Source organism: Pseudomonas sp. CJQ_9 (genome assembly GCF_043106615.1).
Lineage (GTDB): Bacteria > Pseudomonadota > Gammaproteobacteria > Pseudomonadales > Pseudomonadaceae > Aquipseudomonas > Aquipseudomonas juntendi.
In genome coordinates this window covers 1-43,947 of sequence record NZ_JBICMS010000101.1, presented here as the reverse complement: position 1 = coordinate 43,947, position 43,947 = coordinate 1, and the positions used below count along the sequence as shown (strand labels likewise).

Below are 43,947 nucleotides of genomic sequence, written 5' to 3'. Positions count from 1 at the left end.
CCGAAACAAACGTAGGAGCGGGTTTACCCGCGAAGCGCCGCGCGGGCGGCGCTCGATCTCACAGGCGCTGAAGATGCTGCGGCTACCCTTGCCAGAAACCATAAAATCTCCCACAGGTACTGCACAGGGCTTGAGATCAATGCGGTCGAGGTGGGAGCTGGCTTGCCGGCGATGAGGCCCTTACAGGCAATCACGGATCAACACTGCAGCAAGCCTTCAAGGTCTGCCGCAACCACCTATGTGCGGGGTCGTTGTGAAACCGCGGGTGCCAGGCCTGCAGCACCGTCACCCGCTCCAGCGGTACCGGAATCTCGAACGATCGCAGTGGCAACCCGAGCTTGTGCACGCTGTTGAGGATATTCGCCGGCATCGGCAGGATCAGGTCCGAATCCGGTAGCGAGAACAGCGCCGAGTGAAAACTCGGGGTAATCAAAGCCACGCGCCGTTGCACCTTGAAGTTGGCCAGCTCGACATCAATCGGCCCGTTGGCCCGGCCACGGCGGGACACGCTGATCTGTGGATAACTGGCAAAGCTGGTCGGCGTGATCGGCTGCTCGAAGATCGGGTGGTCGCGCCGAGCCAGGCCCACATAGTAGGTCTGGAACAGGCTCTGCACCTTGATCTCCGGTCCCAGGTCCACGGTCGAGCTGATGATCAGGTCGGTGCGCCCGTCGCGCAGCACGCTGTCGTCGTCGCCGCCGGGGCTTTCCGGCACGAAGCGCAGCACCGTGCGCGGTGCCTGCTCGTGCATGCGGCGCAGCAACTGAGCGCCATAAAGGGCGATGAACAGGTCATTGGTGCGAATGTTGAAGGCACGGTCGAGCTTGGGCAGGTCGACTTCATCGGCGCTGCGGAACACTTCCCCGGCCTGCTCCACCAGCGCCGCCACCTGCTCGCGCAAGGCCAGCGCCCGTGGCGTCGGCACCAGCCCACGGCCCGCGCGCACCAGGATCGGGTCGCCCAACGCATCGCGGATACGACTCAGCGTCCTGCTCATGGCCGCGGGGCTCAGGTTCATGCGCTGCGCCGCGCCGACCACACTGCCTTCGTCGAGCAGGGCATCGAGGGCGACGAGCAGGTTCATGTCCGGGAGTTGCATGGCCGTGTTCCATTACAGCTGGGGAGTGGCGATGGTAGCAGGTTGGCGGATTGCACCAGACGCAATGCGCCCGTGCGTGGTGGGGTATTTATTCTGGACGGTGATTGGGTCATAACACTTGCAGTGCCTGCACCGCACCTATCGCCGGCAAGCCGGCTCCCACAGGGATCCCACAATGCCTAAGGCCTGTGTTGAACCGGTGGGAGCAGGCTTGCCGGCGATAGGGGCGGTGCAGGCAAATGACTAGCCAGCCAGAAGCAAGGATTCTGCATGCCCAGCCCAGTCCTGATCGCCATCGACGCCTCCCCCGCCGCCACCGCCCTGCTCACCCTCGCCCGCCGTTACTGCCGCCCCGGCGAACACGAATTGCACGTGCTGCTGGCCATCGACTCTACCTTCGCCGTGCACGAGCAACCCGCGCCCTACACCACCGAAGAGCTGGAGCAATACCCCGCCGCCTGCAAGGAACAGCACCAGGCCGACGACGCGGTGGCCAAGGCGGTAGGCGAGTTGCGACAGGCCGGCTTCGCCAGCCAGGGTTGCATGATCGCGGGGCAACCGGTCGAGGCGATCGTAGCCAAGGCGCAGGAACTGAACTGCGAACTGATCATCATGGGCCACCGCCACCTGTCACGGTTGGGGCGGTTGCTGGACCCATCGATCAGTGCGAAGGTGATCGACCGGGTTGAGGTGCCGGTGCTGGTGGGGGCGGCGTGAACCGCTGATCAGTCGGGTAATGCATTTGCATTGACCAGACAATGCAATCGCATTACCTTGACGGACGTTGATGGACCTCAATGGACATGCGCTATGGCTACCACTTTCGAAGTCGAGTCCACGCTGACCGATCGTTACCAGACCACAGTTCCTGAAACCGTGCGTCGTGCCTTGGGTTTGAAAAAACGTGACAAGATCCATTACTCGATTCGCCCTGACGGTGGGGTGATACTCACCCGCGCAGAGGCAACCGAGGATGATCCGGTGCTGGGCCAGTTCCTGAGTTTTCTGGCCCACGACATCGCAACAAATCCTCAACGGCTGCAGGTTGTCGATGCTGACCTCATCGCGCGCCTCGACAAGCTTGTCGGCGACGCGGAGGTCGATCTGGATCAACCTCTGTCGGCGGATGATGAATGAGTGATGCGAAAAAGACGCCTCTGGTTATTCACGGATGGACTGTATTTGCCCACCCGCTGTTCCTGGCCAAGCTTGACGCACTGAGCGTTCAAGTTCAGGCCCAGATGCAGAAGGACCCAACGGGTTACACGAAAAAGAATGCTTATAAGCGGCTGGCAGCCATCAAGCGGTTAGCGTTTGATGTAATCCCTCAAGACCCTACAAAACCTGAGTACCGCCAGGGTGCAACGCTTGGCGGTGATCACAAGCACTGGTTCAGAGCGAAGTTCTTCCAGCAATACCGCTTGTTTTTTCGCTATCACACTCCCAGCAAGATCATCGTGCTTGCCTGGGTCAATGACGAGTCGAGCAAGCGCGCCTACGACAGCAGCGACGACGCTTACAAGGTTTTTCAGAAGATGCTGCTAACCGGCCGTCCACCAGACGATTGGGACCAGTTACTCCGAGAGTCTTTGGCCGATTGAGCCCAATCGCGCATGCGCAATAGCTAACACGGGCACTCCGGTGTCGCGCAGAGAACCAATGCTGTTAGGCGCACAGCGTACCCTGTGGGAGCGGGCGCGCCCGCGAACACCGGCGCAGCCGGTGCCAGCCACCGCGTAGGATTCTTCGCGGGCATGCCCGCTCCCACAGGTCCAGCGCTGTATTCAAAGGCGGTGCAGTTCCTGTGGGCCAGAATGGCGCCGCAGGTCACCCCTCGCTCGGCTTCACCACCACCGTACACGTCGTCCCCGCCGCCAGCAAAAACCCTTCCGGCACTTCATCGATATGAATGCGCACCGGCACCCGCTGCGCGATGCGTACCCTTTGAAGCTGGGGGTTCATATTGGCACTCAGCTCGCAGCATGGGAGATTGTCGCTGTCGTAAATACCGCAGGTGATGTCGTCACTTCCGTTAGCGCATTCCCTGACAATTTTGCCAGTTGCACGAATACGGCCAGGTAGTAAGGTGGGCATAACTCAAGGAGCCACGAATGCGTTACTTCTACAATACACATAACCTTGCCATGTTAGAGAGCATTGAGACATTTACTCGATTCGTGAGTCATGACCACCACTGTTTGGCTCTTCAGCGCTCCACACTTTCGCCAACCCACGTGCTGGCCCTTGATCCCATGGGCTCAGCGTTGGTGTACGCATTTCCGAGCGGACGCATGTGCCAGGCATATTCACCTTTCGGTTTCACAAAAAAGACAGCAGCGGCTATACCTGTGGGATTTAACGGCGGATATCTCGACTTATCGAATGGGTGCTATGGGTTAGGCAACGGACACCGCTGGTATTCACCCGTCTTGATGAGGTTCACCACCACCGACACACTCAGCCCATTTGGAAAGGGTGGACTTAACGCCTACAGCTATGTACTTAATGACCCTGTCAATCGCTATGACCCAGACGGCCGTACAGGTGAAAAATACATGTTCCTCAGAAACCTAAAGCCGGTTAAAAGAGAGAGTAATAATTTCGGGATTTACTTAAAGCCATCTCATATAAAAAATAAATCCGACTTAATTCTGCATGGCCATGGAAGCTACAATAGCATAAAAATTGGAGATAGCGTTCATGACGCGAATACCATCCCGGCGCTGATAAAATCATTATCAATTCAACTGCCTGATATCGAGGACATTTTCTTGCTGTCCTGTAACAGCGGCGCTGCATCCGGAAACTTACTCTCACTCGCACAGCGCATTGCCAATATAACCTCGCGACCGACATATGGATTCGACGGAACGATCCAAGGTTCTATAAGGCCAGATGGAGCCAACGGATACCGGGCAAGGGTCCTCGCAGAAATTTATCCCGGATTTTATCCGCTACCCTTTGAGGCCAAGGATGACATCTATACAACCACCCCTATTTTATTTTATCCCAACGTGCATACGCCTATCACCGTTTCCAAGAACATAAGGTCAAACTAACAGCGCTGCATCCAAAAACGGTGCTACCGCCCTTTATGAACCGTGGATACTGCACCTCTGTCAACACACGCACCGCACACCTGTTTTTTCTTCAGGAAGAACAGCCGGTGCCAGCCACCGCGTTGGATTCTTCGCGGGCATGCCCGCTCCCACAGGTCCAGCGCTGTATTCAAAGGCAGTGCAGTTCCTGTGGGCCAGAATGGCGCCGCAGGTCAGCCCTCGCTCGGTTTCACCACTACCGTACACGTCGTCCCCGCCGCCAGCAAAAACCCTTCCGGCACTTCATCAATGTGAATGCGCACCGGCACCCGCTGCGCCAGGCGTACCCAGTTGAAGGTCGGGTTCACGTCGGCAATCAGCTCGCGGCTTTGCGGGTTGTCGCGGTCATAGATACCGCGGGCGATGCTTTCCACATGGCCCTTGATGCGCTCGCCGCTCATCATCTGCAACTCGGCCTGGTCGCCCACTTTCACGTGCGGCAGTTTCGTTTCTTCGAAGAACCCGTACACCCAGAACGAGTTTTCATCGACCACCGCCATCACTGCTTCACCCGTGCGCGCGTAGTCGCCCTTGTGGATATTCAGGTTGGTCACGTAGCCGTCCACTGTCGCCACGATGTGCGTGCGCTTGAGGTTCAGCTCGGCGGCAGCCAGTTCGGCGAGGGCTTGCTGATAGTCGGCCTGGGCGGAGTTGGCGATGTTGCTGGCGTCGTCGCGGTTTTCCTTGGAGATCACCAGGTTGTCCATGTCGGCACGGCGCTTGGCATTGACCTTGCGCATGTCCCAGGTGGCCTTGCGCGAAGCGACCAGCGCCTTGGCCTGGTCGACGGCCAGTTGGTAGTGCTCGGGGTCGATCTGGATCAGCAGGTCGCCCTTCTTCACCCGCTGGTTGTCCTTGACCGGTACGCCCACCACATAACCCGGCACGTCGGCAGCAACGTTGATGATGTCGGCACGTACGCGGCCGTCACGGGTCCATGGGGTGGTCATGTAGTGCACCCACAACTGGCGACCGATGGCCACGGCAGCGACCAGCACCAGCAAGGTGGCGATCAGGCTGAAGAACTTTTTCATCGAAGGTTTCTCACCAGTAGACAGTAAGCGCCATGGCGCCGAACAGGCAGACGAACAGGCTCAGGCGCAGCAGCGCCGGGTGCCAGAAGAAGCGGTAGCCATCATGGCTGGCAATGAACCGGTCCAGGCCCCAGGCCAGGCCCAGGGCGAACAGGAACATCAGGGTCATGGTGGGCATGTACACGCCATGGAAGGCGATTTCACGGGGCATGCTTTCAGGGAGCATCAGGCAATCCTTTCGCCGGCACCAGCGGCGACTGTGGGTCGAGCAAGGAAGAACGGATGAAGTGCAGGTAGCTTTGCGCACGGCGCAGCACCGAGGTATCGAAGTGCCGGGCGAATGGCTCGTCGGTGGCCTGCACCCGGGCAATGGCATGGTCCACTGCTACCAGCGCGCGTTCGTGGTTGCTGGCACTGGGCTGCAGAAACAGCCGTGCCAGGGCCCGGCCCATCACGCGGATAGCCTGGCGCCACGGTTGCGACTCGGCATAGGCCGGGTGCACCGGGGCGCGGGCCTGCTCCTTGCGCAGCTCGATAACCGCGTGGCCGACCTCCAGCACGGTGAACATCCAGCCCATCAGCTCGCTCTGAACCTTCGGCTTGCCGGCTGCCAGGCCGTAGGCCTGGTGCAGCAAGTCGCGGGTGCGGCTTTCGAACGCCGTGCCGATGCCACGCAGGCGGCCGCTGATGGCAAACAACACCTGCTCGCGCAGCTCCTGCTCCAGGCGGCTCCACAACCAGCGGCTGTTGGGTGGCAGGATGATCGCCCCGGCGGCGGCACACACGCACATGCCCAGAATCATGCCGATGTAGTCATTGATGAAGCTGTAGGGGTCGTACACGGTCAGGTTGTTGGGTACCGAGCCGATGGCGAAAAACACCAGCAGGCCGATGCCGTAGCCGGCGTAGGCTGGCCGTGACGAGAGAAACGCGCCGAGCACGAACACGGGCGCCAGCACCATGCACAGCAATGGGAACCCATCGATCCAGGGGAACACGAAAAAGGTCTCGAAGAAGCCGACCAAGGCCCCCAGCGCAGTACCGCAGGCCATCTGGAACGACATGCGCTTGGGGTTGGGCGAGGCTGCCGACAAGCCCACGGTCACCGTGGCGATCAGGGTCATCATGGCGCCACTGGGCCAGTCGCTGAGCAGCCAGTAGCTACCCAACAGCAACAGCACTGTCGAGGCGCGCACACCCGCTGCCAACGACACCAGCCAGCTGGTCTGCGCCACATAGGGCTCGTCCCATTGCTCGCGCTCATGCTTGTGTGCAGCCAGCGAGGCGTGGGTTTCGGCGTAGCTGAACATTTCGTCGATGAAGCGGTACAACAGCTCGAACACCGTGTGGAAGTCGAGCTGGTCGGCCGCGCTGGGCCCGGTTGCCAGGTAGTCGGCCCGCAGGCTACGCACCTGGGCTTGCAGGCCTTCCTTGTACGCGCCCAGCTCCAGGGTCAGGCGCAAGGCATCGGCGTCGGTCAGCGCCCGGCCCACGTAGGGTTGCAACAGCTCCACCAAGGTGTTCAGGCCCGGCTCGATGGCCGTGACGATCTGCCGCGGGCCACGTGCCCGCAGGCGTTCCAGCAGGCGGTGCAGGGCGTTGAAGCGTGTGGTGATGGCCATGAACTCGCTGTTCATACGCACCAGCCGGCCACTGCGCCGGCGCATGTGCGGGTCTTCGAAGGCGGTGACGTTACGCAGGCTTTCCAGGCCCACCGCCTCGGCCACGAAGCGCACGTTGCTGCTCTCGAAACGGTCACGCTGGCTGTCACCGCGCAAGGCCTCGACCACCACGCCGGCGAACACACCAAAGCGCTGGTACAGGGCGTTACGCATGGCGGCGCTGGCCGACTGCGGCAGGATCGCGGCACTGACGAAGGTCGACACCAGGATGCCCAAGGCAATTTCCAGCACCCGCCACACCGCCGCCATGAACGCCTGGTCGGGGTGCTGCAGTACCGGCAGGCCGATCATGGCCGCGGTGTAGCCGGCCAGCACGAAGCCATAGGCGCGGAAGGTACGGTAGCGCATGGCACCGGCCGAGCACAGCCCAACCCACAGCGCCAGGCTGGGCAGGAACAGCTCGGTGTTCTGCGGAAAAATGGCAATCAACGCCACCATCATCGCCGAGCCGGCCAGGGTGCCGAGCACCCGGTAGAAGCTCTTGGCGAACACATGGCCGCTTTGCGGCTGCATGACGATGAACACGGTGATCATCGCCGTGCGCGGTTGGGGCAGCTCCAGGCGCATGGCCAGCCACAAGGTAATGAACGCGGCTGCCAGTACCTTGAAGATATAGACCCAGGTCACGCCATCGGTACGCGCCCAGGCGAAGAAGCCGCGACGCCATTCCAGGCTTTGCAGCCAGCGCACAGGCAAACTGGAAGTGCTCATTCAGCGTTGTCCGGCCGGGTATCGAAAATGGCCAGGGTCGCCGGGGTCTTCGGCGCAGCCTGGCGTTCTTCCTGGGGTACGTCCTGGCCAGCCTGCAGGCCACCGCCCAGCGCGGTGACCAGCTCGGCATGGGCGATCAGGCGTGCCGCCTGCACCTGCTGCTGCACCTGCTGCTGGCGGAACAGCAAGGTCTGCGCATTGAGCACGTTGAGGTAATCGGTAAGGCCACGCTGGAAGGCGACCATGGCGATATCGTAGGTTTTCTGCGCGGCGGCCACCGATTCGGCAGCGAAGTGCGACTGCTGCTGCATCGACTCGCGGCGGATCAACTGGTCGGAAATGTTCTTCAGCGCACCGACCACGGTCTGGTTGTAGCGCGCCACGGCCACGTCATAGCCAGCCGAGGCCACGCCCAGCTGCGAGCGCAGGCGCCCGCCGTCGAAGATCGGCAGGCTGATGGCCGGGCCAACGTTGTAGTTGAACTTGCGCCCGGTCAGGAATTCCAGCGGCCCGCCGCCCGTGGCCATGAAGCCCAGGCTGCCGACCAGGTCGACGTTGGGGAAGAAGCCGGCGTGCGCGACGTCGATGCCGCGTGCCTGGGCAGCCACCTGCCAGCGGCTGGCGACCACATCCGGGCGTTGGCCGACCAGTGCCGCAGGCAGGTTGGACGGCAGCTTCAGTGGTGCGGCCAGGGCCAGGGCCGGGCGCTGCAACTGCGCGCCCTCCCCCGGGCCTTTGCCGGCCAGGGCAGCCAACTGGTTGCGGGCCAGGGCGATTTCTTCGTCGAGGCTATCGAGCTGGCGATGGGTTTCCGGCAGCGGCGCTTCGGCCTGGCTGACTTCGAAATGGGTGCCGATACCGGCCGCCAGGCGGCGCCTGGCCAAGGCCAGGATCTGTTCTTGCTGTGCCAGCTCGGCCTTGACGATATCGCGCTGGGCAAAGTGCAGGCTCAGCTGGATATAGGCGCGCACCACGTTGTTCTGCAGCTCCAGTTGCGCCTGGCGCGCTTCAGCCACGCTCATGTGCGCCTGGTCTACGGCCTGTTCACTGGCGTTGCGTTCACCGCCCCACAAGTCCAGCGCGTAGCTCAAGCCAATGGCCGCGTTGTTGTCCCAGGTGTTGGCACCCGACAACGCACCAGGCCCATAGAACTGGTCTTCAGGCCAGTTGTGGCGCTTGAGCGTGGCCTGGCCGTTGGCCTGGAGCTTTTCAGCCGACTCGATCACACCGGCCATGGCCTTGGCTTCACGCACCCGCGCGGCGGCCATGGCCAGGCTCGGGCTGCCGGCCACTGCCAGGGCAACCCAGCGGTCCAGTTGCGGGTCGCCATAGGCGTGCCACCACTGCTGGTCGGGCCAGTGAGCATCGCTTGCGGCTTCGCGAATGGCCGCGTCGGTGGTCAGGGTATTGGCTTGCAGCGTCTTGCTTTGCGGGGCGATGCCCCAGGTTCCGATACAGCCGCTCAAGGTGAGGGCAAGGGCACAGGCACTGAACGCACTGAGCGTTCTGATGATGCGACGCGGCACAGCTGCGATTTCCCGAGGAAGAGGTGGAGAGGCGGAGCAATTCTAGGGGGCAGCAGCACTGGCGATAAGCGTAGATTCCTGCGAATCTTTGTTACCAAAATGGCGATAATCCGCCTTTGGTCGAAGGTAAGTTTTCATAACTTTTGCGTTGCTTCGTGACACAATTTTGTCCTCTACCTAGAGAGTGACCCATGGACACCCTGCAAAACATGCGTGCTTTCAGTTGCGTAGCGCAATTAGGCAGCTTCACGGCCGCTGCGGCGCAACTGGACACCACCACCGCGAACGTATCGCGGGCGGTCTCCAACCTGGAAGCCCATCTGCAAACAAGGCTGCTCAACCGTACCACCCGCCGCATTGCGCTGACCGAGGCCGGCAAGCGCTACCTGATGCGCTGCGAACAGATTCTGACCTACGTCGAGGAAGCCGAGGCCGAGGCCAGCGACGCCCATGCGCGCCCCGCCGGGCAATTGAAGGTGCATTCGATGACTGGGGTGGGCCAGCATTTCGTGGTCGATGCGATTGCCCGCTACCGTGAATCGCACCCCGACGTGACCTTCGACCTGACCATGGCCAACCGCGTGCCCGACCTGCTTGACGAGGGCTATGACGTGTCCATCGTGCTGGCCACCGAGCTGCCGGACTCGGGGTTCGTTTCGCAGCGCCTGGGCATCACCTACAGCATCGTCTGCGCGTCGCCGGCCTACATCGCCCGCAATGGCCTGCCGCACAAACCTGCCGACCTGCTCAAGCACGCCTGCCTGCGCATGGTCAGCCCGGTGATCCCGCTGGAAAAGTGGCTGTTCGATGGCCCGGAAGGCCAGGAGATGGTCAACATCACCAGCTCACCGTTCATGGTCAACACCGCCGACGCCATGAAGACCGCGATCCGCAGCGGCATGGGCGTAGGCGTGCTGCCGATTTATTCGGCCATCGATGGCCTGCGCGACGGCAGCCTGGTGCGGGTGCTGCCGGAGTACCGCCTGCAGGAACTGAACCTGTACGCCATCTACCCGTCGCGCCAGTATCTGGATGCCAAGATCAAGACCTGGGTCGAATACCTGCGCAACTCGCTGCCGGAAATTCTTGCCGCGCATGAGGCCGACCTGAAAACCCATCAGGTGCTGATCGCCAACTAAGGGAAGCTGCAAGTCGCAAGTAGCAAGTTGCAAGTTGCAAGAAAAAGCAGATCCGTTCACGTGCTGCTTTTTCTTGTAGCTTGTAGCTTGTAGCTTGTAGCTTGTAGCTTGTAGCTTGTAGCTTGTAGCTTGTAGCTTGTAGCTTGTAGCTTTCCCCTTGGAAGCAGCCCGATGAAAAAGACCGTCCTGGCCTTCAGCCGAATCACCCCGGCCATGGCCGAGCGCCTGCAGCACGATTTCAACCTGATACAGCCCAACCCCAAGTTGGGCGACATCGCCGCCCAGTTCAACGAAGCCCTGCCCGAAGCCCACGGCCTGATCGGGGTCGGGCGCAAGCTTGGCCGGGCGCAGCTGGAAGGTGCGGCCAAGCTCGAGGTGGTGTCCAGCGTGTCGGTCGGCTACGACAACTATGACCTGGACTACTTCAACGAACGCGGCATCGCCCTCACCAACACCCCCGACGTGCTCACCGAAAGCACTGCCGACCTGGGCTTTTCGCTGATCATGGGCTGCGCCCGGCGTACCGCCGAACTCGACGCCTGGACCAAGGCCGGCAACTGGCAGGCAACCGTGGGCCCGGCGCACTTCGGCAGTGATGTGCATGGCAAGACCTTGGGCATCGTCGGCCTGGGCAACATCGGTGCAGCCGTGGCCCGCCGTGGCCGCTTCGGCTTCAACATGCCGATCCTGTACAGCGGCAACAGCCGCAAGAGCGCGCTGGAGCAGGAGCTGGGCGCGCAGTTCCGCAGCCTGGAGCAGTTGCTGGCCGAAGCCGATTTCGTGGTCATCGTGGTGCCCCTGTCGGACGCGACCCGCAAACTGATCGGCAGCCGCGAGCTGAAGCTGATGAAGCCAAGCGCGTTCCTGATCAACATTGCACGCGGGCCGGTGGTCGATGAAGCCGCACTGATCCAAGCCCTGCAGAACGGCACCCTGCGCGGCGCAGGCCTTGATGTCTACGAGAAAGAGCCACTGAGCGATTCGCCGCTGTTCAAGCTGCCCAATGCCCTGACCTTGCCGCACATAGGCTCGGCCACCGCCGAAACCCGCGAAGCCATGGCCAACCGGGCGCTGGACAACCTGCGCGCGGCGCTGCTGGGTGAGCGGCCGCGGGACCTGGTGAACCCGCAGGTGTGGAAGGACTGATCCCCCGGTTATCCCTGTACCGGCCCTATCGCCGGCAAACCAGCGCCCACAGTTTCGGTAGCTGGCCGCTGATAGGGCCATGATTCATCTGGCCTCCACAACCCCCTCAGCTACCCGTGCCCTGGGCTTGCGAAACACCAGCACATTCCCTGCCATCACTGCGACAAGCCCCAGCAGCGCCGGCGCCGTCCACTGGTACCCCTCGGCCACCGCCGACACGTTCAACGCCACCAACGGGAACAGCACCGTGCAGTACGCGGCCCGCTCCGGCCCCATGCGCCCCACCAGGGTCAGGTAGGCGGTAAAGGCGATCACCGACCCCGGAACCACCAGGTACAACAGCGAGCCGATGTAGCGCAGGTTCCACTCCATGCCGAACGGCACGCCGCTGACCACACAGTACGTACCCAGCATCAACGCGCCGTAGACCATGCCCCAGGCATTGGTGGTCATGGGCCGCAGCCCGGCTTTCTGCTGCATGCTCGACAACATATTGCCGGCTGAAAAGCACAGCGTGCCAAGCAGGGCCAGACCAAGCCCGTACAGGGTCTCGCGGCTGGCCGCGTGGGGCGAAAGCTCTGGCCAGAACAACAAGCCCAACCCAAGCAGGCCCAGGCCGCCGCCGCCAAGCACGTTGCTGGCGATTTTCTGGCCGAAGAAGATTCGCGCATTCAGCGCGTTCCACAGCGTGGCGGTGGAAAACACCACGGCGATCAGGCCGCTGGCGATCCACTGGCTGGCACTGAGGAAGCAAATGAAGTTGACGCAGAACAGGCACAGGCCCTGGGCCAGGCAGATCTGGTGGCCCCGCCTGTTCATCGGCTGCAAGCGACGGGTGAGCAGCAGGAAGGCAAACAGGATCAGACCGGCCAGGGCAAAGCGGTACACGATCGAAACCGGTATGGCGACCACGCCCAGTTGCAGTTTCAAGGCGATCCAGGTGGTGCCCCAGATCAGGACGGTGAGCAGGTAGAGAGACAGGTTCATCGGTGCGGCTCCTCAGGCGATCGACCCTACATCCCGGGGCCGCTGCGCGGCCCATCGCCGGCAAGCCAGCTCCCACAGGGGCAGCGTCAACCTTCAAGCTGGGCGCTGTAACTGAGGGAGCCGGCTTGCCGGCGAGCGAGGGCGCAGCCCTCGCCAGTGCAATCAGTGTTCGCCCGGCCCTGGACTTTGCGCTTGCACAAACTTGCGCATTTGTCGCGCTGGCGGCTGTACGCACGCTCAAGGCGCAGTAGGATGGGCGTCAGAGGAACCCGCCATGACGCCATTCACCCAGCTACAAGTGTTCAATGCCATGCACGCCTCGCCCCACGCCCGCCTGGAGCTGAGCGCGCACCTGGGTGACGGGCTGGCGGCGGCGTTGTGGAGCAACCGCGACGACGCCCGCGATTATCAGGCGCCGAGCCATCACACCCTGTCGTGCTACATCGCCGACGGTACCGGCACCTTCCGCCGCCAACGGCCCGCCGACAAAGGCGCGCCCGACAAGCTGTGCATCATGCCGGCCGGCGAGGAATCGAACTGGGTGGTCAATGGCGAGATCCGTCTGGCGCACCTGTATGTCAGCCAAGCGCAGTTCGCCCTTGGTTGCGTGCGCCTGCTCGACCGTGAGCCGCGCGAACTGCAGTTGCAGGAAGCGACCTTTCTTGACGACCCACAGCAGGCCCGACGCTTTCGCCAACTGATCGGCCTGGACTGGGACGAACCCGGCGAGCGTCTGCTCGCCAGCAGCCTGGCGCATGAAATCGTCGACCATGCGCTGCTCAGCCAGGTCGGGCTGCGCCAGGGCCTGCGCCTGAAAGGCGGGCTGGCACCAAGACTGCGTCGGCAACTGGTCGACTACCTCGAGGCGCACCTGGACCAGCCGATCACCCTCGGCGAACTGGCGTTGCGTTGCAACCTGTCCGAGTACCACTTTGCGCGCATGTTCCGCGCCAGCTTCGGGCTGCCACCGCACCAATTCCTGCTGGCACGGCGGCTACACCGGGCTTGCCAGCTGTTGCGGCTGGGGGGCATGCCGTTGGGAGAAATTGCCCTGGTGTGCGGGTTTGCCAGTGCCAGCCATTTCAGCAATCGGTTCCGCCAGGCCGTTGGCGCCACACCGGGCGAGTACCGCCTGGCCTTCAACCTGTGACATCGGGGCTGCTTTGCAGCCCATCGCAGGCAAGCCAGCTCCCACAGCGATTGCCTCAGGCCCCAGACCTGTGCAGTACCTGTTGAAGCTGGCTTGCCTGCGATGAGGCCAGAACATATCGCGATTCCTGTAGGAGCTGGCTCGCCTGCGATGAGGCCAGAACATATCGCGATTCCTGTAGGAGCTGGCTCGCCTGCGATGAGGCCAGAACATATCGCGATTCCTGTGGCAGCTGGCTTGCCTGCGATGAGGCCAGAACATATCGCGATTCCTGCAGGAGCTGGCTTGCCTGCGATGGGGCCAGAACATATCGCGATTCCTGTGGGAGCTGGCTTGCCTGCGATGGGCCGCGAAGCGGCCCCTGCTCCCTAAAACTCAAAGGTACTGGACAGGCTCACCTGCCGCGCATCCCCAATCGCCACAAAGTATTGGTTCACCGCCGAGCTGTAGTACACCTTGTCGAACAGGTTCTTCACGTTCAGCTGCAACAGCACCTTGTGCTCATCGAGCTTGGTCTCGTAGGTCGCAAATGCGTCAGCCACGGTGTAGGACGGCAAGTCGAAGGTGTTGGTCGCGTTGCCGCTGCGCTCACCCACATACCGGGCCCCGGCACCAAAGCGCAGGCGGTCGCCGCCGAACAGGCTGCCGTAGTCGTACACCGCCGACAGCGAGCCGCTGTGCTTGGCCACGTTCTGCAGGCGGTTGCCCTTGAGGTCAGGGTCCTGGGTGACCTTGGCATCGGTGAAGGCATAGCTGCCGATCAGGCTCCAACGCTCGCTGAGCTGGCCGGTCAGGTCCAGTTCAACCCCGCGTGAGTTGACTTCACCCGCATTGCTGTAAAGCGTATCGCCGGTGCGCGTGTCGAAATTGGCCACCAGCACGTTGCGCTTGGTGATGTCGAACAGCGCCAAGGTACCGGTCAGGCTGCCTGGCATGTCGAGCTTGGCGCCCAGCTCCCACGACTTGCCCTCTTCCGGCGCCACCGACGAGTCCAGTACCACCCCCCCGGTGAGCGGCGCGATGCTGGAGTTGGGCTTGAACGATTCGCTGTAGCTACCATAGAACGACAGTTGCTCATCGACCTTGTAGACGATACCGGCATGCGGCACCCAGGTCTGGCCGTTGGTATCGGTGTTGGCCGTGAACGGGCGACCACGGCCGGCGTACTGGTCGTACTGCTGGAAGCGTGCACCGGCCACCAGGATCCAGTGATCGTCCAGGTGCAGCGCGTCCTGCAGGAACAGCGCGTCAGTGCGCAGCTTGTCGGTCTGGTCACTGTCGCTGGCACGCACGGTGGTGCCTTCCACTTCCTGCCCGTACACCGGGTTCACGTAGCTGAAGCTGGACCGCGCGGCTTGCCGGATCAGGTCAGCGCGGTAGACCTTGCGGTCTTCATGGTCGGCGCCCAGCAGCAAGTCATGCTGCATGCCGGCCAATTGCACGGTGCCGCCCAGGCTCAAGGTTGCGAACTGGTCCCGGCTCATGGCGCCATGGGTGCCATCGATACTGCGGGTCAGGGTGCCATTGGCTTCGTTCACCCCCGTGACGCGAACCTGGCTGGCGTCGTAGGTCTCACGGTTGAAGCTGTAGCCAACGTGCAGCTTCCAGTCATCGGCCAACTGGTGGTCGACCTCCAGACGATACAGGTCCGAGCGCCCTTCCATGTCGTTGAAGGGCTCGTCCAGGCGCCGGGTGGCGGGAATGTCCAGCGGGTGGCCATTGCTGCCAAAGGCCGTGCCCCGATCGAACGGCGAGAGAAACTCGCGGTGCTCGTAGGCCAGCACCACCTGGGTGTCTTCGCCCAGCCAGGCCAACGACGGCGCGACCAGCGATTCACGATGCACCCCGAAGTTGCGCCAGTAATCTTCGTCTTCGTGGTCGACGATCATGCGGTAGGCGAAGTTGCTGTCGCCCAGCGCGCCGGTGCTGTCGAAGCCCCCGCCGCTGCCGTTCTTGCCGCTGCCGTAGGTGGAGCCCCGCAGGTTCAGGGCATTGTATTGCTCGAGCTGGGGGCGCTTGCTGACCACGTTGATGACCCCGCCCGGGTCTTGGATACCGTACAGCAGCGAGGCCGGCCCCTTGAGCACTTCGACCCGTTCGGTGCTGGCATTGAGGCTGCGGCCCTGCACGATGGGCATGCCATCGCGCATGATCGAGCCGTCGCGGTTGTCACCGAAACCGCGCTTCATCACCGTGTCGGAGGTGCCGCCGAAGTTGTTGCCCTGGGTAATGCCGCTGACGTTGGCCAGGGCATCGTCAAGGTTGCGCGGCGCCTGGTCACGGATGACCTGCGCCGGGACCACGTTGATCGCCTGGGGGATGTCCTGGTTGGCGCCCTGACCACGCATGATCGAAGCCGTGGCCGGGGGTTGGTAGCTGTAGTCGTCCCGGAGCGAGGTCACCGTGGTGGCCTGCAGGTTGAGGGCCCCGGTAGTATCCAGCGCGTCCAGGGTCAGGGTCCGCGCGTCCAGGCGCCGCCAGGTCAGCCCGCTGCTTGCCAGCAGCTGTTGCAGCGCCTGTTCGGCACTGTAGGTGCCGGTCAGCGCCGGCGCCTGCACCCCAGGCAACGCTACGGTGTAAACCACGCTCTGGCCCGTGGTACGGCTGAAGGCGCTGAGGGCCTGGGCCAGCGGTTGCGCCGGCTGGGCAAAGGCGTAGGCCTGCTGTTGCTCGGCAGCGCTGGCCTGGGGAGCCACGGCGACGGTCGGGAGCATGGCAAGGCCGAACCAGAGGGGGACGCAACGCGGGGAGAACTTCATGGACGCTGACCTGTGAGAGGAATATGAGTACGAATGAATCGCACTTCCACTCATTACACGGATACCACCGTCCGTTACCTCACGCGCTTTTGAAAAATATTTTTCCTGTGCTGCCGGGTCGCGGCTAAACCCGCTTCTACGGCAGGCGCCAACGGCGGCCGGCAGGGGGCTAGCGGATCAGCGTCAAACGACCCAGCACGGTCTGCCGTGAAAAACCCATCACCTTGCCCAGCGAATCCAGTGCCCGCAGCGGTTCGGCCAAGGGGAAACTGCCACTGACCTTACGCTGCCCGAGTTCCTCATCCAGCAAGACGATCCGCCCCGGGTAGTAGCGCCCCAGGTCCTCGACCACCTGCGCCAGCGGCACCTGGTAGTAATTCAGCCAGCCCTGGCGCCAGGCCAGGCGGTTGTCGCTGTCCACCGCCAAGGTTGCGCCGGCCCGGCCGGCGCCGTAGCTCACCTGCTGGTTGGCCGTCAGCTCCCTGGCCGCGGCCCCCGCAACCGGGCTCACCGCCACCCGCCCGCTGCGCACCGTGACCTGCGTGCCCTCCCCCTGCTCACGCACCTCGAACTGGGTACCGAGTACCCGCACTTCACCGCCATTGGCCTCGACCAGGAATGGCTCGCCGGTATGCGTGACCTGGAAGAACGCCGCGCCATGCAGCAAGCGCACGCGACGCTTGCCATGGGCAAAATCGACCGCAATTGCACTGCCCGCATCCAGGGTCACCTGCGAGTTGTCCTGCAGGGTAACCTGGCGAATCTGCCCGGCACTGCTGTAGTCGGCCTGCAGGTCCTGCAGCCAGTAGCCTGGGTGCCAGCCCCCGGCTACCCCAATGGCCAGCACCAGGCAGGCCGCCAGCCCGATTGCCGCCAGGCGCGCGCGCCCGGGGCGCCTGGCAGCCGGGCGGGCCATGGCGGCCAGGTAGGGCTGCAGGCTGGCATGCTCTTCGGCAGCCAGCCGCGACGCCGCCACACCACTGTTGCGCCACAGCGCCTGGGCCTGCTCGTACGCGGCGCGGTGCCCGGGCTCGGCCAGCAACCAGCGCTTGAACGAGGCCCCCTCGGCCACTGCAGGTTGCTCGCTGATGCGGCTGAGCCAGCGCAAAGCGGCCTGCGACTGCGCCTCGGTGATCGGCGGTATAGGGCTCATCGGCAGGCACTCCCAGGCCGGCGCGGGGTGGACGCGGGCTCGGCAACACTCGCCTTGCACGCTTCTAGGGCGCGCATCATATGCTTTTCCACCGCGCTCTGGGACAGCTGCATGGCCTTGGCGATCTCGCCGTACTTGCAGCCATGAATGCGATTGAGCAGGAAGATCTGCCGGGTGCGCTCGGGCAAGGCGCGCAAGGCAGCCTCGATACGCTGCAGGTCATGGTCCACTTCCACGGCCTGCTCCGGCGCATGCGCCATGCTCGCCTCGTCCACCGCCAGCGCGGCTTCGGCAATGCGTTCGCGGCTGCCCTCACTGCGCAGGTGGTCGATGGCGAGGTTGCCGGCACAACGCAGCAGGTAAGTATCCAGCGCCTCGACTTTCACCTCGGGGCGACGCCAGAAGCGCAGGAACAACTCCTGGACCAGGTCCGACGCCGTGGCGCGGCAGCCCACGCGCCGGCTGACCAGTGCCTCCATGCGTGCACGCTGGGCCTGGAACACCTGGACAAAACGCGCACGCCCGCCTGCGCTGTCGGCATCCGGCCCGAAGGTATCGCCCTGCTCGCTCATGCTGTCACACCGCCCAAACGGCCAGCACCGGGCCCAGCAGCACACTGCCGGCGGCCAGGCCCAGCAACAGCCGCGGCTGGTACGGCAGGGCGAAGACCCACACGGTGACCGCCGCCATCATCACCGCCGCCCACTCCACCAGGCCATGGGCCCAGCCACGCAGGTGCACACTGAACGCCAGCGACAGCACCAGCAACGACCAGCCCGCCACGCGCAACAGGCGCAAATGGCCGGGGTGCGGCTTGCGCCCGAGCAGGCCGGTAAAATGTTTGTCCATGGCCAGGCACAAGGCAACGAAGCCTGCGTAGGCGAGCAATGCGTTCCCCAGCATCAGCGTGCCTGCGCCGCTTCGGCGCGCGGCTTGTCTGCCGCCCGGGCCGCGCGCTTGGCCAGCGGCGCGGGGCTGCTCAGCATCTTGCCGGCCAGCCAGGCCAGGAACAGCCCGGTACCCAGCGCGGTCAGGTCCAGGCCTGCCATGGCCCAGTCACCTGCCGCCAGCGAATGGTTCAGCCCACGGTCGGTGGTCAGCCCATTGAGCAGCGGCAGCAAGGCGAAGGCCAATGCGCCCAGCGCCAGCTGCTCGCCCCAGGCCCGGCGCCCACTGCGCAGTACGGCGTGGGCCAGGGACAGGCCCCAGACGATGAAGAAGACATTCACCTCCCAATCGGCACGGCCGGCGGCAGCGGCCGGGATCAGCCGGTTGGCCCAGAAGAAGCCCGCCACTGCCAGCAGCAGGCCGCTCATGCTGGCGATATTGAGCACCTCGACCAGGCGCAGCTCGCCGGGCATGTGCGCGCGCTGGGCATGTTTGAGCTGGCGCTTGCCCAGCCACATCACCAGGCCTGTGCCGATCACCGCAGTACCGGCAATGCCAAAGCAGAAATACAGCCAGCGCAGCCAGGGCCCGGCAAAGTTGCCCATGTGCAGGCCGGCAAAGCTGAACGACGTCATCATGGCCCCGCTCTCCGGCTTGCCCTGGCTCAGCAGCGTGCCGCTGGCGCCATCGAACGTCCAGTTGGCGCTGCGCCGGTAGGCCACATGGTCGGCCGCCGATTGGGTGAAGGTGACACGGGCATTGCGGTCGCCCGGGTTCTGCACCTGGATGTTGCCAATGCGTGCCTCGGGTTGCAGCGCCTGCACCTTGGCATACAGGCTGGGCAGCGCGACCAGCGGCGTGGCCACCTGGGCCGCCTTGGGTGCATCGTTGCGCCCGAACAGGTCATTGAAGTACTTGCCGGTGTCGTTGCCATAGCTAGCCATGATCCCCGCCGGCATCACCATGTACATGAACAGCACCAGGCTGCTGTAGCTGATCATCAGGTGGAACGGCAGCACCAGCACGCCGATCGCGTTGTGCCCATCCAGCCACGAGCGCTGGCCCTTGCCGGGGCGGAAGGTGAAGAACTCCTTGAAGAGCTTCTTGTGGGTAATGATGCCGGTGACCAGCCCCAGCAGCATGATGAAGGCGCAGAAGGTCGACAGCCAGCGGCCATAGGGGTACGGCATCTGCAGCTGGAAGTGGAACCGGTAGAAGAACTCGCCGCCGCGGCTGTCGCGCGCCTCTACCGGTTGCCCGGTCTGGGTATCGAGGGTCTTGCTGACAAAGCCCCGCGGGCCGCCGTTGGGGTCGCGATAGCCCACGCTCAAGCCCGCTTCGCGGGCGTTGGGCAAGCGGATGAACCAGGTGCCTGAATGCCCGGCATTGGCCTCCAGGTAACGCTGTGCCAGGGCCAGGCTATGGGCCGGGTCCAGTGCATGGCTGCGCACTTCAGGCTGCGACCAATGGCTGATCTCTTCCTTGAAATACGACAGCGTGCCGGTAAGGAAAATGGCGAACAACAGCCAGCCGAAGATCAGGCCGGCCCAGGTATGCAGCCAGGCCATGGCCTGGCGGAAGCCGTCTTTCATGAGGTTTTCACCCAGTAGGCAATGCCACTGATCACGCCCAGTACCAGGCTTGGCGCCAGCACGCCCAGCCACGCGCGCCAGGCACTGCGGCAGGCGAAGCACCAGATGAAGGCCAGCAGGTAGAAAACGAACGACAGCATCAGGCCGATCAGCGTGGCGTCTACCTTGGGCAACGGTGCCACCAGGGCCATGCAGACGCTGGCCGAAGACGCCAGCAGGTAGCCGCCCAGCAGCGCAGCCAAGCTGCGTGAGGCCACGGCCAGGCGGTAGCTGAGCGGAAGGCCGGCGGGTTTGCGCGTCATGGCGAAGGTCCGGGCGTGTTCGGGGCTGCAATACTAATGATTTCAATTCTCATAAGCAAAGCTTGAACGACAAGCTGCCGGTGCGCGCAGAGATGCAACAAGAAATTTATTTTCCGAAAGGGCTTGAATTCATCCGGCGGTTGCCTGACCTTAGAGTCAAGAGGCGCAGAATTTCCAACGGTCTCAAGGACCTGGCCGCGCCTCCATGCGAGCAAGCTGAATAAGGATTGAATCATGCAAATCCAGGTCAACAGCAGCAACCATTTCGAAGGCAACGCCCGGCTCGACCAGTGGGTCCGCAGTACACTGGAAAGCTCACTTGAACGTTACGAGGACGACCTCACCCGCATCGAGGTGCACCTGCGCGACGAAAATGGCGCCAAGCCCGGACCGCATGACAAACGCTGCCAGATGGAGGCTCGCCCCAAAGGCCACCAACCGATTTCCGTGACCCACACTGCCGCTTCGCTGGACCAGGCGGTGGATGGTGCCGCCACCAAGCTGAACCACGCGCTGGAGCACTTCTACGGCAAGTTGCGCAGCAAACGCGGCGCCCTGGAACTGAGTGACCCCGACGCCTGATCGCAATAACCGAAACGCCCGGCCAAGTGCCGGGCGTTTTCGTTCCCGCCCGGGTCAATTCAATTGACGACGCGCAAGCGCGACACGGGGAACAGGTTGTCCAGGGTTTCCAGCAAACGGGCCTGGTAGATCGGCTTGCGGAAAAAGTCCAGTACCTGCAATTGCAGCAATTCGCTGACGTCATCCAGGTCGGCCTGTGCCGACATGACGATCACCGGCAAATGCAGGCGGGCGGTATGCTCGCGCAGGCGCTTGATCAAGCCGATGCCACTTTCGCCCGGCATGCGCACATCAGTGATCACCAAGGCTACGTCCGGGTGACAGGTCAGCTGGTGCAAGGCCGCCTTCACCGAGGTGGCGGTCAGGCAGGCGAAGCCTTCGTTTTCGAGCAGCTCCGCCAATTCCAGCAGAACGTCCTGCTCGTCATCCACCAGGAGGATCTGCTGACGCGCGCAAGCGTTCTGCATGCCGCTGGCTCCCTTTCAGGCCTCAAAGCGCATTTTTGATGGTCGTGAATGTTGTGTTCACGGCCGTGGAGATATCCCCGACGAAAGCCGCCAGCACCACTGCAACCATGGTTGCGATGACGGCGTATTCGATACCGGATGCACCGTCCTTGCGATGCAGGAAATTCATGCAGTGCAGAATGAACAGTTTCATGCTTCAGCTCCTTGCGGCATGGATGCCGGCGGCGGCGGTATCAAAATGACACCGATCTGCCATCAAAGAATTGCCAAGCCGGTACGAACTGCAAATGTATTTAAGGGTTAATCAGAAAGTATTAACCCGCATGGGTTAACCAACCGTTATTCGCTAACTCTTTGTTTTTACGCGACCTGCTTGGCCCCCTGAAAAAAACTGCCCAGGCTCATGGCAAATGGCGATGGCTGCGCTAACTTGCTATAGCGAAATAGTGACTTTTCGCCATCATCCAACGCGTGCAGGGAGGCCGAGATGAGCAGCCGCTTGACCCTATTCCTGGCCGCGTTTTTCTTGCTGGCGGCGCTGTTGGCAGGCTACTGGGGCGTGGTGCTCAGCCGTCCGCCGGTCGCCCCCATTGCCCCCGCGCCTACCGTTGCACCGCCGAGCGTGGCCACAGCGCCAGCGCCCAGCGCGCCAGTGGAAGTGCCGCGCACGGCTGTGGTCGTGCTGCGCAAGGCCGTGCCAGCCAATACCCCACTCACTGAAGACGATGTGCTGGTCGAGCGGCTGCAGGTCGCCCCCGCCGGTGCTTATCAACAGGTCGCTCAGGTGGTCGGCCGCAGCAGCGCCCGGCCCCTGGCGGCAGGCACCTGGCTGGAAGAAGCCAGCTTTCAGGCCGGCGGGCCGCTGGCACGGATGATCCGCGCACACGAGCGGGCGGTGGCACTGGGCGTGGATGAAGTGGTCGGTGCCGCTGGCCAACTGCGCCCGGGTGACTACGTTGACGTGCTGCTGTTCCTGCGCGAAGAGCCCAACAACCCGCAAGCCTCGGCCCAGGTGGTACTGCCGGCCCTGCGTGTGCTGAGCGTCGGCGAGCAAACGGGGTTGGCCAACGATGGCCGCCCGGCGCAGAGCCCCGAAGAGCAAAAGGCCCGCCGCGATCAGAGCGGCCTGGGCAACGGCGCAGGCACCCGCACGGTGGCAGTGGCCGTGCCCGAAGCCATGGCCAGCCGCTTGATGCTGGCCGCCCAGGCCGGCACCTTGCGCCTGGCGGTGCGCAGCGCCGATGAACAGCGCCTGGCGCGCTACTGGAGCGAGGCCGATGCGATACCGCAGGTGGAGGCCGCCAACCGCGCGCTCTACCGCTTTAGCCAGCTGTCCCAGGCGCCGGTGGCCAGTGTGGCGAGCCCGGCACCCAGCCACGCCGCGCCCGCCATGCACATCATCCGTGGCGCCACGGCTGAAGCAAACGCCAAGACCCCCTGAACCGGCAAGGATGCAGTGATGCGAAGTTCCTTCTTCAGACAAGCATGTTGGACCGGGCTGCTGGCCGCGCTGTTGCCCCAGGCGCAGGCGGCACCCAAAGGCTGCGAAGCGTTCGGCCAACTGCCTGCGATCATCGAGATCGACCAGGGCCTGCAGCAGGAGCTGCGCTTGCCGGTGGCGATCGAGCGGGTTGCGGTCGGCGAGCCGAAGGTGGCCGATGTCCAGGCCAGCGGTGAGCGCGGTGTGGTGATTACCGCAGTGGGCCAGGGCAATACCAGCCTGATGATGTGGACAGCCTGCGCGCCGTCACCGCACAGGGCGATGGTGTTCGTCCGCGGGCGGGCCAGCGCCGATATGGCCCAGGACAGCTTCCTGCCGTCGCAGGACACGCAACTGCCCAGCCAGGTGCAAGCCGATATCCGGTTTGTCGAAGTACGCCGCAGCAAATATAAGGAGGCAGGAGCACGGCTGTTTTTCAAGGGTTCGAACAATAGCCTGATTGGCTCGCCAGGTACCGTGCCCAATACCAGCGTAACGCCCGGTTCTGTTCCTGTCGTGAATCCCGCGATCCCCCTTGATGACACCGTTTTCAACATCGTTTGGGGCGGTGGCAGCAGCCGCTTCCTGGCCATGATCAATGCCTTGGAGAACAGCGGTTTCGCCTACACCCTGGCGCGCCCGAGCCTGACCGTGCTCAGTGGCCAGACAGCCAGCTTCCTGGCCGGTGGCGAAATTCCGATCCCGGTGCCCAGTGCCGGCAGTGACAACGTCTCGATCGAGTACAAGGAGTTCGGCGTGCGCCTGGCACTGACCCCGACGGTCATCAGCCAAGGCCGGATCACCCTCAAGGTTGCCCCCGAAGTCAGCGAGCTGGACTACAGCAACGTGGTGACCATCGCCGGTACTCAGGTCCCGGGGCTGACGGTACGGCGCACCGACACCAGCATCGCCCTGGCCGATGGCGAAAGCTTCATCATCAGCGGCCTGGTCAGCAACAACACCCGTTCAGCGGTAGACCGGCTACCCGGCCTGGGCAGCCTGCCGATACTGGGGGCGTTCTTCCGCAATTCGACCATGCGCCGCGACGAAACCGAACTGCTGATGATCGTCACCCCGCACCTGGTGCAACCGTTGGCGGTCAATGCAAAGCTGCCGCCCTTGCCGGGCGAGCACCTGCGTAACTACGACCCCAGCTGGGGCCGCCTGTTCTTCCTGGAGAACGGCAACTTCGATGGCAAGGGCGGGCTGTCGCAATGAACGAGAGCCTGAACCCGACCTTCCTCGCCATCACCCGCACCGAAGAGGACCTGCACTGGCTGCAGGGCGCCTTGGCACCGCAAGGCCAGGTGATCGGCGCCAACGGTGGCAGCCTCGACGAGCTGCTGGCCCTGGTCAATGCCACCTTCAGCAACCTGATGTTCATCGGCCTGGACCGCGAGCAACTGATCAACCAGTGCGCCTTGATCGAGGGCGTGCTGGAGGCCAAGCCAATGCTGGCGATCGTCGCCCTCGGCGATGGCCTGGATAACCAGCTGGTGCTGCATGCCATGCGCGCTGGCGCCCGCGACTTCGTCGCCTATGGCTCGCGCGCCAGCGAAGTGGCCGGGCTGGTGCGGCGCCTGGGCAAACGCATGCCAGCGGTGGCCAGCAACCCCAGCCTGGGCGGGCTGACGGTGCTGTTCGGGGTGCAAAGCGGTGCCGACGGCGCCTTGCTCACCACCCACCTTGCCCGTGTGGTGCAGCAGAGCGGCCAGCAAACCCTGCTGCTGGACCTAGGCCTGCCGCGTGGCGACAGCCTGGCGCTGCTGGGCTTGGAGGCGTCGTTCTACTTCAGTGACGCCCTGCGCCACCTGCGCCGCCTCGACACCACACTGATCGACAGCGCATTTACCCGCGACAACACGGGCCTGCGCCTGCTGACCTATGCCGAAACCGACGAGCCGCTGCAACACACCAGCGCTGCCGAGTTGTACATGCTGCTCAGCGCCCTGCGCCAGCACTTCCAGCACATTATCGTCAACCTCGCCGGGCATGCCGACAGCGAAGCCCTGCGCACGTTGGTCAGCCACTGCGACAAACTGATCATCTACACCGACCAGAACATTCTTGAGTGCCGGCGCAACCTGGAGGTGCTCGACCTGTGGCGTGATCACGGCATCAAGCTGGAACACGCCAGCCTGTTGGTGGACCGCTACCTGAGCAAGGTTGCCCCCGACGCCGACACCTTGGCCAAACGCTACGCGCTGCCTTTGCTCAGGGCCCTACCCTACAGCCCTGAAGTGCGCCTGAACGTGAAAAACCAGGGCCTGAGCCTGTTCGAACTGGCCCCCCGTGAGCCGCTTACGCAAGCCTTGCGCAGCCTGGGCGAACGCCTGGCCCGGCGCTCGGAAAACCTCGCACCGCCGGCCGTCACCTGGCTGCGCCGGCTTTGGGGCAGCAAATGAACAACGATCAACCGTTTGGTGGCCCGCAACCGACCGCGGGCGACCCCTACGCGCTCAAGCGCGCACTGCACCGCTTTGCCATCGATGCCATTGAGGACAGCGGCCGCAACCTGCTGGAAGGCGCACGGCCGGCGCTGACCCAGTTCGTGCTGGAGCAGGTTGGTGACTACGTTGCGCGCCTGCGCCTGGCGCTGTCGCGGTATGAAATGGAGCGGCTGGCCGAAGAGCTGGTGGACGAGTTGACCGGCTTCGGCCCGCTGGAAGTATTGCTGCGTGACCCCAGCGTCACCGAAATTCTGGTCAATGGCCCCCATCGGGTGTTCGTCGAGCGGGCCGGCCTGTTGCAGCAGACCGACCTGCGGTTCATCGACGCCCACCATGTAGAGCGGGTGATGCAACGCATCCTCGCCCCGCTCGGGCGACGCCTGGACGAGTCCTCGCCCATGGTCGACGCACGCATGCCCGACGGCAGTAGGGTCAATGCCATCATTCCGCCCGTGGCGCTGGACGGCCCGTGCCTGTCGATCCGCAAATTCCGCCAGGACATGCTCAAGAGTGCCGACCTGCTGGCCACCCGTGCTATCGACCAGCCTATCTTCGACTTTTTCGAACGCGCCGTGGGCAAGCGCTGCAACATTCTGGTCAGCGGCGGCACCGGCACCGGCAAGACCACCCTGCTGAACATCCTCAGCCAGATGATCGCCCCTCGCGAGCGCCTGGTCACCATCGAAGACGTTGCCGAACTGCAACTGCACCACCCCCATGTGGTGCGCCTGGAAACCCGCCCGCCCAATGCCGAAGGGCACGGTGAGATCAAGGCCAGCGAGCTGATCCGCAACGCCCTGCGCATGCGCCCGGACCGTATTATCCTCGGCGAAATCCGCGGCAGCGAAGTGCTCGATGTGCTGACCGCAATGAACACGGGCCATGATGGCTCGATGAGTACCGTGCACGCCAACAGCGCACCGGACGCACTCTTGCGCCTGGAGACACTGGTCGGCCTGAGTGGCCGGCAAGTTGCCGAAAAGACCTTGCGGCAAATGGTCTGTGCAGCGCTGGACGTGGTGATCCAGCTGACCCGCCTGCCCGATGGCCGACGCTGCGTCAGCGAAGTGCTGGAGGTGGTGGGCGTGCGCGATGAGGTGTACGTCACCAACACCTTGTTCCGCCTGGACCGCCGGGGCGGTGACAGCTTCCTGCGCGAGGCGCTCCACCCGGCCGGCAGCAAGCTCAAGGCAGAGGGCCTGCTGTGACCGGCCCGCTGCTGCTGGCGCTGTGCCCGCTGTTGCTGGGCCTGGCCCTGCTGCTGTTGCGCCGCGGCCTGTACAAGCGGCACGAAGAGCGCATCCTGCAACGCCTTGGGCGCGCGTTCAGCATTGTGCGCAACGGTGCGGCACGGCGCAGTTGGCTCGACCCGCTGCTACAACGCGCCGGTTTGACGACTGTCGAGCTGCACCCCCAGCGCTGGCTGCTGGCCTGGCTGGGGCTGGTGCTGTTGGCGCTGGTCGCGCTTGGCTGGGTCGCTGCGCTGATGCTGCTGACCGGCCTGCCGGCCATTGCCTACCTGCTCATCAGCTGGCAGAGCCGCCGGCACATGCGGCACGTCGTCGAGCAACTGCCCGGCCTGCTGGACTACAGCGTGCGCAGCCTCAAGGCCGGGCGCACGCTCAATGACGCGGTACTGGGCGCTATCGACAGCAGCCGCGAGCCACTGCGCACTACGCTGGCGAGGGTCCGGCGCAATGTGCAACTGGGCGTGCCGCTGGAGGACGTCATGACCGAACTGGCCGAGTTGCACCAGCAAGACGAATTGCGGCTGTTCGCCCTGGGCTTGCGCATCAACCAGCGCCATGGCGGCAACGCCAGCGAACTGATGGAGAACCTCATCAAGCTGATCCGCGAGCGCGAGCAAGGGGCCCGCCAGCTCAAGGCCATGACCGGCGAAACGCGCATCACGGCCATCATTCTCGGGGCGTTGCCACTGGCGATGGTCGGTTACTTCCTGATGGCCAACCCCCACTACCTGCTGGCCATGTGGCGTGACAGCAGCGGCCAACTGATGCTGTTGCTGGCCTTCGCCTTGCAGGTACTCGGCTGCCTGGTGTTGTGGCGCATGATGAGGAGCTTGTGAACATGGCCATGCTGATCTGCGCCCTGTGCCTGCTGATCGCCGCCGGCCTGTTTGCCCAGCAGGCCATTCGCCAATGGCGGGCCCGGGTGCTGGTGGGGCGAAGGCTACAGGGGCGCCTGGCCCGTGCCGAGCGCCTGGAGGGCTGGCTGCACTGGCTGGGGAGTAGCCCCTGGGGGCAGCGGCTACAGAAGTTCGACGGTGAAAGCCAGGCCCTGCTCGAGCGCATCGGCTGGCGTCGCAGCCGCCAGCGCGCGCTGTTCGCCGCCGTGCAACTGGGCCTGCCACTGCTGGCGGTGGTACTGACCCTGCTGTTGCAGCAAGGCTTCAAAGGCGCTGCCGCCGCCCATTGGGTGGTCTGGCCATTGTGTGCCCTGGGCGCCGGTTACCTGCTGCCTAAGCGCCTGCTGGCCCTGGCTGCTGCCCGGCGCCAACAGCGCATTGCCGCAGAGGTAGGCCTGATGATCCCCATGCTGCGAATTCTGTTCGAAACCGGGCTGGCGGTTGAACAGGCACTGCGCCTGCTGAGCCAGGAAGGGCGAACGCTGGTCCCGAACATCAGCGAAGAACTGCGCCAGGTATTGCAGCGGGTGGATTCGGGGCTGGGGCTGGGCCCGGAGCTGGAGAAGGCCGCCCAGGTGCTGGCGGTGGACGAATTCACCGACACGTGCGTGATCCTGCGCCAGTTGCTGGCCCAGGGCAGCGGCGCAATGAAGTCGTTGCTGGCCCTGAAAGCCTTGCTCGATGACCGCCGCCTGACCCGCCTGCAAGAACGGGTGTCGATGATGTCGGCAAAAATGTCGGCGGTAATGATGGTATTCCTGTTCCCGGCCCTGCTGATCGTGCTTGCCGGGCCAGGCTTCTCTGCATTGGCGCGGGCGTTGAGCCCCTGAGGAAAGCTGGATGAAGACAGTCGTGTTGTGCGCATGCCTGGTGTTGCTGAGCGGCTGCGCTGGGCAACAGCCGCAAGACCTGCGCTCGTTGTTCACTGCCTCCGGCTGCGGCAAGCCGGACGCCGACCAGCAACTGGCCCTGAACCTGGCGGACGAAATGCTCAATGACGGCCGCCCGCATGCCAGCCTTGCGCACCTGCAGCAACTGCCGGACGACCTCGACCAGGTGCGCCTGCGCAAGGCCAAAGTGTCCCGGCTGCTTGGCCTTGGCGAGGCCGAACCCTTGTACCGCAGCCTGCTGGGCGGCTGCCTGGCTGCCGAAGGCGAGCATGGCCTGGGCCAACTGGCCGCGGCACGTGGCGACGACATCCAGGCCTTGCAGAACCTGCAGCGTGCTGTACGCCTGGCGCCTACCGATGAACGCGTACGCAATGACCTGGGCGTGGTCCTGATGAACCTGGGGCGCTATGAGCAGGCTCGTTTCGAGTTGCTGACGGCCATCGAGCTGAAAGACGACAACCCCCTGCCTGCGGTCAACCTGGTGACCTTGGCGCTGCTCCAGGACAACTGGCAGCAGGCGACCGACCTGGTCGGCCGCTTGCAGCTTGAGCCCCGGCAGTTTGCCGCGGCCAAGGCGCGGGCCGGGCAGATCAAGGCCGGTGGCCGAGGCCCGGTCGCCTCGGCCCAGGCATCGCAGCCGATGGTCAATTGAAACTGGGAGGTGAACATGATCAGGTACATGATGGTGCTGGCCTGCTGCATGGGTAGCGCGGCGCTGCACGCCGAGCAGTACCCGCGCCCGAGCCCTCAGGATGAAACGGCCACCGAGCGGCTGCTGCGCGTGCAGTCCAGCGGCGCACAGGCCTCGCGCCACCTGCAGGTACAAACGGCACGGGAACGCGACCAGTCCATGCAGCGCTGGCTGGATACCTACAAGTACGAGATCCCCGACTTCTACCGCTGGACCAAGATGACCGAGCGCAACAATTAGCGGGGGCTTGCCGTGCCGTCAACGCTCAGCCCAGGCAGGCCAGTGAGACGGCAAAGCCTGCCAGCAGACAGGGCGCGAACGGCCTTTTTTGCCGCGGCTGTCGCGCACCTCGGCGAACCAGTTGCCAGGCCACCAGCACCACCCCCGCAGCAATGAAAGTGACCAGCACGTGAGCAACGCTGCTGGCCAGCGCCAACGCACCGAGCAGCTTGACGTCACCGGCCCCGAACTGCCCCAGCGCGTAGCCCGGCAGCGTGAGCAGCAGCACGATGAACAACGCCAGCGCCGCATCACTGCCCTGGGCACCGAGCCAACTGCGCCCTGTGGCCAGCAACCAGGCCAGCGCAAGGGTTGCGGCACCCAGCGTCAGTACATTGGCTATCTGCCGTTCGCGGGCATCCTGCCCGGCGCACAACGCTAGCCAGACCAGCAATGCAAAGCTGTGCATGGGCAATTGGCCATCCCTGTTCGTCGATCGGTTCTATGCTGTTGTTCAGGACACATGGTCAGGGTAGACGCAATCATGAAAGCAGGCCCGGCAAAACGGCAGCACGGTGCAGCAGCCATCGAGTTCGCGGCGGTGTTCATGATCTTCTTCGCCGTGTTCTACGGCCTTGTCAGCTATTCCCTGCCCATGCTCATGCTGCAATCGTTCAACCAGGCCAGCGCCGAGGCGGTGCGCCGCTGCGTGGCACTGGACCCGGACAGCCCCAGCTACACCCGCGATGTGCAGAACCTGGCCCGCCAGGTCATCAGCCAGCAGTTGCAGTGGCTGCCGGCTGCCTTCGACTTCCAGCCGGCCAGCGACGCACAGGTTACCTTGGGCGCCGATAAGCTGCTGACAGTAGCCATCGATTATCCCAAGGCAAAACTCACCTATGTGCTGCCTATGCTGGTGCTGCCGTTGATTGGCGAGGTACCGCGCCTACCCGACCGGCTGCGTGCCGAAGCGAGCCTGCAACTGTGAACGGCCTGTTCGAGCGCTGGCTCGGCGGCCAGGCCCCGCTGCCGGTTGAACAGCACCCTCCAGCCACCGGGTTGCAATTGTGGCTGGATGATCAAGGCCACGTGCTGCGCCTGGCCGGGCCGCTGCGCACGCTGCTGCCGGCAAGCCCGCACCACGCCGCGCGGGTGCATGACTACCTGCAACGGCATAGCTGGCTGGTACTCGAAGGCGCCCCGGCGGACTGGCAGGGGCAGCCGCTGGACCTGGACTTCGTGACCGTGCACGGCACTGCTCTGCATACGCGCGGCTGGCTCCTGCGCCAGGCTGACGGGTGGCTGCTGCAGGTGTTCGATATCGGCGACCTGCTGGGTGAGCGCGAAAAACACGCCCATGACCTGGCGCAGCACCATCTGGCCTTGGCGCTTGGCCGCGCCATGCGTGACTGCGACGAACAGCACCTGCTGCCGACCACAACCGCTCAACTGCAACACCTGGCCGAGCACTGGCAGGCGGGGGCCCTGCGCCTGCTGCTGCCAGGTGACGGCGGCTGGTACAGCTACGCCAGCAGCGATGCCGTTTGGCCTTGGGCCGACGACGAGCGCCTGCGTGCCTGGCTGCATACGTTGCCAGCCGCCGCTCGGCAGCTGGCGGCCGAGCACCCGCTGCTGCAGTCGTCGGCTGCCGGCCTGCCGCTGGTCGCCCTGCCCTACCAGCACGGCCACTGTGTTCAGGCCTGGTTACTGTGTGCCGGGGCACCCAGGCCACCCACAACCCAAGCGCAGGCTACCCTGCTGCCCGCGCTGGTCGAACCGCTGCTCAGCCGCCTGCGCCAGCTGCAGCTGCAGCAGCGCGCCTGCCACCTGGATGAACTGCAACAGCAACTGGGCGCTGGCTGGTGGTCATGGCCCTTGCAGGGGCCACTGGCATTCGACCCGGCCCTGGCATCACGCCTGGGGCTGCCGCGCGATGCCACCTGCGAACAATGGTTCGGCCGATTGCACCCGGCCGACCGCGAAGCTGCACGCATGGCGCTGGCGCAACTGCGCGACGGCATCGCCTTGAACCTGAACCTGCGCCTGTTGCCCGCCGACGACCTGGCAGCCCCACGCTGGCTGCAGTGGGTCGGCCAGCTGCGCGGCCGCCAGGTTCAGGGCTTCGTGCTCGATATCAGCGCCTTGAAAGCCCAGGAGCTACAGGCCGGGGCGGCCCGCGCCCGGCTGGAAAACCTGATCGCCAGCTCGCCAGCGGTGATCTATATCCAGCGCTACGCCGACGGGGCGCTGCACAGTGACTTTTTCAGCGCCAGCCTGGCCCCGCTACTGGGCTGGCCCAAAGACGGTGAATTGGCCCAACAGCCCGGCCAGGCGGTGCACCCGGACGACCGTACGCTATGGCTGGAACGTACGCGCACGCTACTGCGCGACGGCCAGGTTCGCAGCCGCTACCGCTTGCGTGATGAGCGCGGCGGCTATCACTGGATACTGGACGAGGCCCGCCTGCTACGTGACGACCTGGGGCAACCGGTCGAGGTCGTGGGGCTGTGGCTGGATGTAAGCGAAGCCACCGAGGCTGCCGAACGGGTGCGCCAGAGCGAGGAGCGCTACCGGGCGCTGGTGGAAGACTCGCCCGCGCTGATCTGCCGGTACACGCCTGCGCTGCAATTGCTGTTCGGCAATCGGCCGCTGGCCGAGCTGCTGGAGTGCCCGCCACAGCAACTCGGCGAAATGAACCTGGGCCAGTGGATGAGCGATAGCCAACGCACGGCCTTCGTGCAGCGCCTCGCCACGCTGAGCCCGCAGCAGCCGTTGAGCAGTACCGAGGTCTGCCTGCAATTACCGGGGCGCCGCAACGCCTGGTGGGTGTGGGCCGAGCGCGGCCTGTTCGATGAGCACGGGCAACTGGTGGAGATCCAGGCAGTTGCCCGCGACAACACGGCAGTGCGCCATAGCCAGCAGCAACTGCTGCACGCAGCCAAGATGGCCACCTTGGGCGAACTGGCAACGGGGCTGGTGCATGAGATCAACCAGCCGTTGACCACCATGCGCCTGGCGGTGGTCAACGGGCTAAAACGCCTGGAAAGCGGTGCCGCCGATGTTCCGTACCTCACAGGCAAGCTGCAGCGCATCGACAACCAGCTGGAGCGCGCCATTCGCCTGGTCGAGCATCTGCGCACCCATGGGCGGCGGTCCGAGGTCGAACAGCAGGTGTTCGCCGCCTGGGTGGCGGTGCTCGGTGCGCAGGGGCTGCTGGCCGAGGGTTTGTGCGGCAAAGGCGTAACGCTGGCCATCGAGGCACCCGAGCGGTGCCCGCAGGTGCTTGGCCATCAGGACCAGCTTGAGCAGGTGCTGATCAACCTGGTGGTCAATGCGCGGGACGCTTTGCTGGAACGGCGTGTTGCCCACCCACACATCCGCGTAGGCCAGCGCATCGAGCACGGGCAGTTGTGCCTGCTGGTGGAAGATAACGCCGGCGGTATCGACACGCGCCTGCTCGAGCGCATTTTCGAGCCGTTCTTCACCACCAAGCCAGCAGGGGTCGGCACCGGGCTCGGTTTGTCGGTGAGCCACGGCATCGTCGATGCCATGGGCGGCAGGCTGGCGGTGCACAACCGCAACGAAGGCGCCTGCTTCGAAGTGTGGTTGCCGATCTACAAAGCCAACTGAGCGCGGTTGGCACAGGTAAGGTTGGCGCCGACCTCGGCGTTGACCAGGTCGATGCCAAGGGCCTTGAGCAGCACGTTGAGCAGCGGGTCGAGCAATGGGCTGAGCAGGTTCCTGATCAAGGGCTCGACGATACCTTTGACCGTGCCGAGCACGTTGCCAACCAGCACCAGCACATCGCCAAGGCCGCTGTTCACGGTGGGTTTGTAGGCTTCCAGCTGTATGCCCTGCAAGGTCTCGGCCAGGCTGCCGACGACCGTGCTGTTGGCGGTTTGCATGCTCTGGTAGGCAGGGCTGAGGCCGATGTTGGGCGGCACGCTGTCGGGCGCCTGGAACACCAGTGGGCGCTCGACGGCCCCGCTGCCCAAAACCTTGCTGTTGACCCGCACGCCCAGCCCGCCAGCGGCGAAAGGAACACGCGCCTGGCAAGTGCCAATGCCCAGCAACTGGGTACACCGCTTGGTGCCGATGTCCACCAACGGCAATGCTTTGACCACCGTGGTGCCGCTGATGAAGAACGCATTGCTGGACTCGAAACGCCCCACCGCAACCTTGGCCGCCGAGCTTTGCGCCTGCGTGACAAGGCGCTTGGGTGAACAACTGAAGGTGCCTGGCGCTTGCGGGTCGAGGCGCGTGGTCGCTTCCGCCACCTCAAGGCCGATATCCAGCGACAGCTTGTCCGGGACCAGGATGATATCGGTGACAGTGCACGGCACGCCGACCAGGCACAGTACCGATTGCAAGGTACTGGCGAGGTTCAGGCTCAGCAGGTTATTGAGCACATTGGTGATCGGCCCGAGCAGGTCGAGTACCGCGTTGAGCAAGCCGAACACCGAGTCGAGCAGCGGCAGGTCGAGCGAAATCATCGCCCGCACCTGCGCGGTATGTACCCGCAATTCATCGGTGCGCGGGTCACCCACCGCAGAAATCTGCTGCGGCTCGATCACTTTCAGGCGGACCCGGCCATTGACCAGCCCCAGCACGCTGACCGGCAAGTCCACCGTTGCCGCACTTTCACTGACCGCCAGCTGGATAACGCCCTGCACCAGTTGCAGCAACTGGATGCTGGCATCCAGCCCGGCCTGCGTGGTGCCGTTCTGGATGTCGAGCAAATCGCCCAGCTGCAGCAAGGTGCTGTTGCTGGCGCCCAGTGCCAGCTTGCCCAGGTTGGTCACGACGTTGGCGGCCGCGCCGCTCTGCTGCAGTACTTTCACCGCCGCCTGCAGCAGTTGCGTAGCGGTAGCATCGGCGCTGAGCAGTTGCCGATAGTCACCGGCCTTGAGGTTGAGGTCGATGGCCAGTTGGTCCAGGTAGCGCAGCACGTTGAGCTGGGTGCTGGCAATGCCTTGCCAACCGGCCACATCAAGCTGCACGTTACCGCCCAAGGCACCAAGCAGGGCATTGAGCAACACCGACTGTCGCGAATCGACGGTGGCCAGGGTGGTTCGGATACTCAGCATGGCCTGCGGTGGAACAGGCGACGAAGCTACCGCATGGGCGTGCAAGGTGGTGGTCAGCGGCACCCCTGTGCCCTGTGCCAGGCTATACACCCCCGCCGCGACGCTGGTGGGGACCGTGTTGCTCACATCCACCCGGATCGCCTCGGTGCGGTTGTTGTCCGTGGTGAAGGTGCGCAGGCTGTTGGCGCCGGTCTGCAAGTAGCCGCAGCTGGCCGCCAGCGGGTTGCCGGGCGCATGGCCGTTGCGGGTGGCGGCCGCCCGGGCGACCACGGTGGCCTGCGGCCCGCTGCCGGTGCAAACGGCATACTGGCCGGCCGCCTCCAGCGCGGCCATGTCGGCAATGCGTTGCAGCTTGCGCTGCTCCAGGTACAACCGGCCGCTGTCGATCACCAGCAGCATGAACAACAGCGCCAGGCCCAGCGTAACCACGGCCATGAGGCCGATTGCGCCACGCTGGCGGGCAGCGGATGAGGGAAGCACGGGCACTCCTTTGCCGGCCATTGGCCATGCGTCGCGGCTGCGATGCAAGGAGTGTAGTTGCGCTAATGGCCAATTGCCCTACTTGAACGAACCGGGTGCGGGCCGGTCAATTTCTGCAGTCCATCTTTGCAGGCTTCAGGCATGAACAATCCATTCGAGCAGATCAGCGCCGCCTTCGCCCCCGAATACCGGGTCAACCTGAGCATTGCCAACCTTGACGGCAGCATCATGCTGACCCTTTCCGATGACGCTGGCGTGGTTGCCAAGCGCCTGATCACCCGAGCCCAGCGCAACGAACCGGTGCGCCTGCAGCGGGTGATCGACAGCATACGCCTGGGCTTGGCCATCGAGCTGGGCCAGAACCCCTTGCAGGTGCTGGCTGCGCTGACCCGCGACGCCCGTCACGAGCCCCGTGCGTTCTTGGCCAATTGAGGGCTACTTGCCCTCTTCCACCTGCTTGCCGTTGGCATCCAGCACCTTGGTCGAGGGGTAGCGATACGAGGCGTAGCGCACTACCAGGATCGAGAACGCCAGCAGCAGAATGCCCCCGCACAGGTACAGCAGCCCCTCATCCGGCGCCTTGTGGTGCGAAACATCGCCGATCAGCAGGCGGGTGAGCGCGGTGATTGCCACGTACAAGAGGAAGCGGATGGGCATATGGTTGGTCTTGAAGTAGATCCCGACCATGGCCCCCAGCTCCAGGTAGATGAACAGCAGCAGGATGTCATCGACGCTGATCCCGCCCTTGCCGAGCATGTCCAGGAAGGTGACCACCGCCGCATAGGCGGTGATGGCGCCGATGCCGAACAGGGCAAGGTAATGGAAGGCTTCGACGCACAGGTTGCCCAGCGAGTCGGCCGAGCCGTGCAGGCCCTTGCGCAGTTTTTCTGCCCATTTGATGTTCACGATGTTTCATTCCCCACTACGACTTTCAAGGATGATGCGCCACGGGTGTGACGTTTCTGCCATGCAGTTAAAGGGCCAGGCCCCTGCCATGGGAAGGCGGCCGATTGCCGCAAGGCACTTTGTGGCATGGCGCGCTGCAGAAAATGAAATGGCATTGCGCCAGCGAAAAATCAGATTTAAGCCCTTCCTTGTAGGGCATTTCCCAAAGATACTCTTGCCGTTTGTTTTCCGTTGCGGCCGTTTTGGCAGCGCTCTAATGTCGGTGGGTCGCTGCATATCAGCGATCGGCTTTGACAGGCCGCGACGAGATACTTCGCATAGCTTGGTCCATTATGGTGGCTGTGCATGGGGCACGTTCGCGTGCGCCGGTTCTGGTATCCGCCGGTCTGTCAACCTATGCACAGCTGCCACCTACGTGTTTGACAGCAAGTGGGGAGCGGCCCAAGAAATGGATACCAAAGCATGCTGAAACTTATCCCCGACCCACCCCATCCTCTCGAAGAAACCCTTCGCGCAGCAACTGTGGAAGCTGGCTTGCCAGCGATGCGGCCAGACCAGGCATCAAAGGCACATCAGGGGACTGACCAATGACCACAGAAGACACCCAGTTCACCGTCGGCAAGACCACTTTCTACCAGGGCGAAAACGGCACCCACCCGCTATTCCGCATCGAGCCCGGTATCCCGTGCAGGGATGCCCGCGAACAGTCTTCGGAGTTGATGGGGTATGTGCGCGAATTGACCATCACCGGGTTGATGGATGGGAAGCCGATGATGATATGGGCTGCGCATTACTTGAGTGCGATGGCCAAGGCGCTGATGGATGATGCCGAGCTGGGGATGAAGCAGTGAGGGTTTGGCTCTAGGTTGCAGGAGGGCTGGCAGGGGTTCGCCGCAGCATTTTCAGCGCCTGGGAGATCGGGCGCCGCCCGCGCGGCGCTTCGCGGGTAAACCCGCTCCTACGCTTGTTTCGGGCCAGTATTGCCTGTGCCGGACGCGCGCGACCGCCTTGTCTGCACGACGCGATATCGTGGGGGCGCCAGGGCGTTCGCGCGCAAATCCCACAGGCATAACTGGCCCGAAACAGTCGCGATGCGCCGCGCGGGCGGCGCTCGATCTCACAGGCGATAAAGATGTTGTGCCGGACGCCCCCGCAAAACACCCCACTACAATTTCTGCTTGCGAACCAACCAACATTGCCATTACTGTATATAGATACAGTAAATTGCAAACCAGCAAAAAGGCACAGAGGTGATGAATGGCCGTCGAAGTGGTGTACCGCAGCAGCCGCGACCCGGAGCGCTTGTTCATGGATAAGGCAGAAGCCGACCGTCACGACAAAATGCTCGAACTGGCAGAGCGCCTGGCTGAAGTGCTGCACAAGGCAGTGCCTTCGCTGACCGAGCAGCAGGTTGAAGAAGCCGGTATCTACATGGCCAAGAACCGCGATGTGTTCGCCCGGGCGTTCAAAAGCCAGCCGGATGCGTTGGCCGAGTTGCTCGACGGGCAACCAGCCGAGTGATTACCTGCACCGGCCTCATCGCTGGCAAGCCAGCTCCCACAGGTACCGCAAATCTTGAAGGTTGTGAGAAATCTGTGGGGACTTCCACAGGTACGCAAAAGTCTTGAAGGTTATGGGATATCTGTGGGAGCTGGCTTGCCAGCGATGAGGCCGGTGCATACCACATAAACCCCGTCAGCCATACAACAACCGCTCCGCCAACATCTGCGCCACCCGCGCCGGCGAGCGCTTCTCCGCTTGGGCATGGCCGAACACTTCGGTCAGCCGCGATGGTATGCGTGCCAGGTGCGAGGTAATGGTGCCCAGATCCTCGCCACGGTGGGTGAGCGCCACGTAAATCAAGCCACCGGCATTGATCACGTAATCGGGCGCATACAGTATCCCGCGGGTCTCCAGCTGGTCAGCCACCTGCAAGGTAGTCAGCTGGTTGTTCGCCGCCCCCGCCACTGCCGCGCAGCGCAGTTGCATCACGCTCTGCCCGTTCAGCACCGGCCCCACACCGCACGGGGCAAAGATGTCGCAGGGGGTGCTGATCAACGCATCATGGGTAACCGGGTGGGCATCGAGCTGCTCCACAGCCAGCCGTACCCGCCCTGTGTCCAGGTCGCTCACCAACAGTTCCGCCCCCGCCGCATGCAGTTGTTCGGCCAGGGCGTAGCCAACATTACCCAGCCCTTGCACCGCTACGCGCAGGCCTTCGAGGTTGTAGCTGCCCAAGCGGGCATAGGACGTGGCGCGGATGCCGGCGAATACCCCCATCGCCGCATGCGGTGAGGGATCGCCCGAGGCCGTGGTACTGGTCACATGCGGCGTGCTCTGGGCAATGCAGTCCATGTCCAGGGTCGAGGTGCCACTGTCTACGGCAATGATGAAACGCCCTTGCAAGGTATCGACGAAGCGGCCGAAGGCCTCGAACAAAGCTGCGCGGTTTTCCACATGCGGGTTGCGCAAGATCACCGCCTTGCCGCCCCCCAAAGGCAAGCCCGCCAATGCCGCTTTGTAGCTCATGCCCTGGGCCAGGCGGATGGCGTCGGCCATGGCGCTTTCGTCATCGGCGTACGGCAGGTAGCGGCAGCCACCCAGCGCCGGCCCCAACTGCTGGCTGTGGATCGCCACCACCGCTTTCAGGCCCGTGGGCGGGTCGGTGAACAAGTGCAATGACTGGGTACGGGTGCTTTGCATCAGCGCGAACATCGACATGCTCCCCAACAGGTGCTGCACCCAGTATAAGCCCGGCCTCATGTTCGCAGCCGCCGCCAGACCACTGGACGAAACCCGGCACCGCAGCTAATACTCAAGCGAGTGTGGAGAAGCCCCATGAACCCACGTCAAGCCTGCCTGGCCTGCCTGGAACGCGAGCCCGTCGCCCTGCTGGAAGCTGCATTGTGGGTTGCCGCCGAGCACGACCGTAACGTCGCGCCTGCCGCCAGCCTTGCCATCGTGCACGACCTGCAGCACGCAATCAGTGCCCACCTGCCCATGCTACCGTTGAGTGAACTGGCACAGCCTCTGCTGCGCCAACTCAATGCACTGGGGTTTGTGCAAGACGAATACCTGCCGTTGCGGCCACATGCCGCCATGCTGGACAAGGTGCTGCAACGCCGCCGAGGCCAACCGCTGGCCCTGGCCATCCTCGCCCTCGAGCTGGCCAGGCGTTTGTGCATACCGCTGGAGGGCGTGGGTTTTCCCGGGCACTTCCTGTTGCGCGTGCCGGGTGCCGACCACCTGCTCGACCCCTGTGGCGGCAGGCGCCTGTACCCTAGCGACTGTCGCGATCTGCTGGCACGCCAGTTTGGCCCCGACCTGCCGCTGACGGCAGAGCATCTGCGCACCGCCAGCGCGCAGCAGATGTTGCAACGCCTGTCGCGCAACCTGCGCCAACTGCATATCAGCAACGACAACCACCTGGCGGCGTTGATCGACGCCGAACGGGTCATGCAATTAGGGCCGGTGCAGGTCGCCGACTACATGACCCGCGCCTCGCTTTACCAACACCTGGACTGCCCCCAAGCCGAACGCTACGACCTGGAGCATGCCCTGCTGCTGACGGAAGACCCGGTCCAGCGCCTGGAGCTGTGCGAGCGGATCGGCAAGCTTCCGGCGGCAAACCGCTCACTTCACTGAGCCGGGGTGTCTGGCTGCCGGGCCGGGTGGGCCTGGGCGAATGCCGGGTGCGCGGCGGCCAGTGCGGCAACCCGTTGAATGCGCGGGTAGCCGCCAAGGTCGACAGCGAAGCGCTCAGCCGCGTACAACTGCGGAATCAGGTACACATCGGCCAGCCCCGGCGTATCGCCAAAACAGAACCCTTCATCGCCAATCAACTGTTCCACGGCCGCCAGCCCCTGGCTGATCCAGTGTGTAATCCAGGCGTTCACCTGGCCCTCGTCCTGACCGGCCTGGCGCAGCTGGTTCAGCACGCTGACATTGTGCAGCGGGTGAATGTCGCAACCAATGATCGCCGCCACACCGCGCACCTTGGCCCGCCGCTCGGCATCGGCCGGCAGCAGGGCGGGCTGTGGGTACACCTCTTCCAGGTACTCGATGATCGCCGGCGACTGCACCAGCACTTGACCGCCGTCACTGCGCAAGGCTGGCACGCGGCCCTGCAGGTTGACGGCCCTATAGCTGGCGCCACGCTGTTCACCTTGCAGCAGGTTCACCGGCAAGGCCTGGTAGGCCAGGCCCTTGAGTGCCAGCGCGATGCGCACCCGGTACGACGAGGTGGAACGGTAATAGGTGTACAGCTCCATGCCCTGCCCCCTCAGTTGGCCGCCACGACCGTGCCACGGCATTCGCCGAAGCCGATGCTGGCCACGCCGTCACGCTGGCAGCGGGCGCGCAGGATGATCTCGTCACCGTCTTCGAGGAACTTGCGCACCTCGCCACTGGCCAGCTCCACCGGCAGTTTGCCGCCTTCGGTGATTTCCAGCAGGCTGCCGTACGAGCCAGGGGTGGCACCGGAGAGGGTGCCCGAACCGAACAGGTCGCCCGGCTGCAACTGGCAGCCGTTGACGCTGTGGTGGGCAACCAGTTGGGCCACGGTCCAGTACATGCTGCGGGTGTTGCTCAAGGTCAGGCGGTGCGGGGCAAGGCCCTGCTCACGCATGCGCGCGGTCAGCAACAGCACTTCCAGCTCGATATCGAACGCGCCCGCAGCCTGGTCGCGCTCGTCCAGCAGGTACGGCAGCGGCTGCGGGTCGCCTTGCGGCCGGGCCGGCTGGGCGCAGCGGAACGGCGCCAGCGCCTCGGCGGTGACCACCCACGGCGAAATACTGGTAATGAAGCTTTTCGACAAGAACGGCCCCAGCGGCTGGTATTCCCAGGCCTGGATGTCGCGCGCCGACCAGTCGTTGAGCAGGCACAGGCCGGCCACGTGTTCGGCAGCATCACCTACCGCAATCGCTTCACCCATGGCGTTGCCCTGGCCGACCCAGATACCCAGTTCCAGTTCGTAGTCCAGGCGCGCACAGGGGCCAAAGCTTGGCTCGGTGTGCCCGGCCGGCAGGGTCTGGCCCCTTGGCCGGCGCACCTCGGTACCCGAGGGGCGGATGGTCGAGGCACGGCCGTGATAACCGATCGGCACGTACTTGTAGTTGGGCAGCAACGGGTTATCGGGGCGGAACAGCTTGCCGACGTTCTTGGCGTGCTCGATACCCACGTAGAAGTCGGTGTAGTCACCGATCTGCGCCGGTACGTGCAACTGGCAGTCGCCGGCGTTGAGCAGGGCCGGCTTCAGCGCCGCCTGGTGTTCGCTGTGTTCACCCAGCAATGCCTGCAAGCGTTCGCGCAGGGCTACCCGCGCGCTGCGCCCCAATGCGAAGAATGCGTTCAGTGCCCCACCCCGGGTCGCCTCGACGGCAGCCTTGGCTTCGCCGTCGAACAGGCCGGCGGCCAGCACCGCCTCCAGGTCGAGGATTGCGTCGCCAATGGCCACGCCACAGCGCCTGGCTTCACCTGGCCGGCTGAAGATGCCCATTGGCAGGTTCTGCAGCGGGAAGTCGCTGTGCCCGTTGGCGTGCTCGACCCAGCTACGGGCAATGGCAGTGTGGTTCATGGGTTATCTCCGGTTCGGGTTGAAGGTGCTCGGCAAGGTGGCCCAGCAACTATCGTAGTCGGCCTGCAATTGCGGGCATTGCAGCGCTTGCACGCTCGGGCGCAGCACCTGGCTGGTCTCGAACATGAACGCCATGGTGTTGTCGACCTTGTGCGGGGCCAACTCGGCGGCAATGGCTTTTTCGCAGGTTTCGGCATCGGGCCCATGGGCGCTCATCACTCCGTGCAACGACGCCCCACCCGGCAGGAAGCCCTCGGCCTTGGCATCGTAGGCACCCTGGATCAGGCCCATGAACTCGTTCATCAGGTTGCGGTGGAACCACGGTGGGCGGAAGGTGTTCTCGGCCACCATCCAGCGCGGCGGGAAGATCACGAAGTCCATGTTGGCCAGGCCATGCACGCTGGTCGGCGACGTCAGCACGGTGAAGATCGACGGGTCTGGGTGGTCGAAACTGACCGTACCCAACGTGTTGAAGCGGCGCAGGTCGTACTTGTAGGGCACGTTGCTGCCATGCCAGGCAACCACGTCCAGCGGCGAATGCTGCAGTTCGCAGGCCCAGTGTTCACCCAGAAACTTCTGCACCAGCTGCTGCGGGCCGGTGGTTTCCTCGTAGTGCGCCACCGGGGTGAGGAAATCCCGCGGGTTGGCCAGGCCATTGCTGCCGATCGGGCCCAGGTCCGGGAGGCGCAAGGGGGCGCCGTGGTTTTCGGCGATGTAGCCGCGAGCCTGGCCGTCGAGCAACTCGACACGGAACTTCATGCCACGCGGGATCACCGCAATCTCCAGCGGCTCGACCTGCAACACGCCCAGCTCGGTGGCAATGCGCAGGCGCCCCTGTTCCGGCACCAGCAACAGTTCGCCGTCGGCGTTGAAGAACACCCGCTCCATGGAGCGGTTTGCGCGGTAGATGTAGATACTTACGCCGCACGGTTTGTCTGCCGCGGCGTTGGCCACCATCGGCAGCCAACCTTCGATGAAGTCGGTGGGTTCGGCGGGAATCGGCTGGGGGCTCCAGCGCAGGCGATTGGGGTTGATGCCCCCCAGCGGGCCCTGCAGCGGTTGGCGCGCCAGGCGCTCGAAACGTGGGTGCAAGGCAGACGGGCGAATACGGTACAACCAAGTCCGCCGCAGCTCGCTGCGGGCCATGGTGAACGCGGTGCCGGACAGCAGTTCGGCGTACAGCCCGTAGGGCGCCTGCTGCGGCGAGTTCTGCCCGACCGGCAAGGCACCGGGCAGGGCTTCGCTGGCAAACTCGTTGCCGAAGCCGCTGAGGTAGTGAAGGTCGGGTGATGGATCGCGATTCATCGATGCCTCCGGGCTCTGGCCGAGCCGTTGCGGGCAGTTGGCTGCAGGCCCTGGGTGGGCGGCAGCGGGTCTGCATTGTTTTTATCGTAATCAGATTACGAATAACGTAATTTGCCCCGCGCATGGCGTCAAGCTATAAAGGCCCGACTGAAGAATCCGGAAGCAGCTGTCCATGGCCAAAGCCAGTACCACCGCCGACAACGGCAAGCAGAAAGTCCGCTCTGCGGAGGTCGGCACCGACATCCTCAAGGCCTTGGCTGAATTGTCCCCTTCCACCTCGTTGTCACGCCTGGCCGAGCATGTGCAGATGCCGGCGAGCAAAGTGCACCGCTACCTGCAGGCATTGATCGCCAGCGGGTTTGCCGAACAGGATGCTGCCACCAACCATTACGGCCTGGGGCGTGAGGCATTGCGGGTGGGGCTGGCGGCGCTGGGCAGCATCGATGTGCTGAAAATTGCTGCACTGCCCCTGTCGCAACTGCGCGACGAACTGAACGAAAGCTGCTTCATCGCCGTATGGGGTAACCAGGGCGCGACCGTGGTCAGCATCGAGCCCGCGGTGCGGGCGGTGACCGTGGTGACGCAGATCGGTTCGGTGCTGCCGCTGCTCAGCTCATCGACCGGGTTGGTGTTCGCTGCCTACCTGCCCGAGCGGGAAACGGTGGACCTGCGTGACCGTGAACTGGCCGCCCTGCAGCACTCTGCCGACGATTATCAAGCGCTACTGGCCGGCATACGCGAACGTGGCCTGCACCATGTACACGGCTTGTTGATGCCGGGCGTGGATGCATTGTCGGCTCCGGTATTCAATGCCATGGGGCAGGTTGCGGCGGTGATGACCGTGGTCGGGCCAACATCCATCTTCCATGCCGACGAGCATGGCCCGGCGGCACAGCGGTTGCTGGCGGCAACGCGGGAAACCAGCTGGCGAATGGGCTACTCGCCCGCGGCCTGAACAGCTGCGCAACTGTTGCCCGAAACGTAAAGGTGAATGTCACAGGCGGCTATTTTTCCTACGGGATCAAGCGCTTATTCTTTACTCACTGGCCGGCCTGAAGGGCTCTCCCCCCCCGCCTTTCAGGCCTGCGAGGTGCACTGACGTAGATTTTGAAGCTCCTTGATCTAACGTCTCGATTGGCCGCTGCGGCTTGCAGCGGCTTTTTTTTGCGCTGAATAATGACGCCCGCGGACACCGGCAAAGCCTCAAGGCCACGCGACACCTGTAGGAGCGGGTTCACCCGCGAATACGGTGGCGCCGGCAATGCACAATGCCTGGCAGAAACTGGCCCGCAGGCCCGGCCCTTTCGCGGGTAAACCCGCTCCTACAACGGGCGGGGGTGGCCGGCAGCCCTGCGGGGCCGGGCCGGCATCATTGATCGATGTAGGAACGGGTTCACCCGCGA

General features: G+C 64.0%; 44 protein-coding genes and 1 pseudogene. 23 read left to right on the top strand and 22 right to left on the bottom strand.

What is annotated here, in order from left to right; translation table 11 throughout:
* Positions 1–190: 190 nt before the first annotated feature.
* On the bottom strand, positions 191–1,099 hold the full coding sequence (locus tag ACF8SD_RS23040; protein WP_009685043.1) for a LysR family transcriptional regulator: 909 nt from the start codon (positions 1,097–1,099) through the stop codon (positions 191–193).
* Positions 1,100–1,369: 270 nt separating this feature from the next.
* Here ACF8SD_RS23040 and ACF8SD_RS23035 point away from each other — a divergent pair, with 270 nt between their 5' ends.
* The 3 genes from ACF8SD_RS23035 to ACF8SD_RS23025 all read left to right on the top strand — a co-directional run bounded on the left by ACF8SD_RS23035 (position 1,370) and on the right by ACF8SD_RS23025 (position 2,700).
* Complete coding sequence (locus tag ACF8SD_RS23035) at positions 1,370–1,816, top strand: universal stress protein (RefSeq protein WP_392483637.1); 447 nt, start codon at positions 1,370–1,372, stop codon at positions 1,814–1,816.
* 93 nt (positions 1,817–1,909) lie between these two features.
* Positions 1,910–2,236: a type II toxin-antitoxin system PrlF family antitoxin gene (locus tag ACF8SD_RS23030; RefSeq protein WP_201206841.1), complete on the top strand. Its 327-nt coding sequence runs from the start codon at positions 1,910–1,912 to the stop codon at positions 2,234–2,236.
* Positions 2,233–2,700, top strand: coding sequence for a type II toxin-antitoxin system YhaV family toxin (locus ACF8SD_RS23025; RefSeq protein ID WP_392483636.1), 468 nt, complete (start codon positions 2,233–2,235; stop codon positions 2,698–2,700). Before ACF8SD_RS23030 ends, ACF8SD_RS23025 begins: the two co-directional genes overlap by 4 nt.
* Before the next feature lie 226 nt (positions 2,701–2,926).
* On the opposite strand, the pseudogene ACF8SD_RS23020 reads toward ACF8SD_RS23025, so the two are convergent.
* Positions 2,927–3,124 (bottom strand): annotated as a pseudogene (locus ACF8SD_RS23020) (efflux transporter periplasmic adaptor subunit); the annotation flags it as partial.
* An 86-nt stretch (positions 3,125–3,210) separates the two neighbouring features.
* On the opposite strand from ACF8SD_RS23020, the gene ACF8SD_RS23015 reads away from it, so the two are divergent.
* Entirely contained in the window at positions 3,211–4,158 is a 948-nt protein-coding gene (locus ACF8SD_RS23015; protein WP_392483635.1) for an RHS repeat-associated core domain-containing protein, read from the top strand.
* 212 nt (positions 4,159–4,370) lie between these two features.
* Here the strand turns inward: ACF8SD_RS23015 and ACF8SD_RS23010 are convergent, their stop codons facing one another.
* From ACF8SD_RS23010 to ACF8SD_RS22995, 4 genes are read right to left on the bottom strand one after another with little or no spacing between them, the layout of a single operon-like run.
* Positions 4,371–5,231, bottom strand: coding sequence for an efflux RND transporter periplasmic adaptor subunit (locus tag ACF8SD_RS23010; RefSeq protein WP_392483634.1), 861 nt, complete (start codon positions 5,229–5,231; stop codon positions 4,371–4,373).
* A 10-nt stretch (positions 5,232–5,241) separates the two neighbouring features.
* Positions 5,242–5,442, bottom strand: a complete 201-nt coding sequence (locus ACF8SD_RS23005; protein ID WP_009685040.1) for a DUF1656 domain-containing protein — start codon at positions 5,440–5,442, stop codon at positions 5,242–5,244.
* 4 nt (positions 5,443–5,446) lie between these two features.
* Positions 5,447–7,624: an FUSC family protein gene (locus ACF8SD_RS23000; RefSeq protein WP_392483633.1), complete on the bottom strand. Its 2,178-nt coding sequence runs from the start codon at positions 7,622–7,624 to the stop codon at positions 5,447–5,449.
* The gene (locus tag ACF8SD_RS22995; RefSeq protein ID WP_392483632.1) at positions 7,621–9,150 is read right to left on the bottom strand and encodes an efflux transporter outer membrane subunit; all 1,530 of its coding nucleotides are present in this window, start codon (positions 9,148–9,150) and stop codon (positions 7,621–7,623) included. Before ACF8SD_RS22995 ends, ACF8SD_RS23000 begins: the two co-directional genes overlap by 4 nt.
* Positions 9,151–9,341: 191 nt before the next feature.
* On the opposite strand from ACF8SD_RS22995, the gene ACF8SD_RS22990 reads away from it, so the two are divergent.
* Both ACF8SD_RS22990 and ACF8SD_RS22985 read left to right on the top strand, forming a co-directional pair.
* Positions 9,342–10,289 carry a LysR family transcriptional regulator gene (locus ACF8SD_RS22990; protein WP_173891013.1) on the top strand — a complete coding sequence of 316 codons (948 nt, stop codon included), beginning with the start codon at positions 9,342–9,344 and terminating at the stop codon, positions 10,287–10,289.
* A 171-nt stretch (positions 10,290–10,460) separates the two neighbouring features.
* Positions 10,461–11,435 carry a 2-hydroxyacid dehydrogenase gene (locus ACF8SD_RS22985; RefSeq protein ID WP_392483631.1) on the top strand — a complete coding sequence of 325 codons (975 nt, stop codon included), beginning with the start codon at positions 10,461–10,463 and terminating at the stop codon, positions 11,433–11,435.
* Positions 11,436–11,519: 84 nt separating this feature from the next.
* Here ACF8SD_RS22985 and ACF8SD_RS22980 read toward each other — a convergent pair whose 3' ends face one another.
* Positions 11,520–12,422 (bottom strand): DMT family transporter, encoded by a 903-nt coding sequence (locus ACF8SD_RS22980; RefSeq protein ID WP_392483630.1) that lies wholly within the window; start codon positions 12,420–12,422, stop codon positions 11,520–11,522.
* 274 nt (positions 12,423–12,696) lie between these two features.
* Between ACF8SD_RS22980 and ACF8SD_RS22975 the strand changes: the two genes are divergently transcribed.
* Positions 12,697–13,572, top strand: coding sequence for a helix-turn-helix domain-containing protein (locus ACF8SD_RS22975; protein WP_173891016.1), 876 nt, complete (start codon positions 12,697–12,699; stop codon positions 13,570–13,572).
* 368 nt (positions 13,573–13,940) lie between these two features.
* Here the strand turns inward: ACF8SD_RS22975 and ACF8SD_RS22970 are convergent, their stop codons facing one another.
* The 6 genes from ACF8SD_RS22970 to ACF8SD_RS22945 all read right to left on the bottom strand — a co-directional run bounded on the left by ACF8SD_RS22970 (position 13,941) and on the right by ACF8SD_RS22945 (position 20,266).
* A complete protein-coding gene (locus tag ACF8SD_RS22970; protein ID WP_392483629.1) occupies positions 13,941–16,331 on the bottom strand; it encodes a TonB-dependent siderophore receptor in 2,391 nt (796 codons plus the stop codon).
* A gap of 169 nt (positions 16,332–16,500) precedes the next feature.
* Complete coding sequence (locus ACF8SD_RS22965) at positions 16,501–17,484, bottom strand: FecR family protein (RefSeq protein WP_173891018.1); 984 nt, start codon at positions 17,482–17,484, stop codon at positions 16,501–16,503.
* Entirely contained in the window at positions 17,481–18,056 is a 576-nt protein-coding gene (locus ACF8SD_RS22960; RefSeq protein WP_392483628.1) for an RNA polymerase sigma factor, read from the bottom strand. Before ACF8SD_RS22960 ends, ACF8SD_RS22965 begins: the two co-directional genes overlap by 4 nt.
* A gap of 4 nt (positions 18,057–18,060) precedes the next feature.
* On the bottom strand, positions 18,061–18,387 hold the full coding sequence (locus ACF8SD_RS22955; protein ID WP_392483627.1) for a DUF3325 domain-containing protein: 327 nt from the start codon (positions 18,385–18,387) through the stop codon (positions 18,061–18,063).
* Complete coding sequence (locus ACF8SD_RS22950) at positions 18,387–19,964, bottom strand: PepSY-associated TM helix domain-containing protein (RefSeq protein ID WP_392483625.1); 1,578 nt, start codon at positions 19,962–19,964, stop codon at positions 18,387–18,389. The genes ACF8SD_RS22955 and ACF8SD_RS22950 overlap by 1 nt, the downstream gene beginning before the upstream one ends.
* Positions 19,961–20,266 carry a DUF3649 domain-containing protein gene (locus ACF8SD_RS22945; protein ID WP_392483624.1) on the bottom strand — a complete coding sequence of 102 codons (306 nt, stop codon included), beginning with the start codon at positions 20,264–20,266 and terminating at the stop codon, positions 19,961–19,963. Before ACF8SD_RS22945 ends, ACF8SD_RS22950 begins: the two co-directional genes overlap by 4 nt.
* Positions 20,267–20,500: 234 nt before the next feature.
* On the opposite strand from ACF8SD_RS22945, the gene ACF8SD_RS22940 reads away from it, so the two are divergent.
* Positions 20,501–20,848 (top strand): HPF/RaiA family ribosome-associated protein, encoded by a 348-nt coding sequence (locus tag ACF8SD_RS22940; RefSeq protein ID WP_009685023.1) that lies wholly within the window; start codon positions 20,501–20,503, stop codon positions 20,846–20,848.
* A gap of 59 nt (positions 20,849–20,907) precedes the next feature.
* On the opposite strand, the gene ACF8SD_RS22935 is transcribed toward ACF8SD_RS22940, so the two are convergent.
* Positions 20,908–21,315 (bottom strand): response regulator, encoded by a 408-nt coding sequence (locus ACF8SD_RS22935; RefSeq protein WP_009685022.1) that lies wholly within the window; start codon positions 21,313–21,315, stop codon positions 20,908–20,910.
* Between the two features lie 22 nt (positions 21,316–21,337).
* Positions 21,338–21,508, bottom strand: coding sequence for a Flp family type IVb pilin (locus tag ACF8SD_RS22930; RefSeq protein WP_029885790.1), 171 nt, complete (start codon positions 21,506–21,508; stop codon positions 21,338–21,340).
* A 294-nt stretch (positions 21,509–21,802) separates the two neighbouring features.
* On the opposite strand from ACF8SD_RS22930, the gene cpaB reads away from it, so the two are divergent.
* Genes cpaB through ACF8SD_RS22890 form a run of 8 tightly spaced genes read left to right on the top strand, consistent with a single transcriptional unit; the run spans position 21,803 to position 29,212 of the window.
* On the top strand, positions 21,803–22,756 hold the full coding sequence (gene cpaB / locus ACF8SD_RS22925; RefSeq protein WP_173891023.1) for a Flp pilus assembly protein CpaB: 954 nt from the start codon (positions 21,803–21,805) through the stop codon (positions 22,754–22,756).
* Between the two features lie 18 nt (positions 22,757–22,774).
* Positions 22,775–24,013: a type II and III secretion system protein family protein gene (locus ACF8SD_RS22920; protein WP_173891024.1), complete on the top strand. Its 1,239-nt coding sequence runs from the start codon at positions 22,775–22,777 to the stop codon at positions 24,011–24,013.
* A complete protein-coding gene (locus ACF8SD_RS22915) occupies positions 24,010–25,200 on the top strand; it encodes a pilus assembly protein (RefSeq protein ID WP_173891025.1) in 1,191 nt (396 codons plus the stop codon). The genes ACF8SD_RS22920 and ACF8SD_RS22915 overlap by 4 nt, the downstream gene beginning before the upstream one ends.
* Positions 25,197–26,453, top strand: a complete 1,257-nt coding sequence (locus ACF8SD_RS22910) for a CpaF family protein (RefSeq protein ID WP_173891026.1) — start codon at positions 25,197–25,199, stop codon at positions 26,451–26,453. The genes ACF8SD_RS22915 and ACF8SD_RS22910 overlap by 4 nt, the downstream gene beginning before the upstream one ends.
* On the top strand, positions 26,450–27,331 hold the full coding sequence (locus ACF8SD_RS22905) for a type II secretion system F family protein (protein ID WP_392483622.1): 882 nt from the start codon (positions 26,450–26,452) through the stop codon (positions 27,329–27,331). The genes ACF8SD_RS22910 and ACF8SD_RS22905 overlap by 4 nt, the downstream gene beginning before the upstream one ends.
* A 2-nt stretch (positions 27,332–27,333) precedes the next feature.
* Positions 27,334–28,221 (top strand): type II secretion system F family protein, encoded by an 888-nt coding sequence (locus tag ACF8SD_RS22900; RefSeq protein ID WP_173891028.1) that lies wholly within the window; start codon positions 27,334–27,336, stop codon positions 28,219–28,221.
* Positions 28,222–28,231: 10 nt separating this feature from the next.
* The gene (locus tag ACF8SD_RS22895; RefSeq protein ID WP_173891029.1) at positions 28,232–28,933 is read left to right on the top strand and encodes a tetratricopeptide repeat protein; all 702 of its coding nucleotides are present in this window, start codon (positions 28,232–28,234) and stop codon (positions 28,931–28,933) included.
* A gap of 15 nt (positions 28,934–28,948) precedes the next feature.
* On the top strand, positions 28,949–29,212 hold the full coding sequence (locus ACF8SD_RS22890) for a DUF3613 domain-containing protein (RefSeq protein ID WP_009685010.1): 264 nt from the start codon (positions 28,949–28,951) through the stop codon (positions 29,210–29,212).
* A gap of 25 nt (positions 29,213–29,237) precedes the next feature.
* Here ACF8SD_RS22890 and ACF8SD_RS22885 read toward each other — a convergent pair whose 3' ends face one another.
* Positions 29,238–29,660 (bottom strand): prepilin peptidase, encoded by a 423-nt coding sequence (locus ACF8SD_RS22885; protein ID WP_009685009.1) that lies wholly within the window; start codon positions 29,658–29,660, stop codon positions 29,238–29,240.
* Between the two features lie 75 nt (positions 29,661–29,735).
* On the opposite strand from ACF8SD_RS22885, the gene ACF8SD_RS22880 reads away from it, so the two are divergent.
* Together ACF8SD_RS22880 and ACF8SD_RS22875 are read left to right on the top strand one after the other, a co-directional pair.
* Positions 29,736–30,179, top strand: a complete 444-nt coding sequence (locus ACF8SD_RS22880) for a TadE/TadG family type IV pilus assembly protein (protein WP_173891031.1) — start codon at positions 29,736–29,738, stop codon at positions 30,177–30,179.
* Entirely contained in the window at positions 30,176–32,821 is a 2,646-nt protein-coding gene (locus ACF8SD_RS22875) for an ATP-binding protein (RefSeq protein WP_392483620.1), read from the top strand. Before ACF8SD_RS22880 ends, ACF8SD_RS22875 begins: the two co-directional genes overlap by 4 nt.
* Here ACF8SD_RS22875 and ACF8SD_RS22870 read toward each other — a convergent pair.
* Positions 32,806–34,758, bottom strand: a complete 1,953-nt coding sequence (locus ACF8SD_RS22870; RefSeq protein ID WP_392483619.1) for a pilus assembly protein TadG-related protein — start codon at positions 34,756–34,758, stop codon at positions 32,806–32,808. The genes ACF8SD_RS22875 and ACF8SD_RS22870 overlap by 16 nt on opposite strands.
* A gap of 141 nt (positions 34,759–34,899) precedes the next feature.
* On the opposite strand from ACF8SD_RS22870, the gene ACF8SD_RS22865 reads away from it, so the two are divergent.
* A complete protein-coding gene (locus ACF8SD_RS22865; RefSeq protein WP_173891033.1) occupies positions 34,900–35,190 on the top strand; it encodes a DUF3509 domain-containing protein in 291 nt (96 codons plus the stop codon).
* Positions 35,191–35,193: 3 nt separating this feature from the next.
* On the opposite strand, the gene ACF8SD_RS22860 is transcribed toward ACF8SD_RS22865, so the two are convergent.
* A complete protein-coding gene (locus ACF8SD_RS22860; protein ID WP_009681701.1) occupies positions 35,194–35,664 on the bottom strand; it encodes a phosphate-starvation-inducible protein PsiE in 471 nt (156 codons plus the stop codon).
* 587 nt (positions 35,665–36,251) lie between these two features.
* Here ACF8SD_RS22860 and ACF8SD_RS22855 point away from each other — a divergent pair.
* Together ACF8SD_RS22855 and ACF8SD_RS22850 are read left to right on the top strand one after the other, a co-directional pair.
* A complete protein-coding gene (locus ACF8SD_RS22855) occupies positions 36,252–36,515 on the top strand; it encodes a DUF3077 domain-containing protein (protein WP_009681699.1) in 264 nt (87 codons plus the stop codon).
* A gap of 406 nt (positions 36,516–36,921) precedes the next feature.
* Positions 36,922–37,185, top strand: a complete 264-nt coding sequence (locus tag ACF8SD_RS22850) for a YebG family protein (protein WP_029886905.1) — start codon at positions 36,922–36,924, stop codon at positions 37,183–37,185.
* 174 nt (positions 37,186–37,359) lie between these two features.
* On the opposite strand, the gene ACF8SD_RS22845 is transcribed toward ACF8SD_RS22850, so the two are convergent.
* Positions 37,360–38,379 carry a Glu/Leu/Phe/Val dehydrogenase gene (locus ACF8SD_RS22845; RefSeq protein WP_173891034.1) on the bottom strand — a complete coding sequence of 340 codons (1,020 nt, stop codon included), beginning with the start codon at positions 38,377–38,379 and terminating at the stop codon, positions 37,360–37,362.
* Between the two features lie 123 nt (positions 38,380–38,502).
* Here ACF8SD_RS22845 and ACF8SD_RS22840 point away from each other — a divergent pair, with 123 nt between their 5' ends.
* Entirely contained in the window at positions 38,503–39,309 is an 807-nt protein-coding gene (locus ACF8SD_RS22840) for a SirB1 family protein (RefSeq protein ID WP_173891035.1), read from the top strand.
* On the opposite strand, the gene maiA is transcribed toward ACF8SD_RS22840, so the two are convergent.
* The 3 genes from maiA to hmgA are packed head-to-tail and all read right to left on the bottom strand — an operon-like array spanning position 39,303 to position 42,544.
* Positions 39,303–39,935, bottom strand: a complete 633-nt coding sequence (gene maiA, locus ACF8SD_RS22835; protein ID WP_173891036.1) for a maleylacetoacetate isomerase — start codon at positions 39,933–39,935, stop codon at positions 39,303–39,305. The genes ACF8SD_RS22840 and maiA overlap by 7 nt on opposite strands.
* A gap of 11 nt (positions 39,936–39,946) precedes the next feature.
* Positions 39,947–41,239: a fumarylacetoacetase gene (fahA, locus tag ACF8SD_RS22830; RefSeq protein ID WP_173891037.1), complete on the bottom strand. Its 1,293-nt coding sequence runs from the start codon at positions 41,237–41,239 to the stop codon at positions 39,947–39,949.
* Between the two features lie 3 nt (positions 41,240–41,242).
* On the bottom strand, positions 41,243–42,544 hold the full coding sequence (hmgA, locus tag ACF8SD_RS22825; RefSeq protein ID WP_173891038.1) for a homogentisate 1,2-dioxygenase: 1,302 nt from the start codon (positions 42,542–42,544) through the stop codon (positions 41,243–41,245).
* Between the two features lie 172 nt (positions 42,545–42,716).
* On the opposite strand from hmgA, the gene ACF8SD_RS22820 reads away from it, so the two are divergent.
* Positions 42,717–43,499 carry an IclR family transcriptional regulator gene (locus ACF8SD_RS22820; RefSeq protein ID WP_125855325.1) on the top strand — a complete coding sequence of 261 codons (783 nt, stop codon included), beginning with the start codon at positions 42,717–42,719 and terminating at the stop codon, positions 43,497–43,499.
* Positions 43,500–43,947 lie beyond the last annotated feature (448 nt).

What these genes read in the sequence shown, in the direction of transcription:
- ACF8SD_RS23040 (WP_009685043.1), bottom strand. Translation starts at nt 1,099, where the DNA reads ATGCAACTCCCGGACATGAACCTGCTCGTCGCCCTCGATGCCCTGCTC.
- ACF8SD_RS23035 (WP_392483637.1), top strand. Translation starts at nt 1,370, where the DNA reads ATGCCCAGCCCAGTCCTGATCGCCATCGACGCCTCCCCCGCCGCCACC.
- ACF8SD_RS23030 (WP_201206841.1), top strand. Translation starts at nt 1,910, where the DNA reads ATGGCTACCACTTTCGAAGTCGAGTCCACGCTGACCGATCGTTACCAG.
- ACF8SD_RS23025 (WP_392483636.1), top strand. Translation starts at nt 2,233, where the DNA reads ATGAGTGATGCGAAAAAGACGCCTCTGGTTATTCACGGATGGACTGTA.
- ACF8SD_RS23015 (WP_392483635.1), top strand. Translation starts at nt 3,211, where the DNA reads ATGCGTTACTTCTACAATACACATAACCTTGCCATGTTAGAGAGCATT.
- ACF8SD_RS23010 (WP_392483634.1), bottom strand. Translation starts at nt 5,231, where the DNA reads ATGAAAAAGTTCTTCAGCCTGATCGCCACCTTGCTGGTGCTGGTCGCT.
- ACF8SD_RS23005 (WP_009685040.1), bottom strand. Translation starts at nt 5,442, where the DNA reads ATGCCCCGTGAAATCGCCTTCCATGGCGTGTACATGCCCACCATGACC.
- ACF8SD_RS23000 (WP_392483633.1), bottom strand. Translation starts at nt 7,624, where the DNA reads ATGAGCACTTCCAGTTTGCCTGTGCGCTGGCTGCAAAGCCTGGAATGG.
- ACF8SD_RS22990 (WP_173891013.1), top strand. Translation starts at nt 9,342, where the DNA reads ATGGACACCCTGCAAAACATGCGTGCTTTCAGTTGCGTAGCGCAATTA.
- ACF8SD_RS22985 (WP_392483631.1), top strand. Translation starts at nt 10,461, where the DNA reads ATGAAAAAGACCGTCCTGGCCTTCAGCCGAATCACCCCGGCCATGGCC.
- ACF8SD_RS22980 (WP_392483630.1), bottom strand. Translation starts at nt 12,422, where the DNA reads ATGAACCTGTCTCTCTACCTGCTCACCGTCCTGATCTGGGGCACCACC.
- ACF8SD_RS22975 (WP_173891016.1), top strand. Translation starts at nt 12,697, where the DNA reads ATGACGCCATTCACCCAGCTACAAGTGTTCAATGCCATGCACGCCTCG.
- ACF8SD_RS22970 (WP_392483629.1), bottom strand. Translation starts at nt 16,331, where the DNA reads ATGAAGTTCTCCCCGCGTTGCGTCCCCCTCTGGTTCGGCCTTGCCATG.
- ACF8SD_RS22965 (WP_173891018.1), bottom strand. Translation starts at nt 17,484, where the DNA reads ATGAGCCCTATACCGCCGATCACCGAGGCGCAGTCGCAGGCCGCTTTG.
- ACF8SD_RS22960 (WP_392483628.1), bottom strand. Translation starts at nt 18,056, where the DNA reads ATGAGCGAGCAGGGCGATACCTTCGGGCCGGATGCCGACAGCGCAGGC.
- ACF8SD_RS22955 (WP_392483627.1), bottom strand. Translation starts at nt 18,387, where the DNA reads ATGCTGGGGAACGCATTGCTCGCCTACGCAGGCTTCGTTGCCTTGTGC.
- ACF8SD_RS22950 (WP_392483625.1), bottom strand. Translation starts at nt 19,964, where the DNA reads ATGAAAGACGGCTTCCGCCAGGCCATGGCCTGGCTGCATACCTGGGCC.
- ACF8SD_RS22945 (WP_392483624.1), bottom strand. Translation starts at nt 20,266, where the DNA reads ATGACGCGCAAACCCGCCGGCCTTCCGCTCAGCTACCGCCTGGCCGTG.
- ACF8SD_RS22940 (WP_009685023.1), top strand. Translation starts at nt 20,501, where the DNA reads ATGCAAATCCAGGTCAACAGCAGCAACCATTTCGAAGGCAACGCCCGG.
- ACF8SD_RS22935 (WP_009685022.1), bottom strand. Translation starts at nt 21,315, where the DNA reads ATGCAGAACGCTTGCGCGCGTCAGCAGATCCTCCTGGTGGATGACGAG.
- ACF8SD_RS22930 (WP_029885790.1), bottom strand. Translation starts at nt 21,508, where the DNA reads ATGAAACTGTTCATTCTGCACTGCATGAATTTCCTGCATCGCAAGGAC.
- cpaB (WP_173891023.1), top strand. Translation starts at nt 21,803, where the DNA reads ATGAGCAGCCGCTTGACCCTATTCCTGGCCGCGTTTTTCTTGCTGGCG.
- ACF8SD_RS22920 (WP_173891024.1), top strand. Translation starts at nt 22,775, where the DNA reads ATGCGAAGTTCCTTCTTCAGACAAGCATGTTGGACCGGGCTGCTGGCC.
- ACF8SD_RS22915 (WP_173891025.1), top strand. Translation starts at nt 24,010, where the DNA reads ATGAACGAGAGCCTGAACCCGACCTTCCTCGCCATCACCCGCACCGAA.
- ACF8SD_RS22910 (WP_173891026.1), top strand. Translation starts at nt 25,197, where the DNA reads ATGAACAACGATCAACCGTTTGGTGGCCCGCAACCGACCGCGGGCGAC.
- ACF8SD_RS22900 (WP_173891028.1), top strand. Translation starts at nt 27,334, where the DNA reads ATGGCCATGCTGATCTGCGCCCTGTGCCTGCTGATCGCCGCCGGCCTG.
- ACF8SD_RS22895 (WP_173891029.1), top strand. Translation starts at nt 28,232, where the DNA reads ATGAAGACAGTCGTGTTGTGCGCATGCCTGGTGTTGCTGAGCGGCTGC.
- ACF8SD_RS22890 (WP_009685010.1), top strand. Translation starts at nt 28,949, where the DNA reads ATGATCAGGTACATGATGGTGCTGGCCTGCTGCATGGGTAGCGCGGCG.
- ACF8SD_RS22885 (WP_009685009.1), bottom strand. Translation starts at nt 29,660, where the DNA reads ATGCACAGCTTTGCATTGCTGGTCTGGCTAGCGTTGTGCGCCGGGCAG.
- ACF8SD_RS22880 (WP_173891031.1), top strand. Translation starts at nt 29,736, where the DNA reads ATGAAAGCAGGCCCGGCAAAACGGCAGCACGGTGCAGCAGCCATCGAG.
- ACF8SD_RS22865 (WP_173891033.1), top strand. Translation starts at nt 34,900, where the DNA reads ATGAACAATCCATTCGAGCAGATCAGCGCCGCCTTCGCCCCCGAATAC.
- ACF8SD_RS22855 (WP_009681699.1), top strand. Translation starts at nt 36,252, where the DNA reads ATGACCACAGAAGACACCCAGTTCACCGTCGGCAAGACCACTTTCTAC.
- ACF8SD_RS22850 (WP_029886905.1), top strand. Translation starts at nt 36,922, where the DNA reads ATGGCCGTCGAAGTGGTGTACCGCAGCAGCCGCGACCCGGAGCGCTTG.
- ACF8SD_RS22845 (WP_173891034.1), bottom strand. Translation starts at nt 38,379, where the DNA reads ATGTTCGCGCTGATGCAAAGCACCCGTACCCAGTCATTGCACTTGTTC.
- ACF8SD_RS22840 (WP_173891035.1), top strand. Translation starts at nt 38,503, where the DNA reads ATGAACCCACGTCAAGCCTGCCTGGCCTGCCTGGAACGCGAGCCCGTC.
- maiA (WP_173891036.1), bottom strand. Translation starts at nt 39,935, where the DNA reads ATGGAGCTGTACACCTATTACCGTTCCACCTCGTCGTACCGGGTGCGC.
- fahA (WP_173891037.1), bottom strand. Translation starts at nt 41,239, where the DNA reads ATGAACCACACTGCCATTGCCCGTAGCTGGGTCGAGCACGCCAACGGG.
- hmgA (WP_173891038.1), bottom strand. Translation starts at nt 42,544, where the DNA reads ATGAATCGCGATCCATCACCCGACCTTCACTACCTCAGCGGCTTCGGC.
- ACF8SD_RS22820 (WP_125855325.1), top strand. Translation starts at nt 42,717, where the DNA reads ATGGCCAAAGCCAGTACCACCGCCGACAACGGCAAGCAGAAAGTCCGC.